We start from the raw sequence: 57671 nt of genomic DNA, 5'->3' as shown, positions 1-57671 counted from the left end.
ATTCCACAAAATTAAAATCACAATGACAAACGAAGCCATAATGATAATCCAACGGGTAACATTTCTTTTCTCGGAAAACTGCATGAATTGTATTTTGGTTTAAAAGTAATGAAAAAAGATTAGTTCTATTTTTTACTCTTTCGATTGTCCAAATAAAACATAAAAAAATTACATTTGTTAAAACAAAAAATACATGCTCAGTTTCGAACCACATACACTTTCACCAGCGCAGTTGCAAGGTTATCTACAAAGTGCCGTAGCGCCAAGACCAATTGCTTTTGCCAGTACGGTAGATGCTAATGGAAAACCGAATTTATCACCATTTAGTTTCTTCAATGTGTTTAGTTCTAATCCCCCGATTCTCGTTTTTTCGCCAGCACGCCGCGTTAGAAACAACACCACCAAACACACTTTAGAAAACTGCGAGGCAACGAAACAAGTTGTAATTAATGTAGTGAATTATGATATTGTACAACAAGCTTCTTTATCAAGTACCGAATATCCAGATGGAGTAAATGAATTCTTAAAATCAGGCTTAACAATGTTGCCTTCGGATTTGATAAAACCTTATCGCGTGGCGGAAAGTCCGGTTCAGTTTGAATGTAAAGTAAATGAAATTATAGCCTTGGGAGATCAAGGTGGAGCCGGAAATTTAGTCATTTGCGAAGTCGTTAAAATTCACATCCATGAAAGTATACTTGACGATCAAAATAGGATCGATCAACACAAGATCGATTTAGTTTCTCGCTTAGGCGGAAATTGGTATTCTCGTGCAAATGCAGGCTTGTTTGAAGTCGAAAAACCCTTAACAACCCTCGGAATAGGCGTAGATGCTATTCCAGATTTTGTAAAAGAAAGCAGCATTTTTGACGGAAACGATTTTGGTAAATTAGGCAACGTTGAAGCATTGCCAACAACAGAAGAAATTACTATATTTGTACAAGAGAATTTTGCCGTAAAAGGTGTTTTGAGTTCGGATGATGAAATGAAAATCCACCAAAAAGCAAAAGAATATTTGAATAATAATGACGCACTCTCTGCATGGAAAGTGCTTTTAGCAAAACAATAATTATGGAAGTTACCGGAAAAATTAAAGTCGTTAATCCTGAGCAGCAAGTAAGCGCCAGTTTTAAAAAAAGAGAATTAGTTGTGGCTACAGAAGAGCAGTATCCGCAATTTATCAGCATTAACTTTGTACAAGATAAATGTGATTTATTAAATAATTACAATGTGGGAGATGCCGTAAAAGTTTCTATCAATTTAAGAGGTAGAGAATGGGTAAATCCACAAGGTGAAACCAAATATTTCAACGACATTCAAGGTTGGAGAATCGAAAAAACGCAAGCGGAAGCTCCAGCAGCTCCAGGTATGGCTCCAATGCCTCCTGCAGAAGCTTTTGCTCCAGCAACCAACTTCAATGAAGAAGAGCACGACGATTTACCTTTCTAAGAAGAAAGAACAAAGAATAAAGAAGAAAGACCATTCCAACAGTAACATTGTGCGAATGGTTTTTTGTTTATAAACTTTTCTTGCCTCTTACTTCTTTCCTCTATTTTCTTACTATGTATTTCCTAACCAAAGAACTCTATTTTCCGCCAGTTGAAGAAGCTTCCTATGAAGGGATTCTTGCTATTGGAGGCGATTTGTCTATTGAGCGATTGCTTTTGGCGTATCACAACGGAATTTTTCCTTGGTTTAATGTAGAGGAACCGATACTTTGGTGGGCACCGCCAGAAAGGATGGTAGTTGCTCCCGCCATCTATAAAGTTTCGAAAAGCATTCGCAATTTACTCAATCAGAATAAATTCCGAATTACGTTCAATCAAAACTTCAGCGATGTCATTGCCGGCTGTCAACAAGTAGAACGTATTGGCCAAGACGGAACTTGGATTTCAGAAGACATCATTGAATCCTACACAAAATTACACGAAATGGGAATTGCTAAATCTGTAGAAGTTTGGAAAAATGACGCACTTGTTGGCGGATTATATGGCATGGATTTAGGTCACGTTTTCTGCGGTGAAAGCATGTTTTCTACAGTGCCGAATGCGAGTAAAATTGCATTTGTAACTTTGATAAAATATCTAAAAGAAAACAATTACAAACTCCTCGATTGCCAAGTACACAACGACCATTTAGAAAAATTAGGCGCCATAGAAATTTCAAGAGCAGCCTTTATGAAAATACTAAAATCTGATTTCTAAATTCTAAATTCTCGTCCAACAATCGGCGACATGATCATTCACCATTCCTGTGGCTTGCATGTGCGCATAAACTATGGTTGAACCCACGAATTTGAATCCGCGTTTCTTCATATCCTTGCTCAACTTATCTGAAATTTCAGTTACAGCCGCAACCTCTTTCAACGTTTTCGGTTTGTTATCAATTGGCTTTCCGTTAGTGAATTCCCAAATGTATTTCGAAAAACTTCCAAACTCTTTCTGAACTTCCAGAAACGCAATTGCATTAGAAACCGTTCCTCGTACTTTTAATTTATTTCGAATAATACCTGCATCTTGCAATAATTCCTGAACTTTATCTTCGTCGTATAACGCGATTTTTTCGTAGTCGAATTGGTCAAATGCCTTACGGAAATTTTCACGCCTTTTTAAAATAGTATGCCAACTCAATCCTGCCTGAAAGGTTTCCAATAACAAAAATTCAAACAGCGTTTCATCATCATAAACGGGATTCCCCCATTCGTTATCGTGATAATTTCTATATAAATCATCTTTTTCACACCAGCCGCAGCGCACTTTATTTTCCATGATTTGTAGCTATACTATTCGTACTAAATAATCCCACAAGGATATCATAAAATACTCCTTTTTTAGATTGAAGTTTACTTTTCTCGTAGCTCAAATTTATATCATTTTCTGCTATGATTTCCAGATTGTACTGATGAAATGAATTTTCCTTACATTTGGTAAATTAAATAAATAAATAATGAAAAAAATAGTTTTAACATTGATTATGCTTGCCCCAACGGTTATGGTAAACGCTCAAACAAATTCTAATTCATTCTTAAAAGATTGGTCCGGACCTTACGGTGGAATTCCTCCTTTTACAGAATATAAACTAAACGACTTAAAGCCTGCGATTGAAACCGCCATTCAAGATAAACTAAATGAAGTAGACAAAATTGCCAATAATTCTAAGCCTGCCACTTTTGAAAATACCATCGTAGCGCTTGAAAAAACAGGCAAAAAATTAAACCAAGTTTACGCTGCTTTTGGGATTTACAGTGCCAATATGAATAGCCCAGAATTTGAGCCTATCGAAACTGAAATGACTCCGAAATTTTCAGAATACAATAATAAATTCTACCAAAACGGAAAATTATTTGACCGGATTTCAAAAGTATATAGTGATCCTGCAACTAAAAAACTAACCGGCGAACAACAGCGTTTGGTATGGTTATACTATTCAAACTTTGTTCGCGAAGGAGCAAAAGCAGACGCGAAAAGCAAAGTCAAAATCGCAAAAATCAACGAGGAATTGGCTTCGTTGTTTACAAAGTTCAGCCAAAATCAATTAGCTGACGAAAGCAATTATTACTTAGAACTAAAATCGGAAGCAGATTTTGATGGTTTGCCACTAGAACTAAAAAATGCAGCAATCTCGGATGCTAAAGAAAGAAAATTAAACGTGATGGGTGTTATTGCCAACACGCGTTCTTCTATCGAACCGTTCTTAACGTTTTCAAATCGCAGGGATTTAAGAGAAAAAGCGTTCCAAATTTTCACCAGTCGTGGCGATAATGGAAATGCAACGGATAACAATGTCACTTTGGTTCAAATCTTAAAACTGCGTGCAGAGAAAGCCAAATTATTAGGATTCAAAACATTCGCGGATTGGAGTTTGTCAAACACTATGGCGCAAAAACCAGAAAAAACTTTGGATTTAATGATGTCAGTTTGGACACCAGCGGTTGAAAAAGTACATGCTGATGTTGCCGAAATGCAAAGAATGGCTGATGCTGAAGGTAGCAGTTCGACCGGCCTCAGTATACCCGGAAAATTCAAAATTTCTCCATGGGATTATCGTTATTATTCTGAAAAAGTTAGAAAAGCAAAATACGATTTAGATCAAAATGATTTGAAACCGTATTTGCAATTAGAAAAACTTCGTGAAGGGATGTTTTGGGTTGCCGGTGAAATTTTCCACTTAGGATTCAAACAAGTTTACAATGTTCCTGTGTTTCATCCAGATGTTAAAGTTTGGGAAGTTTTCAATACCAATACAAAGAAAGTTGTTGGTGTTTGGTATTTCGATCCGTATGCGCGCAAAGGAAAACGTTCTGGAGCATGGATGAATGCTACAAGAGAGCAAAGCAGAGTGAATGGCGATGTGATTACGATTGTGTCTAACAACTGCAACTTCATCAAAGGAAAAGACGGTGAACCCATCCTAATTTCATGGGAAGATGCAAGTACATTATTCCACGAATTTGGTCACGCTTTACACGGTTTGAATTCAAATGTGACGTATCCAAGTCTATCTGGAACCAACACACCAAGAGACTATGTTGAATTTCCATCTCAAGTAATGGAACGTTGGTTACCAACGCCTCAAGTTTTGAATAAATTTGCTTTGCATTACAAAACTGGCGAACCAATGCCAATGTCATTAGTACAAAGAAATGAGAAAGCTTCAACATTTAACGAAGCATTCTCAACAGTTGAAACCATTTCTAGTGCATTACTTGATATGAAATTACACTTGCTAGAAAATCCAGATATTAATCCTAAACAATTTGAAAAAGAAACTTTGGATAAATTAGGAATGCCAAGCGAAATCGTAATGCGTCACCGAATTCCACAATTCGGACACATCTTCTCAGATGATGCCTATGCTGCGGGTTACTATGGTTACCTTTGGGCTGATGCCATTAGCGCTGATGCTACAGAAGCCTTTACAGAAACTAAAGACGGCATGTATGATAAAGCGGTGGCTAAAAGATTATATGACAATGTTTTCAGTATCGGAAACACTGTTGATCCGGCAATTGCGTATAAAAAATTCCGCGGTAGAGACGTAAATACCGATGCTTTGATGAGAGCAAGAGGATTTGTCCCTAAACCAGCTGATAAAAAATAAACTTATAAATTAAATTATAAAAATGCTTCCCTAAACCGGAAGCATTTTTTGTTCAAATTTTACAATCCCTTTAACTATATCCTACTAATGTTTCCTTTTACCTTTGTACCTTTGTGCTTTAATTCATTTCTATGAAATTATATTTTTCGTCGTTCCTTTTACTATTGATACTGCTTTCTTCCTGTCAAGAGGATCCCAAAGTGCGCATTTTAGAACAGCAAAAAGAGGATCAAAAAAAAGAAGTTATTTTTAATAACATCAGCAAAGGCTGGAATTTTAATTCTGTTCCGTCCAATGAAACATCTCGTCAATTGACATCTGTTTGGGCCGAGTGGCGTGTGTTTTTATACGAATTAGGTCAAAAACCAAAAAGTAGTATCGGAGCCTTTAAGCAAAAAGCCAAAACACTTTCCAAAAGAGCTTTCGAACTCAACGGTAAAATTCCAATTAATTTTGATTTACCTGAAGTAAGAAGTAGAATTGCCGTGATTACAACCAAAATAAATGCGATAAATCTATACATTCATCTGAACCAAATCCCCGATCAAAAAATTGTCCAATTGGTGCAAGAAGTCAAAACTGAAGTAGCTTCTTTGAATGCGCAACTTGACGAAATCAAACGCCGAAGCGAAATCAAAATCGAAGAAGGCGAAGGTGATATGATTCGAATGTTAGACACCACAAGAGCAATTCCAAACAGTCCAACCAAATAACAAATACGCCTTGAGCATAGCTTCTTTATACAACAGTTATCTTCATTCGACGAAAGTCAAACAAATAGCCGACATACTCGAAAATCCTTTAAGCAAGATACAACTTAAAGGACTTTTGGGCTCTTCGTTTTCATTTGTATTTCAGGCTATTTTCAAAAAAAGCGATAAACCGTTTCTGTTAATTTTCAACGAAAAAGAAGAAGCAGCCTATTATCTAAACGATTTGGAGCAGATGATTGGTCCCAATGACGTACTGTTTTATCCAAGTTCGTACCGTCGTCCATACCAAATTGAAGAAACCGATAATGCCAATATCTTATTGCGTTCGGAAGTATTAAACCGAATCAATTCCCGCAAAAAACCAGCCGTTATTGTTACATATCCGGAAGCATTATTTGAAAAAGTAGTTACCCGAAAAGAACTCGAAAAGAATACATTGAAAGTTTCTGTTGGCGAAAATGTCACTATCGACTTTATCAATGAAGTGTTGTTTGAATACGAATTCAAACGCGTCGATTTTATTACCGAACCTGGAGAGTTTTCCGTTCGTGGTGGAATTCTGGATGTTTTTTCGTTTTCCAATGATAATCCGTATCGAATAGAATTTTTTGGTAATGAGGTTGACAGCATCCGAACGTTTGATGTAGCCACACAACTTTCTGTAGAAAAACAAACCAAAATTACCATTATTCCCAATCTGGAAAACAAATTCATTAAAGAAAATCGCGAAAGTTTTCTCGAATATATAAGTGACAAAACCGTTATCTGTATTGAAAATACCGAGTTTCTAACGGCGCAATTAGAAAAGCTTTTTGGTAAAGCAATAGCGACTTTCGAAAAACTTTCAAAAGACGTTAAACACGCTGAACCAGAACATTTATTCCTAAACCAACAAGGGTTTTTACGTAAAGCTTTGGATTTTTCCATTATCGAATTATCGAACAAACCGTTGTTCAAAACGACTAAACCTTTTGAATTTCACATACAACCTCAACCATCATTCAACAAGCAATTTGATTTGTTGTTGAATAATTTGAGTGACAATCATTTTAATGGCTATACCAATTATTTGTTCTGTTCTAATGAAGGTCAAGCGAATCGTTTTCATGATATTTTTGAATCGATAGATGAAGCAAATCACGAGAACGTCCGCAAGCAATATCATACCATAGTGTCTTCATTATATCAAGGTTTCATTGACGAAGAAAACCAAATTGCTTGTTACACCGATCACCAAATTTTTGAGCGCTATCACAAATTCAACATCAAAAATGGGTATTCTAAAAAGCAAACGCTTACGCTGAAAGAACTGAATTCCTTGTCTGTTGGCGATTATGTAACGCACATCGATCACGGAATTGGAAAGTTTGGTGGATTACAAAAAATACAAGTTGAAGGCAAAACGCAAGAAGCAATTAAGTTGGCTTACGCCGATAATGATATTGTGTATGTGAGCATTCATTCGCTACATAAAATCTCAAAATATACTGGAAAAGACGGAACGCCACCAAAGATTTACAAACTTGGTTCAAGCGCTTGGAAAACCCTGAAACAAAAAACCAAAGCGCGTGTCAAACACATTGCGTTCAACTTGATTCAGTTGTATGCGAAGCGTCGATTGGAAAAAGGTTTTGCGTGCGCGCCCGATAGTTATTTGCAAAAAGAATTAGAAAGTTCGTTTATTTACGAAGATACACCCGACCAAATTACGGCAACCCAAGACGTAAAAGCCGATATGGAAAAAGACCGTCCGATGGACCGATTGGTTTGTGGTGACGTTGGTTTCGGAAAAACAGAAGTTGCGATTCGCGCCGCTTTCAAAGCTGTGGATAATAGCAAGCAAGTTGCCATTTTAGTTCCGACAACGATTTTGGCTTATCAACATTACAGAACTTTTTCGGAACGATTGAAAGACATGCCCGTTACTATTGGCTACCTCAACCGGTTCCGAACTGCCAAACAAAAAGCACAAACCATTGAAGATTTAGCTTCTGGAAAATTGGATATTCTGATTGGAACACATCAATTGGTGAGCAAAAATGTAATCTTTAAAGATTTAGGTTTGCTGATTGTAGACGAAGAACAAAAGTTTGGCGTAAACGTAAAAGACAAACTAAAAACGATTGCTGCGAATGTTGATACGTTGACCTTAACCGCAACTCCGATTCCGAGAACGCTTCAGTTTTCGTTGATGGCAGCTCGGGATTTGTCCGTAATTACAACGGCTCCGCCTAATCGTTATCCAATCGAATCGCAGGTTGTTGGTTTTAGCGAAGAGTTGATCCGCGATGCGATTTCATATGAAATTCAGAGAAACGGCCAGGTTTTCTTCATCAATAACCGAATCGAAAACATCAAGGAAATTGCTGGAATGATTCAAAGATTGGTTCCCGATGCGCGGGTTGGAATTGGTCACGGTCAAATGGAAGGCAACAAACTCGAAGAATTAATGCTCGGTTTTATGAATGGCGAATTTGATGTTTTAGTAGCAACAACCATTATCGAAAGTGGTTTGGATGTACCAAATGCCAATACAATTTTCATCAATAATGCTAATAATTTTGGCCTTTCCGATTTGCATCAAATGCGCGGTAGAGTGGGTCGAAGCAACAAAAAAGCCTTCTGTTATTTTATTTGTCCACCGTATTCTGTGATGACGGAAGATGCGAGAAAACGCATTCAAGCCTTGGAACAATTCAGTGAACTTGGGAGCGGATTTAATATTGCTATGAAAGATTTGGAAATTCGTGGTGCCGGAGATTTATTGGGTGGAGAACAAAGCGGTTTCATTAACGAAATCGGATTTGATACTTATCAAAAAATCATGAATGAAGCCATTGAAGAATTGAAAGAAAACGAATTCAAAGACTTATATCAAGACGAGAATGACAACGAAAATAAAGAATACGTTAAAGAATTACAGATTGATACCGACTTCGAATTGTTGTTTCCAGACGAATACATCAACAACATTACAGAGCGTTTGAATTTGTACAATGAACTCGGAACTATCAAAGAGGAAGCAGGTTTACTGGTTTACGAAACCAAACTGATTGACCGTTTTGGTCCGTTGCCTAAAGAAGCAAAATCGTTGTTAAACAGCATCCGAATCAAATGGATTGCCACACAAATGGGAATCGAGAAAATCATCATGAAGCAAGGTAAACTGATTGGTTATTTCATTGGTGACCAACAATCAGATTATTACAATTCGAAACAATTTCGACACATGTTACAGTTTGTTCAGCAAAACGGAAACATCTGTAAAATGAAAGAGAAAGAAACCAAAAACGGTCTGCGTTTACTACTTACTTTTGAAAATGTAAAATCAATCAACAAAGCTTTAGAGTTTATGGAAATGATAAAAACCTAAAGAGTATTTATCTTGCTTCTTAGGTTCATCATCCACAACATACCACTATTGTTTTATTATTTTCTTTTGGAAAACGCTTCCACCAGAATACATTTTCAAAATATAAATTCCGCTGGAATAATCACTTAAATCTATTTGAGAAGTATTTTCTGTTTGTATTGAAACTGTTTTTCCTACTATGTCAACGATTTCGATTTTATCGATAGTTATATTTTCTGAAGTTGAGATTGAGACTATTCCAGTTGTGGGATTGGGGTAAATAGCTAAAACTTCCGCGCCGTTTTCAACTAGTTCTAAAGTAGTTAGATTAAATAGTGAAGAACTTGAAACACAAGCTGGAACTTCAACTAAAGAATACGTAACAGTATAATTTCCAATTTGCGTTGCGGTAAAACTTTGTGCATTTGCTGCAGGAATTGCAGTTCCATTTAAAAACCATTGAACAGTGCCGCTGAAAACTGGTGAAGCGGTAAGTGTATTTCCAGCGGCAGTAATCGCAGGTGTTGGTGCTCTGTCAGGTTGTTCTGTGAATTTTGCTAAATAAAAGCCACTATGTGCTTCCCGAGGAATGCAACTAAATGTTGGTATTGTAGTGCTTTTTAGCTTCCCTCCCACATAAAAAACTCCTTCATTATTTGTTGCCAACGATCTTGCGAAAGAACCTGGGCCACTAGCAAAGGCAAAAGAATTTTGAAAAACACCATTGTAATCTATTTTGGTAATAAAGGAATTTCCGTTCATGGCATTAATAGTTGTAGAACCGAGTGTTATAGGTTGAAAGCCTATAATTTCTCCACCGCAAAACACACCGCTTCCATCAGGATTGTTGAGCATAGCAAGTGCAAAAGTATTGGTAGTAACTGATTTTACCCAAACGCTAGTACCTGCATCATTCACTTTTAAAATTGCGTCTGTGTAATTGGTTGAACCAGGACCAGGATTTGTAATCGTATCTGTTCCCGCTGTAATCGTTGAATTAACCATTACCCCCATATAAATTCCATTATCATTTCCAATGGTCAAGGGTAAGTTGTTTTCTTGTGGATTTCCTAACCCATTAAAATAGTTTCCCCAATTAAAAACTAGATTTTCATTTGTGCGAATAAGTAATAAAGGAAACGTTCCTGTTTCTAAAACTGAAGTAAGTGTAGTACCCCCGTAAGTAATGGTTCCGCGAGAAATGGCAGCAAAAACCAAATCGCCATTTGACAAAACACCAGCACCTTTAAATGCTACACCAGCGCTTGCATCGTTTGATACAAATGAATTAGCTGTTAAAGTGGCAACATATTGACCGTTGTTGTCTAATTTACTAATAGACAAATTACTTGATTGAAAATAAATGTGGTTATTGGCATATTGCAACATAGGGGATTGTGAGAGAGGGCCACTAATATTATTAAAAGCAGTCCACAACAAATCACCAGTAGGGCCAAACTTAATAATGTAATTGCGATTTTCGACACCTACAATAGTATCCGTTCCAATTTTTAATGTGCTGTTTCCCATCAATGAACCCAAAAGATATATAGTATCATTTTCTCCAATTTGAATGTTTAAGGGCGCGAAATTTACACCTATAGGCTTAATGTATTGTATTATACCTTCTGCATTGAATTTATACAAAAATGTAGTTACGCCTCCCAAAAATGGTTCGGCAATCAAACCCTGACAAATTTGCTGTCCGTTGGCACTATCTATAGTATAGATGTTTCCTTGCGAATCACGCGCAATTGCCATGGCTCCGTTAAAACTATTCGCTACGTTTAAATAGCCTCCAGTACTAACCCAATCAAATCGTTGTGCTTGCATAAAAAAAGCAGCAAAAAGTGCAATTAAAATGGTAATTTTTTTCATGATATATAATTTTATTTATTTTCTAATTTTTGGAGTCTAATTAGTAACACATTTAATTTATTCTCAAGTTCTTTGTTTTTAGTCTTCAATTCTTCGTGCTTGACATTCATTTCTTTAATGGAGTTGATGAGCATATAAGTTAACGCAGAACCATCAAAAGTTAGATAGGATGTTCCTTGATTCACTATTTTATCGTGACCGTTTTCATCTTCTTCTATAAGTTGTCCGAAAGGTTTTTCATTTATCATATAAGGAGCAATTTCTTGTACTTCTTGAGCAATAATACCAACATAAGTCTCTCCAGTATCCAATGTTTTGAAGATACTGTTGTATTTATAAGTTACAGGATTAATTCGCAACAAACTTTCCAATCCATCTGTATACGGTTGAATGTTTTGTTTTAATCTTCTGTCTGATGGTGCCACCCAAAATCCTCCTCCTGGTTTATAACCTTGTCCTCCTAACTCAAGATCATCGGCGATATACAAATCTTCATCTCCATTTACTTGTGTTGGTGCTACATAAGCATCTCCTATATAATTAATTAAACTATTCATTAATCCCCCACCAGCATTAAAAACCCCGTTAGCTGCACCTAAATAAATATCCCCTTGAGTAACTTCAATATTTCCTACAGCTACTTCTAATCTTTGAGATGGATTATTTGTACCTATACCAAGATTCCCTCCATTGGATAATGTCATTCGTTCTGTATTAGTAGTTCTAAAAGCAAGAGATTGATTATCGCTAGTTCCAATAAAATTGGTTGTTGGGTTAGTGCCCGAGTTTCCCGTTATATTCCAACTGTTATTATTCAAATATTCTTTAGTAACCACTACTTTCCCATCGGCGGCTGTAATCATAGCATTGGTAGTGGATGGCAAACGGGTTAAGCCGTTTTTTAGGATAATTAGAGCATCACTTCTTTCTGCTGTTTCAATATTTGTATTATTATTAAGATCAATTGCATTACCTATTACAAATAATATATCGGTTGCATTTGCAGTTCTAAATTGTGTGTCTCCATTGGTTGAAGGTGTGTAAGTTGTGGCTCCAATACCTAAAACGGTTTCTCCATAACTTGAAGCAGTGTTCTCTCGACCAAAAGCTGTTGATGTTTCTCCATTTGCAGTATTTTTAATACCAAAAGCCGTTGAAGAATTACCGTTCGCTGATGTCTCAGTTCCAAAAGCAGTGGAATAACTTGCAGTTGCGATATTAACATAACCAAAAACTGTAGAAAGTAATCCACTTGCTGTTGTGATTTGACCAAAAGCTGTTGAAAAGGCTCCACTTGCAATTGAATTATTCCCAAAAGCAAAAGATTGATTACCACTTGCGTTAGTATTAATTCCAAAAGCAGTTGAATACAATCCAATATTAACATCATCCCACTGTGTTACAGTAACTCTTCCCACTCTAAAAGCTCCTTTTCTAGGATTCCAAACCATTCTTGTTCCTGCACCACTTGGTGCAATTGCACCACTATTTATAGTTCCTGTAGAAACAAATCCATCGGTTCCATCTATTAAAACGGCACCTGTATCAGCCGTTATGGTATTTCCTAAACCGGCTCCACCAAAATCATAAGCTTGGTCTAGTGTGCCAGAAGTATTTGTTTGTAAATATTCTTTAGTAACCACTGCTTTACCATCAGCTGCATCAATCATGGTATTTGTAGTGGATGGTAACCGACTTAAACCGTTTTTTAGAACAATTATGGCATCGCTTCGTTCAGCAACATCTACAGTACCATTATTATTAGTATCTATAGCATTTCCAATTACAAATAATCGATCTGTTGCATTAGCTGCTCTAAATTGAGTGTCTCCATTAATTGAAGGGACATAAGTTGTTGCTCCAATTCCCATGACAGTTTCTCCAAAGCTTGGAGTAGTATTTTGCATTCCAAATGCCGTTGACCGAGATCCGGTAGCTGAATTCGCGATACCCAAAGCTACTGATTGAAAACCGCTTGAAGTATTAGTGCTGCCAATTGCAACTGATGAAAAATTACTAGCATTATTACCTGCTCCAATTGAAATAGCGCGTGACCCTGATGATATACATCCAATACCAATTGCAATGGCATCTTGAGATCCTCCTGTGACTGCTGCTCCTTGTCCAAAAGCGAAAGAACTTTGCCCTGTTGCTGATGCACTTGCTCCAAATGCAAAAGAATTAGTTCCAGAAGCCAGTCCTCCTGAACCTGCAAGAGAATTGGATCCAGAAGCAACAGAATTATTGCCAAAAGCAACAGAATTATTGCCAACACTTGTATCATCCCATTGGGCTGCAGAAACATTTCCCGCTCTAAAAGCTCCTTTTCTTGGGTTCCAAAACATTTTTGTTCTGGCACCACTTGGAGCTATTGCACCAGAACCAGAAGTTCCCGTTGAAACCAAACCATCGGTACCATTTATTAAAACCGCACCTGCATCGGCAGTTATCGTTTTTCCTAGACCGGCGCCACCAAAATCGTAGGCTTGGTCAAGTGTGCCGCCATCTATACCTTTTATAGGTAACCATGTTGTTGTGGGGCTATTCCAATAGTAAAATCCAGCTACATTTATACCAACATCAGTTGTTAAATACACTAACATTCCTTGTTGTGCAGCAGTTGGGTTTGTTGCTGGAAAAGTATCTATTTTGGGAATCAGTAAACCGTCTTTGTTGGATGGCAAAGCTTGATTACTCGATTTGATGTCTAATTGCGCTTCAGGATTTGTGGTATTTATTCCTACTTGAGCAAAAGAAACTACTGTGAAGAAGAAGACTATAGCTAAACTCAATTTTTTCATACTCTGTATTTTTAAAAAACAGACTGACTGTTCTTTAGTTATTTTCAAAGTATAAAATTGAGGTTATTGTACAAATACCACAATACGAAAATATCCGTAGTGCGAATTGGGTATTCCTTTGGCTAAAAACCAGTTAAAATAAGGGTTAACTGAAAACACCCTCTTTTTTAATGTTAATAAGCAAAAAAAAATACGCACTTAAGCGTAGCTTTTTTTCTTACAGTAAAAATGTATTTATAACGGAATTGAAATAACGGTAAGCAGTCCACTATCGGTTTTCACGGTAGAAGTTCCTTTTAATTCTTCTACCCTATTTTGAATATTTTTCAAGCCGTTTCCAAAAGAATTCTCTTTAACAATTCCACTTCCGTTATCTTGAATTCGGATTTGCAGTTGATTTGATGGAAGCAACCTTACTGTCAAATCTAAACTTGTGCCATTAGCATGTTTTAGCGAATTATTCAGAACTTCTTTAACGGCATAAAACAAATTTTTACGCATTTGCCCGTTCATTTTTATAATTTCTGTATCATAAATCTCATTATCGAATGTAAATTTTACTGCTGTTTCATCAAAAAGAGTTGTTCCATAGTGCTTCAAGTATTCTAAGAAATCCTGCAAAGTATTATGTTCGGCGTTTAACGACCAAATGAAGGTATTTAATCGCTGTGAAATCTCTTTTCCTGTTTGACCGATTTTTGAAGCTAATAATTTTTGTTTTTCATCAGCATCACCACTTTTTAAAAGTAGGTCGGCATGAATTAAAATGCTACTTAAACCGCTCCCAATATCGTCATGCAAATCTTTACTGATTTCATTTTTCTGACGAAGTAGATTTTTTTGCAATTTATTTTTCCTTCTGATAATAATAATGACCAATGAAAGTAATACTACGGAAAGTAAGGCTGCAATAAGCTGCAGAATAGAAAATTCACGTTCCTTCTTCAGTTCATCTATTTGGAGTTTGAGCAGTTTGGTTTCATTTTTAGCATATTGCTCTGTAATGTTCTGAATGTAGCTATTCCCTTTTAGTTTGGTTTTATCATCAATTGCAATTATCTTATGCTGAACAAAAGCTACTTTATCAATCTGATTATTTTTTTGGAAAACATCTAGTGCTATGTTATAGAAAAGGCGTTTAAAAGCCAAGTTAATAATTTTGGTATCGATTAATTTCTGTCCCTTTTCAAAATACTGATCGGCAACTTCCTGATTTTTGTCAAAACAACTCATTAAGTAGCCATAATCTAGTAAAACCACATCAAAATAATTACTTTTTTGCGCAGAAAATAAGCTCCTTTGTAGATAAATTGCCGCGCTATCACGGTTTTGCTTTTGAAGATAGATTTGGCCAAAGGTTTGTTCTGTATTCGGTATACCGCGCTTGCTTTGATTTTGCTTCGCGAACTGATACGCTCTCAAATTATACCAAATTGCTGAATCAGGCTGCTGCTTTTTCAATTTTAATTGAGCAATATTATTGAAAATGTACTCATTTTGAATAGCACTTCTGATTCTATTGTTTCTAATTGTTTTGGGTTGAAAATTTCTTGCTTTCCAAAGTAATTTTTCAGCTTCATTGTATTCACTCATTTCAAACTGATTGATTCCTTTGAAAAAATAGCCATCGGCAATCAGCAAACTGTCTCTGAGTTTAGTTGCTTTTTCAATTGCTTTTTCCGCTTCGTTAGTACCAAATTGAAATAAGCCATCATAATAATAAAGTTCAGATTGCAGACTGTGAATAAAAACAGTTGTAGAATCGGTCACTTTAGGCGAGACCAAATCCTTTGTTTTTTCTAACCAATATTGCGATAATTTTATATTGTCAGTTTCCAAATAGTATTCTGCCAATCGGAAAGTTTTCGCAATTTTACACTGTTCCGTTTTACAATTTTTAAGTTCCTGCAATTTATTTTTTTCAACAGTGTTCTGCGCGTTACCCTTTGCGAAAATCAAAAACACAAACCATTTTACATAGTAATTCATTCGCAATGCTTTAGCGTTTCAGATATAAATTTACTGCTTCTACTCGAGTGTTGACATGAAGTTTTTCGTAAATGTTTTGGATGTGCTTGCGAACGGTTCCGTGACTAATTTCCAACTTGGCCGCCACTTCTTTGTTCATTTGTCCTGTTGCCAATAAATTGAGTATTTCGTTTTCCCGAGCCGTTAACGATTCTGTTAATTTATTTTGAGATGCCATTTTAGAAAAACTGGCGACTACTTTTCGGGCAATACTGCTGCTCATTGGACTTCCGCCTTCAAATAATTCGTCTAAAGCACCTACGATTTTGGCCGGGCCTTCGGTTTTTAAGATGTAACCGCTGGCACCGGCTTCCAGACTCTGAAAAATTTTAATATCATCTTCATACGAAGTGCACATCAAAACTAAAACCTTAGGGCAAACACTTTTGAGCTTATTCACGCAAATTATTCCGCTTTCTCCCGGAAGATTGATATCCATCAAAACGGCATCAACATCCAATAAAGGTAATGTTGTAAGGGCTGATTCTGCATTTTCAAAACTTTCTGCCAACTCATATTGATCGGTAAACTGAATCATCATACATAAAGCTTCACGCAAATCATGGTTGTCCTCTACAATGCCAATTCGTTTTTTCATGGGTAGTGAATTACGTTACAATATTAAAAATAGTAAATCTTTTTTGAAATACGTAAATGAGCGTAGTGATTCCTATCTAGAAAAAATTGTAGTCACAAAAAAAAGCCCCGATTTCTCGAAGCTTTTCTAACTTGTACTATTTGAAATTACATTTTCAAAATCTTGAAATTAGTTTCCTTTTCATTGATTTTCATTTTAAAGAAATACGTCCCTTTTGCAAACTGCGAAATATCAACACTTGTGCTCAATTCATTCAATTTTTGACTGAACAATAACTGACCTTGAATAGAATATACAGCTATTTCTGTGATGGCATCTTTAGAATTAATATTTACTTTTCCGGTAGTTGGATTAGGATAATAACTGTAATCTAAGAACTCTGCATCATCAATACCCAATGTTCCTGTGCACGTTACAGTGGCATTCCATCCTGACGCTACTACAGCTTCATCTGATTCAAATTTAAAAGTTAATGATCCATCTGCTGCAGTTGAATTAAAAGTTCCTGGATTTGTTGTTCCTGTTAAACCTGTTGGTGTCAAGCTTGGATAAAACTCATCTGAACCATTGTAAATATATAAAAAGTCGTACGTGTTTTCTAAGCTGAAGCTTGAGAAGGTCACTTTAAGTTTCAGGCCTGGATTGTTTGGCTTCATAGTTCTCACCCAAGTTTGCATATTTGTATAAGTATCCGTAGTTCCTCCAGTGTCTGTAAAAGGAACATTAGCACAGAAATTTGTAGATGAAGTAGCAACTATTTTTTCCTTTACTGCTGGTTCAATTCCGTCGCAAAATGGTCGGACATTGACCCTATAATAGGTATTTGGATTTAAATCCGAAGCTGTGTAAGTACTAACTCCAGTAACTGTATTCCAGACAAGTGGAGAAGAAGTAAAAGGTGTGACCGCAACTTGCCATGAGGTTGCTGAACCTAAATCGTACCAAGAAACCGTTACCGATGTTGGAGTGATATTAGTTACCTCTACATCACTTATAGTATTGGGGCAACTGCCTGCACAATCAAAACTTAAACAAGTTCTACTGTTGACATTGTTTAAAATAAGTGCTGCGGGTTGAGGTCCAAATCCGTTACTTAAACTGATTCCAACACCTGAAACTAAATGGCAATAACTCATAATCGTTCCCTTGTCAGTGGATGATGGGATTGGTCCTGTTGCACAGTTTCCTTCGCTATACCCTGCTGCTGGACCACAGCCATCAATTCTAGTATTATTTCCATTCCAAACACAGGCATGGGTGTGACTCGAACCCATTGAATGACCAAACTCGTGAGCAATAACTTGTACTGTCCAAGAATACAACGGAACAGTGTTGTACGTAATATTAACATCTGAATAAGCGTAATTATTAGTAGAACAAAGTGTGTTCAAAAAAGCTACACCTCCAAGGCCGCCCGGATCAATACCGACAAGCATACCCAAATCACCATCAAAAATCGGCGTGTTTTGTCTGAAGGCGTTTAGATAAGCACTCGAACCTGTTCCAATGCCTTCGAACGGATCGAGAGCTGTCCAAATAAATATTGATTTTAAACCGACTGTAATTCCCTCGTTGGCGTATAAAGTTTGAACGTTATTAAAAACAGAAGTCATCCAGTTAGTTGTGGCGGTTTCATCATTACCGTTAGCTTGAAAAATGGTATTGTCAACCTCAAAATAAAAGCCAACACATCTTTCGCTATTCACATTTCTATTGTTTTCACCATTGTTTATAATTGGTTCTCCTTCGCCTTTCACATGACAATCAAAATCATTAAATATTTTCATTTTAACATCAGAATACACGACATAATCGGTCTGATTGTTTTGTTTTTCTAATTTACCAACAACGATATTACCTAATTCAGCATTGGATATGATGCCATTGAATTCTCCATTAAAAAAGTTGAATGATGACACCGATTTAGTATCTCCCTTTATAATACCACGATAGTAAACTCCTTTTTGATAGGCAACATTTTCACCCTTATCAGTATCTACGTGAAAACCTTCTGCAAATGGATTTACGTTATACAGAAGCATAGAAATAGTTCGGTTTTGATATGGAATTTCTAGTTCGATTGATCCATATTTATTGGAAACAATGTCATTAACATTTTGCAAATTTATTGTTGCTAATGTAGCTCCGTCAACCACTTTATTTACAGCAGTATCATTAGCATCTTGAGTTGGCAACAATACAGAAATTGGAGTGAATTTTGCGTTCAGCCTTTGTAATTCCGAAACCTTTTCTGCGACTTTATTTTGTGCCGCGAGGTTTGTCAAGCAAAATAATGCAGTTAATAGTAGGTGTTTTTTCATGCTAGTAAATTGTGTTTTTTTTGTAAAGTTATTGAAATTCAGCACAAAACAAATTTTTATGTCTGTTTTTAGGAATTGTTTAATCAGAAATAGTAAAAAGCATCTACAATATGTTCCATTTTATAGTCTTTGTCTTCTTTGTAAATTGCAATAATATCAAAGCGAACTTCAACATTTAAATCATTGGAAACGATGTATTCATTTACGGCTTTCACTAGTAATTGGATTTTCTTTGGTTTAACAAAATCTTGTGGTAATCCAAACTCAATAGACGAACGCGTTTTAACCTCAACAACAGCTAAAACAGTGTCTTTTTGCGCAATAATATCGATTTCCGCTTTTTGAAATGTCCAGTTGGTTTCTAAAATAGTATAGCCTTCTTTTTTCAGAAATGCTACAGCCAATTCTTCTCCAAACTTTCCAAGTTCATTATGTTCAGCCATGGTTTTAGACTACTTAGTTGGTTAGACTCCTTAAATTAATTAGATTTTTAGACTGATTTAGATTTTTAGACTTATTGTATTAATCTAACTTTCTAAGAAGTCCAAGTCAATCTAAAAATCTACTCGAATGTCACGGTACTTTCCTTATCATTGACCTCCATTGAAACCTGTCTTCCAAAAATCAAAGAACGATTGTCTCTGATATGTCCGGCTGGGAAATTGTAAATGATCGGGATATTTAATCCTTTAACAGTATCTTCAATAATCTCTAAGGCATTTCTTCCCCATGGAATATCGTTGTCTTTCATGTCGGTCATTGCTCCCACAATTATACCTTTCAAGCTAGATAAACATCCGTTGCGTTTCAAGTTTGTCATCATTCGGTCGATGTGGTATAAATATTCATCCAGATCTTCAATAAAAAGAATTTTATCACTACAATCAATAGCAGATGGCGAACCTAATAAACTGTATAAAATAGACAAATTTCCACCGACTAATTCGCCTTTGGCTTTTCCATTATGATTTAAGGCATCGCAATCTAAAGTGTATTGTAATTTATCATTAAACAGCGCTGCGCATAATGAGTTTTTGGCTTCATCAGTCGCTCTTGCTACACTTACTGGCATTATTCCGTGTATGGATTCGAAACCCAAATTATTCAAATGACTGTGCAAAACGGTGACATCGCTAAAGCCAATAATCCATTTTGGATTTTGTTTAAATTTGGAAAAATCTAATAAATCTATCATTTTTACTGTGCCGTATCCACCTCGAACGCACCAAATTGCTTTGATATTTGGATTATCCATCTGTTCCTGAAAATCAGCTGCACGTTGTTCCGTTGTTCCCGCTAATTGGTAATAATCCAAACCAATCGTTTTTCCTATTACTACGCTCAAACCCCAACCTTCGAGCAGATCAATCGTCGGTTTTAAATTATCGTCAATGTTTTTTCGCGCTGTAGAAACTATGGCAATCGTATCGCCTTTTTGTAAATAAGCTGGTGTAATCATCTTTTTTTGAGAATAAGAGAAAATTGAAATTAAAGATAGTAAAAGTATAAGCGTTCGCATTAATCCGTTTTAATTTGAATATAGACTTTTCAAAAGTAAACAAATCCGAAATTAATAAGTGAAATCTTGGCTTAAAAATACTTATTTTTGCACTTCCTTCTGTTGCAAAACTTCGGAATTCCATCAGAATTTTATAAAACTTTTTATGTTAGAAAATCCAAACAGATATACAATTACAGCAGCTTTGCCATACACTAATGGCCCAATTCATATTGGTCATTTGGCCGGAGTTTATGTACCCTCCGATATATACGCTCGTTACCTACGATTACAAGGGAAAGATGTAGCATTCATTTGTGGAAGCGATGAACACGGCGTTGCGATATCGATGAAAGCCAAAAAGGAAGGCATTACGCCTCAGCAAGTTATCGATAAATACGATGCAATTATTCGTCAGTCGTTTATTGATTTCGGAATTTCGTTTGACAATTATTCGAGAACATCTTCCAAAATTCATCACGATACAGCGCAAGAATTTTTTAGAAAATTATACGACAAAGGCGATTTCATTGAAGAAGTTACCGAGCAGTTGTATGATGCTAAAGCAGATCAGTTTTTGGCTGACCGATTCGTAACGGGAACGTGCCCAAAATGTGACAACCCAGAAGCGTATGGTGATCAGTGTGAACGTTGTGGCTCTACTTTGAACGCGACTGATCTAATCAATCCAAAATCAACTATTACTGGAGATACACCCATATTGAAATCAACTAAACATTGGTTTTTGCCGCTAGATCGGTACCAAGATTTTTTAACGAAATGGATTTTAGTGGATCACGCTAAAGATTGGAAAGTTAATGTTTTGGGCCAAGTAAAATCGTGGTTGGATGACGGATTAAAACCACGTGCAGTAACTCGTGATTTAGACTGGGGAATCGATGTCCCGGTTGAAGGCGCCGAAGGAAAAAAATTATATGTATGGTTCGATGCGCCAATTGGATACATTTCTGCTACCAAAGAATGGGCCTCACGAGAAGGAAAAAATTGGGAAGATTATTGGAAAAAAGATGATACCAAATTGGTTCACTTCATCGGTAAAGACAATATCGTTTTTCATTGCATTATTTTCCCGGCGATGTTAAAAGCCGAAGGAACCTATATCTTACCGGATAATGTTCCGGCAAATGAATTCTTAAATTTAGAAGGAAACAAATTGTCAACTTCTAAAAACTGGGCCGTTTGGCTTCATGAATACTTACAGGATTTCCCAGACAAACAAGACGTTTTGCGTTACGCATTGACCGCAAATGCTCCAGAAACTAAAGACAACGACTTTACTTGGAAAGATTTTCAGGCGAGAAACAATAACGAATTAGCAGCAGTTTTTGGAAATTTCATCAATCGTGTAGTGGTTTTAACCAATAAATATTACGACGGAATTGTTCCAAATCCAAATGAATTTAGTGAAGTTGACGAACGAACATTGGCCGAATTAAAAGCATATCCTGCTGTTATTTCTTCTTCAATCGAACGCTACAGATTCCGTGAGGCACAAGTCGAATTGATGAATGTGGCACGATTAGGTAATAAATATTTAGCAGACGAAGAACCATGGAAAATGGTGAAAACCGATCCAGAACGTGTTCAAACCCAAATGTATGTGGCGTTACAAATTGCCGCTGCTTTAGCTGCTTTATGTGAGCCATTTTTACCGTTTACATCAAAAAAATTGGTGACAACTTTGCAACACAATGTGGCTTCTTGGGATACAATTGCGACATCATCCGATTTGATTCCGGCTGGACACAAAATTGGTATCGGAGCTATTCTATTTGCCCAAATTGAAGACGCCGAAATCCAAAAACAAATAGCAAAATTAGAAGCTACAAAAACCGCCAACGCAATGGAAAACAAAGTCACTGAACCTCAAAAGGAAACTTCAACTTTTGATGATTTCGCGAAATTAGATTTAAGAGTCGGAACTATTGTAGAAGCTGAAAAGATGCCAAAAGCAAATAAACTTTTAGTATTGAAAGTAGATACCGGTTTAGACGTAAGAACTATTGTTTCCGGAATTGCCGAACATTTTTCACCTGAAGAGGTCATTGGAAAACGGGTTACGGTTTTAATAAATTTAGCTCCAAGAGCTTTACGTGGTGTGGATAGCGAAGGAATGATTTTGATGACCAACAACAAAGAAGGCAAATTGGTTTTCGTAAATCCAGATGCCGATGGCGTTGATAATGGTGCTTTAATTAGTTAAAAACAACAAAAATTAATACCCTTAAAAGATTTATTTTTAACTTTATAAAAAAAGAAAAATATGTTATCAAAAAATATAGAAACCGCATTAAACAAGCAAATCCGAATTGAAGCTGAATCTTCTCAAGTGTATTTATCTATGGCTTGCTGGGCAGAAATACAAGGATTAGAAGGTGTTGCTCAGTTTATGTATGCTCAATCAGACGAAGAGCGTATGCACATGCTGAAATTGGTTAAGTATGTCAACGAACGTGGCGGACATGCTACGGTAACCGATTTGAAAGCGCCAAAAACTTCTTTCGGAACAATGAAAGAAATGTTTGAAGAACTTTATGCTCACGAATTATTTGTTTCAAATTCTATCAACGAACTGGTTCACGTAACTTTTGAAGAGAAAGATTATGCGACGCACAACTTTTTACAATGGTATGTAGCGGAACAAATTGAAGAGGAAGCGCAGGCAAAAACCATCTTGGACAAAATAAACTTAATTGGAGATGACAAAGGCGGACTCTACTTATTTGACCGAGATATTCAACAAATTGCAATTAAAAGCACTACGGCAATTACCCAATAATTAATCCGAAATTCACTCATTTTGAGTAATAAAGAGAAACTTTTATCGAAAAAGAAGCAAGAAAAAATTCTTATTAAGCTTCACAACATTGCTGAAAAATGCAAGTCGAGTTGTTGTGAAAAATATAAAAAAAAGGAAAGCAAGCGATGCAAGCGCTGCCCCATGTTTGATCTATTAAAAAAATATAAAACTCCTTCTTAGTGACGGAGTTTTTTTTACTAAATACGATACTATGAAATTAAAAGTTATTGCTTTCGATGCTGACGATACGCTCTTCATCAACGAACCTTACTTTCAGGAAACAGAAGAAAAATTTTGTGCATTAATGAGTAATTACCTAACGCACCACAGTTTATCCCAAGAATTATTCAAAACAGAAATTGCTAATCTTAATTTGTATGGATACGGAATAAAAGGCTATATTCTGTCGATGATTGAGGCGGCAATGACGATTTCAAACAATACTATTTCGTTGGAAATTATTGAAAAAATCATTCTGTACGGAAAAGAATTACTTGAAAAACCTATCGAATTACTAGATGGTGTTGAAGAGACACTAGAAGCGTTAAAAGGAAAATACAAATTGATTGTTGCGACTAAAGGCGATTTGAAAGATCAACAAAGCAAATTGCATCGATCCGGTTTGGGACCTTATTTTCACCACATCGAAGTAATGGCAGATAAACAGGAAATCAATTATCAAAAACTTTTAGGCCGTTTAGAAATTAAACCAGAAGAATTTTTCATGATTGGAAACTCTTTAAAATCGGATGTGCTTCCTGTTTTAGCAATTGGCGGTCATGCCGTGCATATTCCGTTTCACACGACTTGGGAACACGAAAAAATCGGTCATAAAGTGGAACATCCCAACTTCAGAACGATGGAAAAAATATCGGATGTTTTAGAAATTTTATTAAAATAACGTGAAGCAAAAATTAGACCTCAACACTTGGAACCGAAAAGAACATTTCTTGTTTTTTAAGCAAATGGAAGAACCTTTTTTTGGGGTAACCGTTCCTATTGACTGCACGATTGCTTATGCAAAATCTAAGGAACAACTTATTTCTTTTTTTACTTACTATTTGCACAAAACATTAACTGCGGTCAATACAATTGAACCATTTCGGTATCGAATTATTGAAGATGCCATTTATATTTTTGACCAAATTGATGCCTCTGCCACAATTCTTCGAGCCGATAAAACTTTTGGATTTTCCTATATGGAATATTCACAGGACATTACGCTGTTTGCTGATACGACAAAAAAAGAAATTGAAAGAATCCAAAATACAACTGGACTTATTACTCGCGAATTTCCGGAAAATCTAATTCATTTCTCGGCAATGCCTTGGATAAACTTTTCATCTTTTTCACATGCAAGAAGTTTCACATTTCCAGATAGTTGTCCAAAGATTTCGTTTGGCAAAATGATGGATGAAAATGGCAAAAAGACTATGAATATGTCAATTCATGTGCACCATGGATTGATGGATGGTTATACGGTTGGGGAATTTATAAGCTGTTTTGAAGAATTGATGAGCTATTAGTTTCTAAAAAAAATACGTCCAATTTAATCCATCACTAATTACAATAAGGGTTTTTAGCAATCCATTATAAGGCAATGTTAAAAATGATGTTGTCGTTCCTGGACAAAGTGGACAAGTTGCATTACTAGAATCTTTGGCGAAAAATTTTCCCCCAAAACTATATAAAATAGCATTGTCGGTAGTTGAAATATTTCGCAAAACATAAATCCTTCCAGGGACATTTACTGCATTAGGCAAAATAAACTCAACATTTCCGAATGTTGGGGTCAATGATATATACACACCATCATCTATTGGTTTCGCCGAACCGCTGGCCCCACCATTAAAACTAGCGGAACCTAAAACGTTAGCATTCACAATACCTATTTCCTTAATAGTAAGATTTCCATTAATATCTAATGTGCTTAAAGGGGTTGTGGTGTTGATTCCCACTTGTGCAAAACCAGAATTAACGGCAAGATTTGCCGCAATTAAAATCAGAAGAAATTTTAATCTATTCATGGTTATGCTTGTTTTGACATTTTAAATTTAAACTTATTGTTTAATAAATGTAAATCCATTACCTCAAAACCACTACCGAAAACCTTTTCGTGTTGACAACTTGCTGTTTTCTAAGTTAAATCTTTACAATTTTGCAAAATAAAAAGCGGTAAATTTTCACTTTACCGCTTTAAATAAAAAATAAATAATGACTTATAAAGCATTTAAGACAGCAATAATATCGTCACCATACTTTTCTGTTCTTAATTTTCCAAAACCTGAAATATTTTCTAATTCAAACAAGTTTTGTGGATTCGCCTTGGCAATAGCCATTAAATGAGAATTATGGCAAATCCTGAATGAAGACCAGTCTAACTTTTTGGCGAGATCATTTCTCCAAATTTGTAAGGCTTTGAAGGTTTTAAGTTCGTTTGGCACTAAGTCCTCTTCTGAAAATTTTTTCTCTATTTTTTCTTTATTAACCCCTTTTGGCTCAAAGAAAACCGCCGCTGACCAAAAATCCTCGTTAGCGGTGGTTACAAAATTCGTTGATGTTAATTTAACCTCAACCGAATCCAAGAATTCGTTCATTATGCTTTGATCATTTTGACAATGCTCTTTATTGAGCCGAATGTTAAATACCTTAATATTCATAGCGTTAGGATTTTATTTTCCTATTAACAGAATATCATTTGCAACCACTTCGGTAATATAACGTTTGACACCGTCTTTATCTTCGTAATTTCTATGCGTCAACTTTCCTTCAATTGCGATTTCCTTTCCTTTAGTAACATACTTTTCAATAATGTCAGCTACTTTTCCCCAAGCAGTTACTCGGTGCCATTCGGTTTGTTCTACTTTTTCCCCTTTGTCGTTGGTATAAGATTCATTGGTAGCAATCGTAATATTAGCTACTTTTTTTCCTCCGTCAAACGTTTTAATTTCTGGATCTTGTCCTACGTTTCCAATTAACTGTACTCTGTTTTTCATTGCATTCATGGCGTTTAAAATTTAAATGTTAATGTTAAAATAATTTTGTTTGTTGAAATGGGTGTTTGAATTCAACAATGCAAAGTTGTGGTAGATGGCGTAAATTATTCGGTTACTAACCATTTACTTTCGGTTGTAATTATTTGTAAGCGTTTGTAAGCGGAAATATTTTTATTATATTTGATGTAAATCAATAATTTATGAGTCAAGTAATAAACACAATAGAACTGCGGAATTTAGAACTTGAAGATTATAAGGAGTTGAAAAGCTCCATGATTCAAGCCTATCCTGAAATGGAAAATAGCTATTGGAACGAAGTGCAAATTGAAAAATTATTACAAATTTTTCCGGCAGGTCAATTGGTAATTGTAGCTAATGGAAAAGTAGTAGGTTCAGCACTTTCATTGATTTTGAATGAAGATTTAGTCGATAAAAATCACAACTATAAATCGATTACCGGAAACTATACGTTTTCAACTCATTCTTCAAAAGGAGAAATTTTATATGGTATAGATGTTTTTATTCATCCCAATTATAGAGGATTGCGATTGGGAAGAAGATTGTACGATGCCCGAAAAGAATTGTGCGAACAACTGAATTTGAAATCAATCGTTTTTGCCGGAAGAATTCCAAACTACAACAAACATTCTTCTGAACTTACTCCAAAAGCCTACATCGAAAAAATCAAAAAGAAAGAACTGCATGATCCTGTTTTATCATTTCAATTAAGCAATGATTTTCACGTGATGCGCATTATGAAAAATTATTTGGAAGATGATAAAAGCTCTAAGGAATTCGCTGTTTTATTAGAATGGAACAATATTTATTATGATGAAAGTCCAAAATTAATCAATACTGAAAAGAGTGTTATTCGACTCGGATTGGTCCAATGGCAAATGCGTCCGCTAAATAATCTGGACGAATTTTTTGATCAGGCAGAATTTTTTATTGATGCCGTTTCTGGTTACAGCAGTGACTTTGCCTTATTTCCAGAACTTTTCATTGCGCCATTAATGGCCGATTACAATCATCTTTCAGAAGCGGATGCTATCCGAGAATTAGCAAAACATGCCGAACCTGTCAAAAAGAAGTTCCAAGAATTCGCTATTTCATACAACATAAATATTATCTCTGGAAGCATGCCTTACTTAGATGATGGAGTTTTATACAACGCAGGTTTTCTTTGTAAACGAGATGGAACGACAGAAATTTATACAAAAATCCACATCACGCCCAACGAAGTTTTTCATTGGGGAATTACAGGTGGAGATACCATTCAAACTTTCGACACCGATTGCGGAAAAATCGGAATTGTAATTTGCTATGATGTGGAGTTTCCTGAACTTTCAAGATTAATGGCTGATGAAGGAATGAATATTTTGTTTGTTCCCTTTTTAACGGATACACAAAATGGATATACTCGTGTAAAACATTGTGCGCAAGCTCGCGCCATTGAAAACGAGTGTTATGTTGCAATCGCAGGTTGTGTTGGGAACTTACCCAAAGTTAATAATATGGATATTCAATATGCGCAGGCGGCAGTTTTCACTCCTTCGGACTTTGCTTTTCCGAGCAATGGTGTCAAAGCGGAAGCAACGCCAAATACCGAAATGACCTTGATTGTTGATGTCGATATTAATTTATTAAAAGAATTACACGAACACGGAAGCGTAAAAACCATGAAAGACCGAAGAACTGATTTGTATAATTTGAAAAAAATAAAGTAATATGAATAAAACCTGTTTAGAATGTAGTGAAAAAATTGTCGGTCGTGAGGACAAAAAGTTCTGTAGCGATGGCTGTCGCAATGCCTACAACAACAAAATGAACAAGGACAGCACTAATTATATGCGGAACATCAATAATAAGTTACGCAAAAATTACCGCATTTTAACGGGTCTCAACATTGATGGAAAAGCCAAAGCAACCAAAGCGAAACTATTGAGTAAAGGTTTTGATTTCGAATTTTACACCAACGTTTTAAATACAAGCACGGGAAACACCTACTTTTTTGTGTATGATCAAGGCTACCGCCTGTTGGAAACCGATACCTATATGTTAGTTAAAAAAGACATTTAAGCCAACTAAAAATGAGAAAAAATTTCACTGCCTTATATTCCCTACTAGTGCTATCGGCATTAATTTTTGGCATTTTCACTTGTATGATGCCACAAAGCTACGACGAAACTGAAGCATCACTTTCTGAGTTTTCAACCAAAAGAGCTTTAGATATTGTAAAGGAAATTTCAAAACAACCGCATTATGTTGGTTCCAAAAACCACGAAGTTGTTGCGACGTATCTGCAGAAGGAATTGCAGAATTTAGGATTAGAACCTTCGATTCAGGAAGGATTTACCATGACCGAAAAAGGCACTTTAGTAAAAGCCAAAAACATTATAGTGAAGATAAAAGGTTCGAAAAATTCCAAAGCTTTGCTGTTACTTTCGCATTATGATTCGGCTCCTCATTCGAAATCAAAAGGCGCGAGTGATGATGCTTCGGGAATTGCAACGATTTTAGAAAGTGTTCGTGCTTTTCTCCATAACAAAACAGCGCATAAAAATGACATTATAATTCTTTTTACCAATGCAGAAGAATTGGGATTGAACGGCGCAGCACTTTTTGTAACACAACATCAATTCGCGAAAGAAGTAGGTTTGGTTTTGAATTTTGAAGCACGCGGAAGTTCGGGACCAAGTTATATGCTAATGGAAACCAATGACGGAAACTCAAAAATGGTCGATGCGTTTAAAGCTGGAAACGCTACTTATCCTGTTTCAAATTCGTTGATGTACAGTATTTACAAAATGCTTCCGAACGATACCGATTTGACTGTTTTTAGAGAACAAGGAAAAATTCAGGGATACAATTTCGCTTTTATCGACAGCCATTTTAATTATCATACAGCGCAAGATTCGTATCAAAATTTAGATCCGAAAACGTTGGCGCACCAAGGAAGTTATCTTTTTCCGTTGTTAAATTATTTTTCGAATGCCGATTTAACCAATTTGAATTCGACCGACGACGATGTGTATTTCAATGTTCCTTTCGGATTTATGAGTTATCCTTTTAACTGGATTTTCCCAATGCTGATTCTGGGTTTCGGATTGTTATTGCTGTTCGTTTTTATTGGATTAGGAAAAAGAGCCTTGCGGTTAGACGAAATCATTAAAGGCTTTGTACCGCTTTTAGGTTCGTTGGTTTCAGCAGGATTAATTACTTATGTTGGCTGGAAACTGATGCTGAATTTTTATCCACAATACACTGATATTCTTCAAGGGTTCACCTATAATGGTCATGATTATATTTATGCTTTTGCGAGTTTGAGCTTGGCAATATGCTTTCTATTTTATCAAAATAACGGCAAACGCAATCCAGAAATGAGTCAAATGGTCGCACCATTATTTCTTTGGCTACTAATCAATCTCGGAATTGCTTTCAAACTTCAAGGCGCCGGATTTTTGATTATTCCAGTTCTATTTAGTTCCTTAATGCTCGGATTGTATGTGCTTACGCAAAAGTCGCGTTGGATTTTGAATTGTCTTTTGGCTGTTCCAACCTTAGTCCTTCTTGTTCCATTTATCACAATGTTTCCTGTTGGTTTAGGTCTAAAAATTCTTTTTGGAAGTGCTATTTTAACGGGGTTGACTTTTACTTTACTGTTACCGATTTTTGGTTCATTTGCCAGAAAAGGAATTTGGGCGCTGGCCTTCTTTTTAGTTGCTATCGGATTCTTTATAAAAGCGCATTATTCTTCGGCTTATACTACTGAAAAAGCAAAACCAAATAGCTTGGTTTATATTTTAAATGGCGATACTAATAAAGCGAACTGGGCAACTTATGATACTAATTTGGATGTGTGGACAAAAATGTACTTGGGCGAAAAACCAAAAGACGGTTCGCAGCTAAATAGCACTACTACATCAAGTAAATATGGCTCAAAATATACATTCATGGCTCAGGCACCGTTGCAGAATTTTGCCAAACCAACGATTGAATTTTTGCGCGATACGATAAAAGGAAACCAACATTTGTATAAAATAAAAGTCACGCCAAATCGAAAGGTGAACCGCTACGATATTTTTATAAATAATGCTATTCAGATTAATAGTCTAAGAGCTAATGGCGTGCAATCGATAAATTTTAAAAGCAATATGACGTCTAAAACGTCTAAAAAAATGCTTACGTATTTTGTGGTTGATAATCTTCCGCTGGAACTGGAATTTTCAATTTCAAAAACAGAAAAACTAGATTTAAGTTTAGTCGAAAGTTCGTTTGATCTACTTTCGAATCAGGCATTAAAAGTAAAACCAAGAAATTCAGCAATGATTCCGACACCCTTCGTTTTAAACGATGCCATTATTATAACGCAGAAAATAAAACCTTCTGTCAGAGTAATGGAAGAAGTTCCCATTTTGAGAAATTATCCAAAAAGCAGAGATACTTTAAAAATTGCTGTTGACACTTTAAAAAGATGAAACAAATTTCCATATTAGGCTGCGGATGGCTAGGATTGCCTTTAGCAAAATCATTAATTGGAAACGGATTTTCAGTGCATGGTTCAACGACTTCACCTGAGAAAATTTCAGTTCTAGAAAATATTGGCATTCAAGCTTTTCAAATTGAAATCGGCGAAAGCCAAATTAAAGGAGAAATCAATTTATTTTTAGATAATTCCGAAATTCTGATTATTGATATTCCACCAAAATTGAGAAATGAAGGAAGCGAAAATTTTGTCCAAAAGATTCAAAATCTTATTCCGTTTATCGAAAAATCAGCTGTTGAAAAAGTGATTTTCATAAGTTCAACCTCTGTTTATGGCGATAGCGCAGTTTCTAATTTTATTGTCACAGAAGAAACTAAACCGAATCCAATTACCGAAAGTGGAAAGCAATTGGTAGCAACTGAAATTCTTTTGCAAAAAAATCCAAATTTCAAAACTACAGTGCTGCGATTTGGCGGATTAATAGGCGAAGATCGAGATCCAACCCGCGTATTAGTAGGAAAAAAAATCATTGAAAATCCGGATCTACCCATTAATTTTATTCATCAAAAAGATTGTATCGGAATCATTGAAAAAATTATTGAATTAGGGCTAAACCAAACCGAAACGATTCCTTGGGATTGGCAACAAACCTTCAATGTTGTTAATCCTTTTCATCCAACACGAAAACACTATTATACCCAAAAAGCTTTGGAACTAAATTTGCTTTTACCCGAATTTGATGAAAAAAAACTAGGAACAGGAAAAATAGTTTCCTCTGATAAAATCGAAAATATTTTAAACTATAAATTCGGTTCACTTTAAAATCTATCTTTGATATATTCTAAAATTAAACTCACTAACTATGAATGCAAAGCAGTTCTTTTTATTGCTCTTACTGCCTTCGACAGTATTTGTCAACGCGCAGCAAAATAAAAATGTAGTCGTTCCAAATGAGAATCTGATTACTGAAAATATTCCGGAAATTTCAAAGGATTTATCCAATCAAGTGAAAAAATATACCGAATCACGTGGGGCTTCGTTTGTATCCGTCAATCCAACAAAAGACGAAATTATAATAACCACACGTTTTGGTACCACAAACCAATTGCACAGCGTTTCCCAACCGATGGGCGCGAGAAAACAAATCACTTTTTTTGATGAACCGATGAGTAGTGGCGCATTCGAACCAACAAAAGGCGAGTATATTGTTTATTCTAAAGATAGTGGCGGAAATGAATTTGGACAGCTGTACAGCATGAATCTAAAAACGTTAGCCTCTACTTTGCTGACGGATGGCGGAAGGTCTCAAAACGGTGATCTTACTTGGAAAAAAGATGGGTCGGGATTTTATTTTTCTTCAACCAAACGAAATGGTGGCGATCGCGATATTTATTATATGAATCCGAATGATCCAAAAAGCATTAAACTGATTTTAGAGGTAAAAGGCGGCGGTTGGAGCATTGGAAGTCTTTCTTCTGATGGAAAAATTTTGTTAGTTCAAGAATATATTTCGGCAAACGAATCGCATATATGGACAGTAGATACTGAAACTTCAACATTATCTGAAGTTACCCCTAGAACAGACAAAAATATTGTTCAGACCAAAGCTGAATATTCGCAAAATCCAAATGAGATTTGGTTGGTAACCGATAGAAATAATGAGTTCCAGAGATTGGCTATTATGGACTTATCATCCAAAAAAATCACTTATTATACTTCCTCAATTCCTTGGGATGTTGCGCAATATACTTTGACACAAGACAAAACTAAATTGGCTTTTATAACCAATGAAGGCGGTGTGAACAAATTGTATTTGATGGATACCGCAACTAAAAATTACAGTGAAGTGAAAAATATTCCAATTGGATCAATTGGTGGTATTGGATTTACAAAAAACGGAAGTTCTCTTTTTTTCACGCAATCTACTGAAGATTCTTCTTCAGATGTGTATCAGCTTAAATTAAGTTCAGATGAAATCGTTCGCTGGACGGGAAGCGAACTGGGCGAAATGCAGGTAGAAAATATGTCAAAGCCTAAATTTATTGAATGGAATAGTTTTGATAAATTAAAAATATCTGGCTTTTATTATCCTGCCTCTCCAAAATTTTCCGGGAAAAGACCCGTCATTATTCAAATTCACGGCGGTCCAGAAAGTCAGTCTTCAGCCTCATTTTTAGGCGCCAATAATTACTACACTACTGAAATGGGAATTGCCATTATTTATCCAAATGTTCGAGGTTCATCAGGTTTTGGAAAAACGTATATTGCTAAAGACAACGGATTTTTACGTGAAGATTCTGTAAAAGATATTGGGGCGCTTTTAGATTGGATTGCCTTACAACCCGAATTAGATAAAGACCGAATTATGATTATGGGCGGAAGTTATGGCGGTTACATGACATTGGCGACCGCTTTTCATTACGCAGATAGAATCAAATGTTCTGTGGATATTGTTGGGATTTCAAACTTCAATACGTTTCTGAAAAATACAGAAGAATACCGCAGAGATTTGCGAAGAGTAGAATATGGCGATGAACGAAATCCAAAAATGTATTCCTTTTTGGATAAGATTTCTCCGTTGAACAACACCGATAAAATCAAGAAGCCAATGTTTATTATTCAGGGAACAAACGACCCAAGAGTTCCGTTAACAGAAGCGCTGCAGATGCGTGATAAACTAAAAGCACAGGGAAATACAGTTTGGTATTTGGAAGCAAAAGATGAAGGTCACGGATTCAAGAAAAAGCCAAATGTTGACTTTCAACGCTTGGCTGTAATTAAATTTATGGAAAACTATTTACTCAACTAATTTTAATGAATACCACTGATATCATTGGAATGGTTGGCGTTGGCGTAACACTTATTGCCTATTTCCTAAGTGTTTTTTCAATAATAGATCGAGATGGAGCTTTATTCTTTTGGATGAATATTGTTGGAAGTGGAATTGCTTGTTTTGCTTCGGTATTACTTCTATTTTGGCCCTTCATAATTCTTGAAGGAACTTGGGTAATTATAAGTATTATTGGATTAGTAAAAAGCATAAAAAAACCTCAAGAACTATCTTGAGGTTTTTTATTCTAAATTTTTCTGATTACCAGATTTTTACTCTTTTGGTTGGCTCAACATACATTCCATCACCTTCTTTGATATCAAAAGCGCTGTAGAACGTATCTAAGTTTAACAAAGGAACATAAGCTCTGTACATTCCAGGTGAATGCGGATCTGTTTTAACTTGATTTTTCAAAGCTTCGTCACGCATTTTACTTCTCCAGATGGTTGCCCAAGAAATAAATAAACGTTGTTCTGGCGTGTATCCATCAATTAATCCTGGACTTTTATTTTCTTTCAAGTACAATTGTAAACCGTCATAAGCAGCATTGATTCCGCCTAAATCTCCAATGTTTTCTCCTAATGTAAATTTACCATCAACGTGTATTCCAGGTAAGGGTTCTAAAGCCGAATATTGGTCCGCTAAAGCATCACCTAAAGCAGTGAATTTTTTCAAATCATCAGCCGTCCACCAGTCAACAAGATTTCCTTCTGCGTTATAGGTTGCTCCTTGATCATCAAAACCATGTGAGATTTCGTGTCCGATTACCGCTCCAATTCCACCATAATTTACTGCTTCATCCGCTTTATAATCATAGAAAGGCGGTTGTAAAATCGCTGCTGGGAAAACAATCTCGTTGTAAGATGGATTGTAATACGCGTTTACGGTTTGTGGTGACATTCCCCACTCTGTTTTATCTACTGGTTTCCCCATTTTATCAAGATCAAGTTTCCAGTTCCAATCTGATACATTTTTAAGATTGTCAAAATAACTTCCTCCATCAGCAGGGCTTTTAACAACTAAAGCAGAATAGTCTTTCCATTTGTCAGGATAACCAATTTTAATGGTTAATGCATTTAATTTTTCTTTTGCTTTTACTTTGGTTTCAGCCGACATCCATATTAGGTTATCGATTCTATTTTCATAAGCACGCATCACGTTTTTAATCATTTTATACGCTTTATCCTTTGCTTCTGCTGGGAACATTTTCTCAACATATAGTTTCCCTAAAGCTTCACCAACAGTTCCGTTAACTACTTGAAGCGCTTTTTCGTGACGTGGTCTTTGTTTCAAAGCTCCAGTCAACGCTTTTCCGTAGAATTCCCAGTTAGCCGTTTCAATGTCGGTAGACAATTGTCCTGATGCGCCTCTTATTAAATTCCAACGCATATACGCTTTCCAATCATCAACTTTGTTTTCTGTGAAAATAGTTTGTAAAGCGGCAATATATCTTGGTTGGGAAACAACAACGGTATCCACTTTTGTCAATCCAATACCTTTTAAATACGCATTCCAATCGATTATCGGAGTCATTTTTTGCAAATCACCAATAGCAGTTGGATTGTATTGTTTTTTTGGATCTCTTCTCTCTACTCTGTCCAGTCTGGGTTTAGACATTTCTATTTCTAAAGCCAAAACTTTCACAGCATCTGCTTTTGCTTGTGCTGGAGTTTCTCCAAGAAATGCTAACATTCTAGCAACGTGAACCTGATATTTCTCTCTTTTTTCCTTAGAATCTTTATCCTCTGAAACATAATAATCTTTGTCAGGTAAACCTAAACCGCCTGGTCCAAGACCAACAACATTTCTATTACTATTTTTGTCATCTGCTCCAATTCCAAATCCGAAGAAACCAACGCCTCCGCCTTTAGCTTCTTGTTCCATCATTAATTTTTGTAAATCTTTGACGTTCTTAACGGCATTAATTTTTGCTAAATAAGGTTTGATTGGATCAATTCCTTGCTTGTTTCTTGCCACAGTGTCCATAGCGGCTTTGTACATGCTGATTGCTTTACCTTGATCTGTATTTGGTGCATATTTTGGATTGTTTGTGGCTTCTTTTAAGATTGCCAGTGCGTCCTTATCTGTATTTTGACGCAATTCATCAAAACTTCCCCAACGGGTTTTATCAGCGGGGATCTCGGTATTTTTCAACCATGTTCCGTTTACAAATTGAAAGAAATTGTCTTTTGGACTAATCGACTTGTCCATGAGGGACGTATTGATTCCTGGTGCTTTTTGCTGTGCATTGATTTGAAAAGCACTTGCAATGACAAGAGCAGTTACCAATGTTTTTGAGCTTGAAATGAAGTTCATACGTAGTTGTTTGTTTGTTAGTTTGTACAAATTTATCGTTTCTAAGTAAAGAAAAAATATTTTAACAAAAATATAAGTCTTTAACGCATATAAAATGTTACAATCAATAGCTTGCTTTCGTACTTTTGCACTCCAGATCTTCGGTTAAAAATGATATGAAATAAAAAATTATGTTTGATTTTATAAAAAAATACAGAATTTTCATAGGAACTTTTGCGGTTTTTTCCATCATTACTATTTTCCTTTTTTACAATGTTTTAAAGCCTATTAAAACACTACCAGTATACAATCCTTCAGATGTGAATCCAGAATTGGTGGATTCTACCGTACAATATATAGCTCGTGAACACAAGATTGCCGACTTTTCATTTGTTAATCAAAACGGTAAAATCATTACCCAAAAAGACTACGAAGGTAAAATTTATGTTGCCGATTTCTTCTTTACAACTTGCGGTTCAATTTGTCCTATTATGACCGACAATATGGTTGATGTGCAAAAAGCTTTTGTCCATAATCCGGATGTGATGATTTTGTCCTATACGGTAACTCCAGAAATTGATAGCGTTCCGGTTCTGAAAAAATATGCTTTGAAAAAAGGAGTCATCGATTCCAAATGGAATTTGGTTACTGGCGATAAAAAAGACATTTACACCATGGCACGAAAATCGTATTTGGCAGTAAAATTGGGAAAACCAAGCGAGTTGTACGACATGGTTCATACCGAAAACTTCGTGCTTGTCGATGCTGAAAAACGCGTTCGTGGATTTTATGACGGAACCAAAAAAGAAGAAGTTAAACGCTTAATTGACGATATCAATTGGCTATCAGAAACGGACAAAAATTAGTTAAACTGATAATTATCATTTTATGTTCTATTTTTATGCTTACTTTTGTAATCTTAATTCAATCTAAATAAGCATTGAAAACTACTATTGATTTATTAAAAATTGGAGACAAAGCAACCATCATCTATGTTGATTTGGACAAAATACCTCTAAAACTTTTAGAAATGGGTTGTTTGCCAGATAACGAAGTAGAAGTTTTGCAAATTGCACCACTTGGCGATCCAATATATCTTAATGTAAACAATGGTTCTCATTTAGCAATTCGAAAAGAAACGGCACATGAGATTCAAGTCGAACTGCACGAGAAATAGTCAAAAATGAGTATTCAAAATATTACTGTAGCACTTATTGGGAATCCAAATACTGGAAAAACTTCGGTATTCAATCAGTTAACTGGATTGAATCAACAAGTTGGAAATTATCCTGGAATTACAGTAGAAAAAAAATTAGGCTTTTGCAAATTACCCAATAATATTAAAGCTAATATTCTTGATCTGCCCGGAACTTATAGTTTAAATGCGAGTTCGATTGATGAAAATGTGGTTATTGAATTATTGCTCAACAAAAACGATAAGCTCTATCCTGATGTTGCTGTTGTGGTAACCGATGTTGAAAATTTAAAACGAAACCTTTTACTTTTTACCCAAATAAAAGATTTAGAAATTCCCACTATTTTGGTTGTCAATATGACCGACCGGATGAAATCAAAAGGAATTTCACTTGATATTCCACATTTGGAAGAACAACTTAAAACCAAAATAGTTTTAGTGAGTACCCGAAAAGGAATCGGTATTGACGATTTAAAAAACCAAATTGCCGATTACAAATCATTGTCAACAGAACCTTGTTTGAATGCTTCAAGTATCGATGTGGAGTATTTTAACAGACTCCGAATAGCGTTTCCTAATCAATTACTCTACAAACTTTGGCTGGTGATTACTCAGGACGTAAATTTCCTGAATTTGGAGCGGATAGAAATGAATAGTTCTTTTACAAAACCGCATTCCGAATTAAAAAGAATGCAGCAAAAAGAAACCATCAAACGGTATCAGTTTATCAACGATACGTTGAAAGTTGGTTTGGCGATTGACTCTGAAAATGCTTCTGATTTGCGTTCGAAATTAGATCGGGTTCTAACACACAAAATATTTGGCTACGTAATTTTCTTTGGCGTTTTACTGTTAATCTTCCAATCGATTTTTGACTGGTCGAGTTATCCAATGGATTTTATCGATTCGAGTTTCGCATCTTTAGCGGATTTTGCAAAAAAACATCTTCCTGCTGGAGAATTCACCAACCTAATCAGTGAAGGAATCATTCCAGGAATTGGAGGAATCGTCATTTTTATTCCGCAAATAGCCTTCCTATTTCTCTTCATTTCCATGCTCGAAGAAAGCGGTTATATGAGTCGTGTTGTTTTCTTGATGGACAAAATTATGCGTCGTTACGGACTCTCGGGGAAAAGTGTTGTGCCTTTAATTTCGGGCACTGCTTGTGCAATTCCGGCAATTATGAGCGCAAGAAATATCGAGAACTGGAAAGAACGATTGATCACAATTTTAGTTACGCCTTTCATAACCTGTTCAGCGCGTTTGCCAGTGTATGCCATCATCATTGCATTGATAATTCCCAATAAAAGGTTATTTGGAGTCTTCAGCTTACAAGGTCTAACCCTGATGATTTTATATCTTTTAGGATTTGCAATGGCGATTTTTTCCGCGTTCATTCTGAATAAGATTTTAAAACTTAAAACAAAATCGTATTTTGTTGTTGAAATGCCCAATTACAAATTGCCGCTTCTCAAAAATGTTGGTATCAATGTTCTTGAGAAAACAAAATCATTCGTTTTCGGAGCTGGAAAAATCATTTTAGCCATCTCCATTATATTATGGTTTTTGGGTTCGCACGGACCGGGAGAAAAATTTAAAAATGCGCAACAAATCATTGAAAATGAAGTTTATTCAAGTCAGAATAAAATAAATCCATCGGTTATCCCGGACAGAGTTTCGGAGTATAAACTAGAGAATTCTTACATCGGAATCATCGGAAAATCTATTGAACCTGCAATTAAGCCCTTAGGTTACGATTGGAAAATCGGAATTGCTGTCGTGACCTCTTTCGCTGCACGTGAAGTTTTTGTAGGAACCTTAGCAACCATTTATAGTGTTGGAAGTCAAAGTGACGACGAATCGACTATAAAAAACAGAATGGAAACTGAAGTGCGCGCCGATGGTTCTAAAGTTTTCAACTTTGCCACTGGCGTTTCGTTGTTGTTATTTTACGCTTTCGCGATGCAGTGTGCGAGCACGGTTGCCATCACTAAAAAAGAAACTAACTCTTGGAAATGGCCCATAATTCAATTGGTTTTCATGAGTGGATTTGCCTATTTAACGGCGCTCCTAGCGTATCAATTTTTGAAATAAAAGATTTAAAAAATTATTATTTATATTTTGTCTAAATAAGAATAATATTTATCTTTGTCGAAAATTATATTATTTAGACATGCGCGCTACATTATTCGTCTTACTTTTTACAACTATATATTCTTCAACTTTTGCCCAAGATCAATTTGAAGAATTCGATAACGATACCATAAAAAAATTGGCTCCTGTAGTCTTATTTGCCAAACAACAAAGCCCAGAAAGAATGCCAGAAACGAAAGGCAATGTGCTGTTTTCGGGTAAAAAAAATGAGGTTTTAAAGCTTTCCAATATAAATGCAAATCTTACGACCAATAACGCACGAGAAGTTTTCTCAAGGATTCCCGGAGTAACGGTCTGGGAAAACGAGGGCTCTGGAATTCAAATAAACGTAGGTGTTAGAGGTTTGAGTCCGAATAGAAGTTGGGAACTCAATACACGGCAAAACGGTTATGATATTTCGTCCGATGTTTTTGGATATCCTGAAGCATATTACAATCCACCGCTGGAAGCAGTTGAAACGATTCAATTAATTCGTGGTGGCGCATCATTACAATTCGGACCTCAATTTGGCGGAATGTTAAACTATATCTTAAAACGAGAAACTAAGAAGAAGTTTTCTTTTGAAACACAAAACACGGTTGGTAGTTATAACTTAATAAGTTCTTACAACGCCATTGGTGGAAATTTTAAAAAGTTCTCTTACTATATTTACAACCATTCCCGAAGTGGCAATGGATGGCGCGATAATAATCGTTTCACAGTTAGAAACACACACGCCTTTTTAGAATATCGCTTTACAGGTAAAACTAAAATTGCTGCTGAATACACTAATTCCGATTACGAAATGCAGCAACCAGGGGGTTTAACCGATGCACAATTCAATGACAATCCGAGACAATCAGGAAGAAAACGAAACTGGTTTGGAACACCATGGAATGTCTTTTCTCTTAGTTTGGACACAAAAATTAACGAAAATTGGGATTTCAACACAAAACTATTTGGCGTAATTGGCGAAAGAAATAGCGTTGGTGTTACCACTACTCCAAACATTGAAGATGCAATCAATCCTGCAACTAACAACTATTCTAATAGACAAGTAGACCGTGATTTCTACAAAAACTTTGGACTAGAAACCAGAAGTATATACCGATATAGCCTTGGGAAAATAAAAAATAATCTGGCATTTGGTATTCGGATGTATCAGGCAAAAACAGAGAGAAAACAACAAGGACAAGGAACAACAGGTTCAGATTTTGATCTGTTTGTTGAAAATGAATATCCAAGAGATTTAGATTTTACTACGAGAAATTTGGCCATTTTTGCCGAGAATCAATTTAAAATAACAGAAAAGTTTAGTGTAACACCAGGTTTACGTTATGAATATATTTCATCTGTCGGCAACGGAAGATTAGGAATTAGTTCTGGCGATGCTATTGTATTAGCCGAAAAAACAATTACTAGGAACCAACCCTTGTTGGGAATTGGATTTGAATACAAATTCAGAAGTACTAATATTTATGCCAACATTACTCAAGCTTTCCGCCCAGTTTTATTTTCCGATTTAACACCGCCAGCAGTTACGGATGTAATTGATCCCAACTTAAAAGATGCTTCAGGTTTTAACGCAGATTTAGGATACCGCGGCACTCATAATGGCTTTTTAAATTTTGACTTCAGCTTATTTTACCTGAGTTATAACAATAGAATAGGTGGCGTTCGACAATTTGTAAACAACGATCCAACGCAAGGAACTTTCTTGTTCAGAACCAATTTGGGAGAAACAGTAAATAAAGGAATTGAAGGATTTGTAGATCTAAATGTTACCCGATTTTTCGGCGTTGAAAAACCATATGGTAATTTAGATGTTTTTGCAACTGTTTCGTTTATCGACTCTAAATATGTTGATTTTACAACATTTACAACAGCAGGAACCGCTCCAAATATCATAATTACAGAAAGCAACTTATCGGGTAATCGCGTAGAAAATGCGCCACGCTACATTCATAATGTTGGAGTGTCATGGAGTAATAATAATTTTTCAACTACGATTCAACATAAAATTTCAGGAAAAATATTTACCGATGCTACTAACACGCAAACTGCTTCTGCAAATGGCGTTACTGGAATAGTAGATGCCTACCGCGTTTTTGACCTATCAGCAGAGTACAAGTTTCTAGACAACTACAACGTTCGGGCTGGAGTTAACAATTTTACTGACGAAGTATATGCCACAAGAAGAAGTGGCGGATATCCTGGCCCAGGAATTTTACCCAGCGAAGGAAGAACATTCTACGTTAGTATTGGAGCCAAATTTTAAATGAAAATAAAATCATCTCATTAGCTTGAGATACTTTATATTTACTCATGGAATTTCAAGAAACATTAGTTTATCTTACTGTTGCAATAGCTTTACTTTTTATTATCCGAAAATTTTTTTGGAAAAAGAAATCAAAGAAAAACTGTGGCGATGACGGCTGCGGTTGTCATTAAACTATTTTAACATAAAGATTATTTGCAATACTATTAGAAACCGTTACCGTGTTATCTTCTACTTTAATTTTCAACGACAAATCGAATTCTTCCTTAGCTAGTACGCCAATTTTACAACCTAAAGTGATTTGATTTTTGTCTAAATATTTTAGAAATTCTGCTGAAGAATCTTTGACACCTACACAAATTCCTAATTGATTTTCGTTTAGCTCAGAAAGCAAAAATTTTTCTACTTTAATGATTTTGCCGTTTGCATCTGGAATTGAATCTCCGTGGGGATCTTCAGTTGGATTGCCTAAAAAATCATCTAATTTATTAATCAGTTTCTCAGATTTTATGTGTTCCAATTGTTCGGCAATATCATGAACTTCGTCCCAAGGAAAATGCAATTTATCAACCAAGAAAACTTCCCAGAGACGGTGCTTTCTAACAATCATTTTTGCTGATAATTTTCCGGTGTCTGTTAAAGAGACCCCCTTGTACTTTTGGTAAACAATTAGTTCCTTTTCCGAGAGTTTCTTCAGCATGTCTGTAACCGACGAAGCTTTGGTTTCCATTTTTTCGGCAATCGCATTTGTGCTTACTTCTCCTTCTGAAATTGTGGCGAGATGGTATATTGTTTTGAGGTAATTTTCTTCTGAAAAAGTCATTTTTTATTTTTTTACGATAAATAAAGGTATTGAAATCTTGTGCCGTAATTTATCAACGGTAGTACCAAAAAGCAGGTCTTTAAATCCGGTATGACCGTGGGTTCCCATGACTAAAATATCAAAATTTCCTTCGTTTATAATTTTAGGTATTGTGGCGTTTGGTTTCCCAAACCCAAGTTTGATTTCAACTTTAAACCCTTTTTCGTTTAGCATTTTCTGATATTCCTTGAGTAATTTTTCATCTATAATAGTTTCATGATCATCAACATCATTACCGTAAAGAATTGCTCCAACGGTTTCTACAACGTGAATTAAAGTATAGTTAGCCTCAGTTCCACCAAGCTCAAAAGCACTATTGATAGCAATTTCATCTGCAGCTGAAAAATCTACCGAAATGGCAATGTTCTTTTTATCATATGATTCTGATTTTGAAAAATTGAGTTTCATATTGTGAGGAGAATGGTTTTCGATATTGTGTTTCGTCTTTGTAATAAAAGGTTTAAAAACAATATAAAGCAACAAAATCAAAAACCCAAATGCCAACGGAACAACAGTAAACCAGAGGATTATGGGATTTTCCGAAGTTTCTAACCAACCTTCAATTTCGTTATAAACTAATTTGGCATTCAAGGAAACGATGATTATGGCTATGAGCCAAGAAGCGATTTGTGTAATTCTAGAAATGTGAAACCCTTTCATTTTCGATTTATCGCTCACAAAATGTATCAACGGAATGATGGCAAAACCAAGTTGCAAACTTAAAATCACTTGACTTAAAATCAACATTTTTCCAGTGACGCTTTCGCCAAATATCGAAATGACAATTACCGCTGGAACTATCGCGATTAACCTTGTAATAATTCGTCGAACCCATGGTTGAATTCTTAAATTAAGATACCCTTCCATTATGATTTGACCCGCTAAGGTTCCTGTGATCGTAGAACTTTGTCCAGCTGCAATTAGAGCAACGGCAAATAAAATTGGCGCCCATTTACTGCCTAACATCGGTTCTAAAAGCCGGTGCGCATCTTGAATTTCGGCAACTTCAAACAATCCTGCTTTGTAAAATGTGGCTGCAGCCAAAATTAAAATCGCCGCATTGACAAAGAATGCCAAGTTTAATGCAATGGTAGAATCTATGAAATTATACTTTAAGGCTTGCTTTATTCCCTCTTTGGTACGGTCAAATTTTCGGGTTTGTACCAAGGACGAATGCAGGTATAAGTTGTGGGGCATTACGGTAGCGCCAATAATTCCGATTGCGATATACAACGCTGCTTCTGAAGGCATTGTTGGGATTAATCCACGGAAAACTTCCGTAACATTAGGTTCAGCAAAAACCATTTCAAACATAAATGAAAAACCAATAATGGCCACCAAAGCAATGATAAAGGCTTCCATTTTTCGCATTCCTTTATTGATTAAAAAAAGCAATAAAAACGTATCTAAAACGGTAATCAGTACACCGTTGATTAGCGAAATATCAAACAGTAAATTCAACCCAATTGCCATTCCTAGCACTTCGGCCAAATCGCATGCGGCAATAGCAATTTCGGCTAAAAAATAGAGAATATAGTTAATTGGTCTCGAATACGTTTCTCTCGAAGCTTGTGCCAAATCTCGTTGGGTAACAATTCCCAATCGGGCACTTAAACTCTGCAAAAGCAAAGCCATGATATTACTCATTAATAAAACCCAAAGCAGGGAATAGCCAAACTGACTTCCTCCAGCTAAATCGGTAGCCCAATTTCCAGGATCCATATAACCTACAGAAATTAAATAGGCAGGACCAAAAAACGCTAATATTTTTCGGAAAGTGGATGTTTTACCTTGAGTGGAAATCGATTCGTTTACTTCTTCTAATGACTTGCTCATATCTAAATATTTACGCAAATATAAAAATTTATTTTATTTGACTAAATAATTTTTTAGCTTTGTCTAAAAATAAAATCACGTGAAAAAAATTATCCTTTTTTTACTCCTCATTTCCAATTTGATTAGCTACTCGCAAGAAACGGAACCACTACAAACCGATCGTCCAGACCAAACCGAGACACCAGCACTAGTTCCCAAAGGTATGTTTCAAGTAGAAACTGGTTTTTCATTCCAAAAAAATGATGCTACCAGCTACACAAATACGTTGCCTTCAACATTATGGAAGTATGGCGTGAACAAAAATTTTGAGCTTCGCTTAATTACAGAATTTGTATCGGAAAAAACAGCTGGTCAATCCATTTCCGGATTAAATCCGATACTAATCGGTTGCAAAATTAAGATATCGGATGAAAAAGGGTTTTTGCCAAAAACATCTTTTATCGGACATGTTTTATTACCAAACGTAGCATCCACAAATTTTAAATCAGATTATTTTGCACCAGAATTTAGATTTGTAATGCAACACACCTTGTCAAAAAAAATGACTTTTAGTTATAATCTTGGTGCCGAATGGAATGGGATTGCACCTAATGCAACCTTTATATACACGGTCACAACCGGATATACATTTACAAATAAATTCGGTTCTTATATCGAGTTATTTGGATTTGCGCCCGAAAAAGATAAAGCCAACCATAGTTTTGATGGAGGAATAACTTATTTGATTAACAATAATTTCATGCTAGATTTATCTTCAGGTATCGGAATTACGGATAATGCACCAAATCATTATATTGCAGTAGGTTTTTCGTTCCGAATATAAAATACTTCCGTTACATTTTTGCAGGTTTAGTTTATCAGCCTTGATAACGGTTTACAAAATGATTATGCCTTGAAAAATTTCGGACACATCATTATTTTATAAATATATGTAAATTCAACAGGCATGAAATCAAGAGAAGCTTTGCTAGAGCTTATTTTAAGTTTTTTTAAAAATAGAAAAATAGAAAACAGTAAGCTACTAATGTTGATAAACTAAAATGAACGATAGTTAAACTTAATACAAAGTGAAATTAGTTCCTTTTGAAAACACTGTACATTTATAAAAATAAATTTAAAAAATATGAAAACAAAAAAAATTTTATCGTTAGTAATTTTAGGTTTTGCATTTTTCGCAACAGGTAACACTTTTGCACAAAAGGCCACCCAAAACATTGTAGGAGTTGCTGTTGGATCTCCAAATCACACAACTTTAGTTGCAGCCGTTAAAGCTGCCGACTTAGTAGAGACTTTATCTAGTAAAGGACCGTTTACTGTATTCGCACCAACAAATGAAGCATTCAACAAATTACCAAAAGGGACCATTGAAAGTTTATTAAAACCCGAAAATTTAAAAACACTTCAAGGCATATTAACCTATCATGTGGTTGCTGGCAAATTAGACAGTAAAGCGGTAGTTGCGGCAATTAAAGCGGGTAAAGGAAAAGCTGTTTTGACAACCGTTCAAGGCGGTACATTAACCGCTTCTTTAAAAGGTAGTAACGTAATCATTACAGACGACAGAGGTGGAGTTTCAAGCATAACAGCTGTTGACTTAGATGCTTCCAATGGAATTATTCACGTCATTGATGGCGTCCTAATGCACAAATAAAAATCAAAAGTCTTTTGTTTGACATAGTAAACCACGTGAAAGCGTGGTTTTTTTATTTTTAAATAACTTTCCAAAAAATTACCTTTGTGCTGTGAGAAACTACAATTACATTTTTACGGGTTCCGGATTATCGGCTTTGATGACCGTATATCAAATGATTCTGTCAGGAAAATTCAAAGACAAAACGATTTTGTTACTAGATGAAAATCCTAAAAAAACAAACGACCGTACTTGGTGTTTTTGGGATAACACGAATCTTTTTGATGAAATTATTTCAAAAAGATGGAACACTGCTTTATTTGCAGATGCTAATTTTCAACGAAATTTAAATCTAAATCGATATCAATATAAAATGATGCGTGGCTTGGATTTTTACAATCTAGTTTTCGACTTAATTTCGCAACAAGAAAATATATTTTTTATCAACAAAAAAGTCATAAGTTTTGAAGAATTAGGAAGTCATTGTTTAGTGACAACTGAGTCTGAAAATTACACTTGTAACAAAATTTTTAACTCGATTTTTGATCCTGAATTAGTAAAAGCTCAAACGAAATATCCATTATTGCAACAACATTTCATAGGTTGGTTTATAAAAAGTAAGAAAGCAGTTTTTAATAAAGAGTCCGCTACGTTCATGGATTTTTCAGTCGATCAAAAAGGGAACACCAGATTTATGTACGTTTTACCAACATCAGAGACAGACGCTTTGTTGGAATATACGCTGTTTTCAAAGGATTTACTTCCAAAGGAAGAATACGAATCTGAAATTAAAAATTACATTCAAAAACTAGGAATTACAGACTACGAGATCATCGAAAAAGAAAAAGGAAATATTCCGATGACGAGTTATAAATTCTGGGAACACAATACTAAAAACGTCATAAATATTGGTTCCGCTGGTGGTTGGACGAAAGCCAGCACGGGGTTTACGTTCAAAAATGTAACTAAAAAGTCAAAAGCTTTAGTCCAATTCCTATCGTCAGACACCTCGACTGAGCTAGATGCGACAGATTTCAGAAAATTCCATAAAACAGACAAATTTTGGTTTTATGATTTGCTTTTTATTGATGTTTTATATAAAAACAACAAATTGGGATCGAAAGTGTTTTCGTCATTATTTAAAAAAGGAAGTCCAATACTAATCTTCAGATTTCTAGACGAAGAAACCTCATTTTTGGAAGATTTAAAAGTGATGCTAAAATGCCCAACGATTCCTTTTGTAAAAGCCTTTTTTGGACGACTATTTTAATTCAACAAAAGTTAAAGTTTATAAAACTTTGTTTTTATTCAAGTTTTACGTTCTACATTTGCTTCATCAAAAAAACAAAAATGAATTTTTCAGTAGCACAATTACATCACCATCATCTTACCTCACAGGCGAGTTAATGATGTAGTGTAGCTAAACATATTTTAAAACCGTCTGAGTTCATCTGACGGTTTTTTTGTTTTTATAACAGTCATTTGTACTCAGATTTTATCCCAAACAAAAATGAGTACTTTAAAAATTGCCATCCAAAAAAGTGGCCGACTGAGTGAAAAATCAATTCAACTATTAGAATCTTGTGGCATTCAAATTTCAAATGGCGAACGCAAACTGAAAGCGATTGCCAGTAATTTTCCAATCGAAGTTTTGTACCTACGTGACGATGATATTCCGCAATATGTAGAACAAGGCGTTGCCGACATTGGAATCCTTGGTGAAAATGAAGTCTGGGAAAAAGACAAAAAAGTAACTACCATTTCCCAACTCGGATTTGCGACTTGTAAATTATCATTAGCCATTCCTAAAGATGAGATTTATACCGATTTAAGTTTTTTTAAAAACAAAAAAATCGCAACGAGTTACCCCAAAATTCTTGCTGATTTCTTTGATTCTAAAAACATTCCAGTAATCATTGAAGAATTAGGCGGAAGCGTAGAAATTGCAACTGGAATTGGACTTGCCGATGCCATTTTTGATATTGTAAGTTCGGGAAGCACTTTACTAATGAATGGTTTAAAAGAAGTTGAAGTCGTTGCTAAGAGCCAAGCTGTTTTAATTTCAAACAAAAATTTATCAGAAGAAAAACAGCAAATTTTAGATAAATTATTATTCCGAATGGAAAGCTACCGCAACGGAAAAGAGAATAAATACATTCTTCTAAACGCACCAAATTCCGCTATAAAATCCATTTGTGAAATTTTACCCGGAATGAAATCACCAACAATTCTGCCTTTGGTTGAAGAAGGTTGGAGCAGTTTGCATTCGGTGGTAAAAGAAAACGAGTATTGGGAAGTTGTAGACAAACTAAAATCGCTTGGCGCAGAAGGAATCTTGATTATTCCAATTGAAAAAATGATTCGATAAATTTTAAAAAAAAAGTACTATGAAAACATACATAAACCCAAGCCCAGAAAAATGGCCTGATTTATCCCAAAGAAAAACATTTGCAGTAGCCGATTTAAATGAAACCGTAAAAGGAATATTTACTGATGTTCAGAAAAATGGCGATTCAGCTATTTCAAAATATACTTCACTTTTTGATGGTGTTTCTATTTCTGATTTTGAAGTTTCAGAACAAGAAATTCAAGAATCAAGCGCATTAATTTCTAAAGAATTAAAAAATGCAATTCAACAAGCGGCAAATAATATTGAGAAATTTCACGCTTCGCAAAAAGAAACTGTAACTAAAATTGAAACTACTTCTGGCGTCTTTTGTTGGAGAGAAAGTCGTGCCATCGAAACTATTGGAATTTATATTCCGGGCGGAACAGCACCACTTTTTTCAACGGTTTTAATGTTGGCAATTCCGGCACAAATTGCAGGTTGTAAAAACATTGTTTTATGTTCGCCACCAGATAAAAGCGGAAATATAAATCCAGCAATTTTGTATGCAGCACAATTAACTGGTGTAACGAAAATTTATAAAATTGGCGGAATTCAAGCTGTTGCAGCGATGACTTTCGGAACCGATACCATTCCGAAAGTATCTAAAATATTTGGACCTGGAAATCAATACGTAACTGCAGGAAAACAATATGCACAACAACTCGGAATCGCAATAGATATGCCAGCTGGACCCAGTGAATTGTTAGTAATTGCGGATGAAACTAGCGATGCCGATTTTGTAGCATCCGATTTATTATCACAAGCAGAACACGGCGCTGATAGCCAAGTAATTTTGGTTGCAACTTCAGAAAAAATTGTTGAAAAAGTTAGTGAAGCAATTACAATTCAGAAAACGCAATTGTCACGCGTTTCTATTGTTGAAAAAGCATTAGCAAACAGTCGTGCCATTGTAGTAAATTCAATTGATGACGCAATTAATTTCAGCAATTATTACGCTCCAGAACATTTGATTTTAGCTATTGCTGATGCCGAAAACAAGTTATCGCAAATAGAAAATGCGGGTTCGGTTTTTATCGGAAATTATTCCTGTGAAAGTGCTGGCGATTATGCTAGCGGAACCAACCATACGTTGCCAACAAATGGTTTTGCCAAAAATTATAGCGGTGTTTCATTAGACAGTTTTGTAAAGAAAATTACCTTTCAAAAAATCACGGCAACCGGAATTCAAAATTTAGGAAAAACAATAGAATTAATGGCAGAAGCGGAACAATTAGAAGCGCACAAAAATGCGGTTTCAATCCGATTAAAAAAATTACAAAATGGATAATATTCAATATTTAATACGAGAAAATATCAAGAATCTTTTGCCCTATTCAAGCGCAAGAGATGAATATACTGGAACCGAAGGCGTATTTTTAGACGCTAATGAAAATCCGTTTGGTAATTTAAACCGTTATCCTGATCCGTATCAATGGCGTTTGAAGCAAATTTTGAGCAGTCAGAAAAAAGTAGCAATCGACAACATTTTAATTGGAAATGGAAGTGATGAAATTATCGATTTAATGCAACGTGTTTTTGGTGAACCTAAAGAAGATGCAGTCATTATTTGTCCGCCAACTTATGGAATGTATAAAGTGTATGCCAACATAAACAATCTTAAACTAATATCTATTCCGTTAACAGAAGATTTTCAATTAAATACGGAAGCAATCTTAACGCAGAAAGCTAAAATATTATATTTGTGTTCGCCTAACAATCCGACTGGAAATTCATTAGAAAATCTGGAATTTATTATTCAAAATTTTAACGGAATTGTATTTTTAGATGAAGCGTATATTGATTTCAGTGAAGCGCCTTCGTTGGTAGAAAAAATCAAACACTATCCAAATTTAATTGTATCACAAACGTTCAGTAAAGCACGTGGTTTGGCCGCAGCACGAATTGGTGTTGCTTATGCAAATAGTGAGATTATTCAATTTTTGTCAAAAGTTAAACCGCCTTACAATATTAGTGAATTGAATCAAAAAGCTGGCATAAATGCTTTGGCAGATGAAACTATCTTTAAAACTAACATCAATTTAATTATTGCAGAACGAGAAAAGCTGAAAATAGAACTTCTAAAATTAGAATTTGTAACCAAAATATACCCGTCTGATGCCAATTTCCTCTTGGTGGAAATGGAGCATGCTACAGAAATTTTTGAAGCATTAATTGAAAAACAAATCATTACTCGAAATAGAAATTCAGTAGTTAAAAATACCATCCGAATTACGGTTGGAACACCAAAAGAAAATGAATTATTACTATACACTTTACAACTTATAGCAGATGAACTCGCCACTAAAAAAGGTTTGTTGCAAACAAACACCCATAATTAAAGACGATACCATAAATGACCGCTAACAAATAAAATTTAACATTTATGAAAAAAGTATTATTTATAGATAGAGACGGCACTTTGGTCATCGAACCACCAATCGATTTTCAATTGGATTCCTTAGAAAAATTGGAGTTTTACCCAAAAGTTTTTCAATATCTGTCGCGGATTGTTACTGAATTGGATTATGAATTGGTGATGGTCACTAATCAAGACGGATTGGGAACAAATTCTTTTCCGGAAAACACCTTTTGGCCAACACAAAACAAGATAATTCAAGCATTTGAAAACGAAGGAATTATTTTTAGTGAAATACTAATTGACAATTCATTTGCCGAACAAAATTTGCCAACCCGAAAACCCGGAATTGGATTATTGCAACACTACATCAAAGGAAATTATGACTTGAAAAATTCGTTCGTCATCGGTGATAGAATGACTGATGTGCAATTGGCGGAAAATTTAGGTTGTCAGTCTATTTATATTTCATCTGACGTTGAAGAAAAAGCTAGTTTAACGACAACTTCATGGCAAGAAATTTATAAATTTCTTAGTCTGCAACCGAGAACTGCAACTGTCATTAGAAACACCAACGAAACCAAAATTGAAATTGAATTGAATTTAGATGGAAGCGGAAAAAGTACCATTCAAACGGGTTTAGGTTTTTTTGATCACATGTTAGAGCAAATTGCCAAACACGGAGCTATGGATTTAAATATTGAAGTAAAAGGCGATTTATATGTTGACGAACACCACACGATTGAAGATGTTGGTATTGCTTTGGGTGAAGTTTTTGCCAAGGCGTTGGGTTCCAAAAAAGGCATTGAACGTTACGGATTTTTGCTTCCAATGGACGATTGTTTGGCGCAAGTAGCACTCGATTTTGGCGGAAGATCTTGGTTGGTTTGGGAGGCAGAATTTAAAAGAGAAAAAATTGGCGAAATGCCAACTGAAATGTTCTCCCACTTTTTTAAATCGTTTACCGATGGCGCCAAATGCAATTTAAACATTAAATGTGAAGGCGAAAACGAACACCACAAAATAGAATCAATCTTCAAAGCTTTTGCCCGAACATTAAAAATAGCCGTTAAAAAAGATGGTTCCAATACCATTCCAAGCACCAAAGGAATGTTATGATAACAATAGTAAAATATAACGCTGGCAACATTCAATCGGTGAAAAATGCAGTCGAAAGATTGGGTTTTTCTTGCATAGTTACCGATGATGAAAACGAATTAAAATCAGCAGAAAAAGTAATCTTTCCTGGTGTTGGTGAAGCAAGTTCGGCGATGAAGTATTTAAAAGAACGAAAATTAGATGAAGTGATTAAAAATCTAAAACAACCAGTTCTTGGAATTTGTTTAGGGCAACAATTGATGTGTAATTTCTCAGAAGAAAACGATACCGAATGCTTAGGAATTTTTGATGTGAATGTGAAAAAATTTGAAGCCAAAGAAAAAGTGCCACACATGGGTTGGAATAATTTGAGCAATCGGAATTCGGAATTATTTAACGGAATTGCAAACGATGTTGATTTTTATTTTGTGCACAGTTTTTATGCGGAACTCGGAGCATCGACAACGTCCATTTGTGATTATATCCAGCCGTTTAGCGCGTCGATGCAAAAAGATAATTTTTATGCGACGCAATTTCATCCAGAGAAATCATCAAAAATTGGTGAGCAACTTTTATTAAATTTTCTGAATTTATAAAACAACTTTCAATTAGAATTCAAATGTCAGTCTGAGCTTGTCGAAGACAGTTTTGAAGCACTTCGACAAACTCAGCGTGACAATCCTTAAATAATTAACTATAAAGCAGCCTTTACAAATTTGACAATGAATTTTATAGGTAATAAAAAGATAAAATTATGAGAATCATTCCAGCAATAGACATCATCGATGGAAAATGTGTTCGGTTATCGAAAGGCGATTATGCAACCCAAAAAATATACAACGAAAAGCCGCTTGAAGTCGCCAAATTTTTTGAAGATAATGGCGTTCACTATTTGCATTTAGTCGATTTGGACGGTGCAAAATCTAGCACGATTATTAATCATAAAGTGTTGTATCAAATTGCAACCAAAACGAATTTGACAATAGATTTTGGTGGCGGAATTAAGCAAAATAAAGACCTTGAAATTGCTTTTGAAAATGGTGCCAATCAAATTACAGGAGGAAGTATCGCGTATAAAAATCCACCCTTATTTATAGAATGGATTGAAAAATTTGGTGCAGACAAAATCATTCTCGGTGCAGATGCACTAAATCGAAAAATTGCTACTCAGGGTTGGTTAGAAACTTCGGAAACAGATGTGGTAGCTTTTATTTTGGAGTACCAAAAAAAAGGCGTTCAATATGTAATCTCAACTGATATTGAAAAAGATGGCATGCTAAACGGACCATCATTTGAATTGTACCAAGAAATTTTAAAAAAGTCTAAAGTAAAACTTATTGCCAGCGGCGGAATTACTACAATTGAGGATGTTTTAAAACTGAAAGAACTGGGTTGCGAAGGCGCTATCATTGGAAAAGCGATTTATGAAAACACTATTGATTTAAAAGAACTAATGAAATTATGTTAAAGAAACGTATCATTCCGTGTTTGGATATTAAAAATGGTCGCGTGGTGAAAGGCGTTCAATTTGAAGGGTTGAAAGATGCCGGAAATCCGCTCGAGTTAGCACAATTTTATTCTGAAAATGGGGCTGACGAATTGGTCTTTTTAGACATCAGCGCGACATTGGAAAACCGAAAAACATTGGCTGATTTGGTTAATCAAATTGCACACAAAATCAGCATTCCGTTTACGGTTGGCGGCGGAATAAATTCGGTTGCCGATGCCAAAATTATGGTTCAAAATGGTGCTGATAAAGTCAGTATTAATTCGGCTGCCGTAAAAAATCCAACTCTAATTACTGACTTGGCAAACGAATTCGGAAGTCAATTTGTAGTCGTTGCTATTGATGTAAAAAATGTAGAAAATGATTGGTTTGTTTTCGTCAAAGGTGGAACAGAAAAAACCGATTGGAAAGCGATTGATTGGGCAAAAAAAGTGACTCAATTAGGCGCAGGTGAAATCTTATTAACTTCGATGAATAACGATGGCGAGAAAAAAGGATTTTCATTAGCAATAACCGACCAAATTAGCAAAGCCGTTTCCATTCCAGTAATTGCTTCTGGTGGCGCAGGAAGTGTCGAAGATTTTGCCAAATTATTTTCTAAAACCGATGCCAGTGCCGGATTAGCAGCGAGTATTTTTCATTATAATGAAGTCTCCATATCGGAACTTAAAACCTATTTACAAACTCAAAAAATTCCAGTTCGATGCCTATAAATTTCAATAAATCAGAGGGTTTAATTCCCGTAATCATTCAGGATTTTCAAACCTTGCAAGTGTTAATGTTGGGGTATATGAATGACGAAGCGTATGAAAAAACAAAATCAGAAAAGCGCGTAACTTTTTTCAGTAGAAGTAAAAACCGACTGTGGACCAAAGGGGAAACTTCAGGGAATTTTTTAGAAGTCGTTTCCATTTATAAAGATTGCGATGATGATACTATTCTGATTATGGCAAAACCAAAAGGTCCAACATGTCATAATGGAACTGATTCGTGTTTTGCAACAACGAATGAAACTACTTTTTTATATCAATTGGAAAACACTTTAAAAGCTCGAATTGAGAGCAATGATCCAAATTCCTACACGGTTTCTTTAGTGCAGAAAGGCATTAATAAAGTCGCTCAAAAAGTAGGGGAAGAAGCGGTAGAATTAGTAATTGAAGCCAAAGACGATAACCCCGATTTGTTTCTGAATGAAGCTGCCGATTTGATGTACCATTATTTGCTTTTGTTGCAAGTAAAAGGGTTTTCTTTAAATGATGTAGAAGCAATATTGAAAGAAAGAAATAGGGTTAAATAATTTTTATTATAATCCCTTTTCTGTGTGTTACTCATCAGAATAGTTCTGGTTTTAAAAAAGAAAACCTCCAATTTAAATTGGAGGTTTTTCTGTAAGATGAACTAACTTTTATTATTTAATAATTAACTTCTTTGTAATTCCTTCATTGGTTTTTACTAAGTAAATTCCCGTCGACAAGTCTTTTGTATTGATAGTTTGTGCTTCTTTTTGAGAAAGCACTAATTTTCCTGAAATGTCATACACTTCAACATCGGCAGTTCGGTTAAAATACACTATTCCATTTGCTGCCGTTGGATTTGGAAACAATACAAATGTTTTTGGGTTATTTTCAAAAATCGGAGTTGATAAACTGTTTGTATCCACTTCAAAAATCGTAATGGTCCCACTTATTTCATTGGCAACTAAAATATAAGGAAATCCAGTTGGGCTGTTTTCCGGAGCTATATAAGTTATTCCTTCCGGACCATGATCTCCGGCATAAGCAGACGTACTTCTACTGTTTTTATAATCTACAAAAGTGGCATTGTTTGGGTCTGTAATATTGTAAACCATAACGCCACCAACTCTTTCCAGAGAAATAAAAGCAAAAGTTTCAGTTCCAATATGCGCTACAGTTACACCTTCTGGTTCTGGACCTTTAGCGCGACTTCTTCCTTTTGCTACGTTATCTTCATGGTCTGCATTATAAATAGTTGGAAAATTAGCTGCAGTATACATTTCAAAATCATCACCACTATCAAAAACCAACTGTTTAGTAGTTGTGTTAAAAATAGAGAATGAGCGTGTTCCCACTGCATTGATGGTTTCAAATTGAGCATCTCCATCGGTATTGCCATTAAGGTTGGTAACTCTGTAACGTCCCATATTATAAGTTTGTTTCAATACAGAAGCATTTGGAAAAATGACAGGATCAAGCGTATAAGCTGCAGCTCCAACGGTCGTTCTTTCAGTAAAACTTCCATATTCTTTTTCGTCCCCTTCATTAGCCGTAACTAAGAAATTTGTTCCTCCAACAACATAATTGGCAACTGCATCCGGAATATAAAATGCCTGAATTGGCCAATTGGCAATTAGTACTTGACCATTGTTATCTGAAATGTCAAATCCGTTTCCTGGGATGCTCACGTCTTTGGTTCCTAATGCCCAAATATCGGCAATTGAAGTTGTCGCCAAATTGATTTCGGCAATCGCATTATTTTCCTGTAACGTTACCCAAGCTTTTTGAGAATCGGCACTTATGGTAATGTATTCCGGTTCAAAATCCTGCGACATCGTGCTAGTCGTTTTTAATTTTCGAACACCTGATCCAATTAATGTAGCTTCCTGTGCATTGTAAGCTGTGAATAATAAATTGGTTACATTGGCTTGTGTCAAGGCTGGAATTCCGCCTGAAATATCAATGACGCTCACCGAACCTTCTGGATCAACAGAATAATCAGCATTCGGCTGACCTTCATTTGCTGTCATCACTTTATTCCCATCTGGTGAAAAGGTTATCATATCTGGCAAGGCACCAACCGTAACTTGTTTTAAGAAAGTTCCGTTGGTATCAAAAAACACTACCGAACCATTCAAAGTTTCATCAGCATTTGGCGAAGCCACAGCTACAATTCCGTTTTTTACGGCAACGCTAGTTACACCGCCATAGCTATTCATGTTGATAGAATTTATTACTGCAGGTGCCGTTGGGTCTGAAAAATTTATTACATCTAAAAATCCAGCGATAGCACTTGTTGTGAACAATCGTTGTGATGCTGGATCATGAACTACAATTTCGCAAGTGCTTGTATTGCTGCCTGATGGATCAAAACTTCCAATGTAATTTAGTTCGATTTGATTTGACGGACTTGGAGCCAATCTGTCGTTGTCTATAATATAAACAGTTGCTGATGGGGTTCCTGTAATTGTTACTCCAACCGAATTTTCCAAACTCAGCACAAAATATTCTGCCTGTTGCTCTTCCAAAACATCATCAATAATTGGAATTGTTATCGTTTGTGTTAAAGCACTCGACCCTGTAAAATTTAAGGTTTGAGTTGTCAACGTAAAATCGTTTGAATCAGCTGTACTGAATGGCGCTGTTTTTACAACCAAATCAACGGACGAAGTGGCCGGACTTCCCAAATTAATAATCACACTTACTGTTCCGGCAGATTCATTAACGGTCACAAAATTTGATGCAAAAGCAACACTTGGATTTGCAGTTGTAAACAAGGCTGATTGGGTTGTAATAATGGCGTTGTTACTTTCGTCTTCAATAGTATTTGGCAACAAGGCAGCATAATAAACCTGACTAGTAGCTAAAGATAATGTTGGCGCAATTGTAATCGTGTTGCCTAAAATTGTTGCGTCGAATGGCACTAAAGTTCCGGTGGCATTGTTCAATCTTAATTCTACCAATGCATCAACATTGGAATTCGTAATTACAGAATCGTCAGTTAACCTGATGTTTTCATTGAAGGATAGTGTTGGGGTTACAGTTGTAGCCACATTTACTGCAGCATTCAAAGGAAGAAAAGCAACTATTGGCGCGGTGGTATCAGCTCCTCCAACCGGACTTCCTTGCACGGTGTAATTGTCAAAACGATTGTTGCCAGCTGTTCCGCCAGAACCAACACTAAATTCAACTTTTAATTTAAAGTTCGGATTATTATCCGGCGTAGCGATAGCAGAAAAATCTAAAGTTGCCAAAGCCGGGTCGCCATTATTTGGAAGTATTGTTGTAAACAAAGTATAATTTGTCCCATCAGTAGAATACGACCATGTTTGCGAACCAGCACCTGAACCTGAACGTCTTGTGGCAAATTTTACAATAATGTTTTCATAACCTGAAGTTGGCAAAGCAAAAATCAAAGCGCTTCCTATAGGATCATTAAAACGCAAATGCGTTCCTGAAACATCACTATTTTGAGCATTTAAATTTAGTACACTGAAATTTTGACCCGTTCCTCCAGCAAAATCAATTACGCTAATTCCTGTTATGGACGCATTAATTGATGCTCCAGAAACAATAGAAGTTGTAGGAGTTGTAATGGTTGCTATAGAAGTGTTGTTGTTGAAGTTCCAGTAATGCAGTACTGTTTGTCCATAGGAAAAAGGCACCGTTAGAATAAATAAAAGGATGCAAAGTCCTTTAGAAAAGTAGTTTTTAGACATGATAGTGTTGTTTTTTTGTTCCCACAAAATTGATACACTATTTCTAAATTCATGTTAGATAAAAAACAACCTTCTTTTAACTTTACTGTCGTTTTGCTTTAAGTTAATGTTAGCTTTTAACAATGTTTTTACCCAATGTTTTTTTTAAGTTAATTATAGTTTAAAGATAAAATAAAGTTCATATCAATTTTGCCTTTTTCTATCACTGAATAGTAAA

The 57671-nt window shown here is 35.6% G+C and carries 48 protein-coding genes (1 of these 48 only partly in view); 32 read left to right on the top strand and 16 right to left on the bottom strand.

What is annotated here, in order from left to right; genetic code table 11:
- Nucleotides 1-84, bottom strand: the 5' end (the start) of a protein-coding gene (locus PSU83_RS10405) for a HAMP domain-containing sensor histidine kinase (protein WP_300589363.1). It extends 1065 nt beyond the left edge of the window; 84 of the gene's 1149 nt are visible here — the first part of the coding sequence; it begins with the start codon at nucleotides 82-84; its stop codon lies off the left edge, out of view.
- Nucleotides 85-193: 109 nt separating this feature from the next.
- Between PSU83_RS10405 and PSU83_RS10400 the strand changes: the two genes are divergently transcribed.
- From PSU83_RS10400 to aat, 3 genes are all read left to right on the top strand, one after another.
- Nucleotides 194-1069 (top strand): flavin reductase family protein, encoded by an 876-nt coding sequence (locus PSU83_RS10400; RefSeq protein ID WP_300589362.1) that lies wholly within the window; start codon nucleotides 194-196, stop codon nucleotides 1067-1069.
- Between the two features lie 2 nt (nucleotides 1070-1071).
- Nucleotides 1072-1449, top strand: coding sequence for a DUF3127 domain-containing protein (locus PSU83_RS10395; protein WP_300589361.1), 378 nt, complete (start codon nucleotides 1072-1074; stop codon nucleotides 1447-1449).
- Between the two features lie 113 nt (nucleotides 1450-1562).
- Nucleotides 1563-2204 (top strand): leucyl/phenylalanyl-tRNA--protein transferase, encoded by a 642-nt coding sequence (gene aat / locus PSU83_RS10390; RefSeq protein WP_300589360.1) that lies wholly within the window; start codon nucleotides 1563-1565, stop codon nucleotides 2202-2204.
- A gap of 3 nt (nucleotides 2205-2207) precedes the next feature.
- Here aat and PSU83_RS10385 read toward each other — a convergent pair whose 3' ends face one another.
- Nucleotides 2208-2768 carry a DNA-3-methyladenine glycosylase I gene (locus PSU83_RS10385; protein WP_300589359.1) on the bottom strand — a complete coding sequence of 187 codons (561 nt, stop codon included), beginning with the start codon at nucleotides 2766-2768 and terminating at the stop codon, nucleotides 2208-2210.
- A 178-nt stretch (nucleotides 2769-2946) separates the two neighbouring features.
- Here PSU83_RS10385 and PSU83_RS10380 point away from each other — a divergent pair, with 178 nt between their 5' ends.
- From PSU83_RS10380 to mfd, 3 genes are all read left to right on the top strand, one after another.
- Nucleotides 2947-5100 carry a M3 family metallopeptidase gene (locus tag PSU83_RS10380; protein ID WP_300589358.1) on the top strand — a complete coding sequence of 718 codons (2154 nt, stop codon included), beginning with the start codon at nucleotides 2947-2949 and terminating at the stop codon, nucleotides 5098-5100.
- 131 nt (nucleotides 5101-5231) lie between these two features.
- Nucleotides 5232-5813, top strand: a complete 582-nt coding sequence (locus PSU83_RS10375; protein WP_300589357.1) for a hypothetical protein — start codon at nucleotides 5232-5234, stop codon at nucleotides 5811-5813.
- Nucleotides 5814-5823: 10 nt separating this feature from the next.
- Nucleotides 5824-9186: a transcription-repair coupling factor gene (mfd, locus tag PSU83_RS10370; RefSeq protein WP_300589356.1), complete on the top strand. Its 3363-nt coding sequence runs from the start codon at nucleotides 5824-5826 to the stop codon at nucleotides 9184-9186.
- Between the two features lie 45 nt (nucleotides 9187-9231).
- Here mfd and PSU83_RS10365 read toward each other — a convergent pair whose 3' ends face one another.
- The 7 genes from PSU83_RS10365 to PSU83_RS10335 form a co-directional block, all read right to left on the bottom strand.
- The gene (locus tag PSU83_RS10365) at nucleotides 9232-11043 is read right to left on the bottom strand and encodes a T9SS type A sorting domain-containing protein (protein ID WP_300589355.1); all 1812 of its coding nucleotides are present in this window, start codon (nucleotides 11041-11043) and stop codon (nucleotides 9232-9234) included.
- An 11-nt stretch (nucleotides 11044-11054) separates the two neighbouring features.
- The gene (locus PSU83_RS10360) at nucleotides 11055-13844 is read right to left on the bottom strand and encodes a tail fiber domain-containing protein (RefSeq protein ID WP_300589353.1); all 2790 of its coding nucleotides are present in this window, start codon (nucleotides 13842-13844) and stop codon (nucleotides 11055-11057) included.
- A 234-nt stretch (nucleotides 13845-14078) separates the two neighbouring features.
- Nucleotides 14079-15698, bottom strand: a complete 1620-nt coding sequence (locus tag PSU83_RS10355) for an ATP-binding protein (RefSeq protein ID WP_300589352.1) — start codon at nucleotides 15696-15698, stop codon at nucleotides 14079-14081.
- A gap of 145 nt (nucleotides 15699-15843) precedes the next feature.
- A complete protein-coding gene (locus PSU83_RS10350) occupies nucleotides 15844-16470 on the bottom strand; it encodes a response regulator transcription factor (RefSeq protein WP_300589351.1) in 627 nt (208 codons plus the stop codon).
- A gap of 146 nt (nucleotides 16471-16616) precedes the next feature.
- On the bottom strand, nucleotides 16617-18791 hold the full coding sequence (locus PSU83_RS10345; protein WP_300589350.1) for a M12 family metallo-peptidase: 2175 nt from the start codon (nucleotides 18789-18791) through the stop codon (nucleotides 16617-16619).
- Between the two features lie 83 nt (nucleotides 18792-18874).
- Nucleotides 18875-19234: a YraN family protein gene (locus tag PSU83_RS10340; RefSeq protein ID WP_300589349.1), complete on the bottom strand. Its 360-nt coding sequence runs from the start codon at nucleotides 19232-19234 to the stop codon at nucleotides 18875-18877.
- Between the two features lie 119 nt (nucleotides 19235-19353).
- Nucleotides 19354-20310, bottom strand: a complete 957-nt coding sequence (locus PSU83_RS10335) for an LD-carboxypeptidase (protein ID WP_300589348.1) — start codon at nucleotides 20308-20310, stop codon at nucleotides 19354-19356.
- 145 nt (nucleotides 20311-20455) lie between these two features.
- Between PSU83_RS10335 and metG the strand changes: the two genes are divergently transcribed.
- The 4 genes from metG (at nucleotide 20456) to PSU83_RS10310 (ending at nucleotide 24636) form a co-directional block, all read left to right on the top strand.
- Nucleotides 20456-22513, top strand: coding sequence for a methionine--tRNA ligase (gene metG, locus PSU83_RS10330; RefSeq protein WP_300589347.1), 2058 nt, complete (start codon nucleotides 20456-20458; stop codon nucleotides 22511-22513).
- 60 nt (nucleotides 22514-22573) lie between these two features.
- Nucleotides 22574-23089 carry a ferritin gene (locus tag PSU83_RS10325; RefSeq protein ID WP_300589346.1) on the top strand — a complete coding sequence of 172 codons (516 nt, stop codon included), beginning with the start codon at nucleotides 22574-22576 and terminating at the stop codon, nucleotides 23087-23089.
- 232 nt (nucleotides 23090-23321) lie between these two features.
- Entirely contained in the window at nucleotides 23322-24011 is a 690-nt protein-coding gene (locus PSU83_RS10315; protein WP_300589344.1) for an HAD family hydrolase, read from the top strand.
- A 1-nt stretch (nucleotide 24012) separates the two neighbouring features.
- On the top strand, nucleotides 24013-24636 hold the full coding sequence (locus tag PSU83_RS10310; RefSeq protein ID WP_300589343.1) for a chloramphenicol acetyltransferase: 624 nt from the start codon (nucleotides 24013-24015) through the stop codon (nucleotides 24634-24636).
- A 3-nt stretch (nucleotides 24637-24639) separates the two neighbouring features.
- Here the strand turns inward: PSU83_RS10310 and PSU83_RS10305 are convergent, their stop codons facing one another.
- From PSU83_RS10305 to ssb, 3 genes are all read right to left on the bottom strand, one after another.
- Nucleotides 24640-25137, bottom strand: a complete 498-nt coding sequence (locus PSU83_RS10305) for a hypothetical protein (protein WP_300589342.1) — start codon at nucleotides 25135-25137, stop codon at nucleotides 24640-24642.
- Nucleotides 25138-25329: 192 nt separating this feature from the next.
- A complete protein-coding gene (locus PSU83_RS10300) occupies nucleotides 25330-25770 on the bottom strand; it encodes an HRDC domain-containing protein (RefSeq protein ID WP_300589341.1) in 441 nt (146 codons plus the stop codon).
- Between the two features lie 12 nt (nucleotides 25771-25782).
- Nucleotides 25783-26115: a single-stranded DNA-binding protein gene (gene ssb / locus PSU83_RS10295; RefSeq protein WP_300589340.1), complete on the bottom strand. Its 333-nt coding sequence runs from the start codon at nucleotides 26113-26115 to the stop codon at nucleotides 25783-25785.
- Nucleotides 26116-26306: 191 nt separating this feature from the next.
- Between ssb and PSU83_RS10290 the strand changes: the two genes are divergently transcribed.
- From PSU83_RS10290 to PSU83_RS10265, 6 genes are read left to right on the top strand one after another with little or no spacing between them, the layout of a single operon-like run.
- Nucleotides 26307-27833, top strand: coding sequence for a bifunctional GNAT family N-acetyltransferase/carbon-nitrogen hydrolase family protein (locus tag PSU83_RS10290; protein WP_300589339.1), 1527 nt, complete (start codon nucleotides 26307-26309; stop codon nucleotides 27831-27833).
- Between the two features lies 1 nt (nucleotide 27834).
- Complete coding sequence (locus PSU83_RS10285; RefSeq protein WP_300589338.1) at nucleotides 27835-28185, top strand: hypothetical protein; 351 nt, start codon at nucleotides 27835-27837, stop codon at nucleotides 28183-28185.
- Nucleotides 28186-28196: 11 nt separating this feature from the next.
- Nucleotides 28197-30584 (top strand): M20/M25/M40 family metallo-hydrolase, encoded by a 2388-nt coding sequence (locus PSU83_RS10280; protein WP_300589337.1) that lies wholly within the window; start codon nucleotides 28197-28199, stop codon nucleotides 30582-30584.
- The gene (locus PSU83_RS10275) at nucleotides 30581-31414 is read left to right on the top strand and encodes an SDR family oxidoreductase (RefSeq protein WP_300589336.1); all 834 of its coding nucleotides are present in this window, start codon (nucleotides 30581-30583) and stop codon (nucleotides 31412-31414) included. Before PSU83_RS10280 ends, PSU83_RS10275 begins: the two co-directional genes overlap by 4 nt.
- Before the next feature lie 40 nt (nucleotides 31415-31454).
- On the top strand, nucleotides 31455-33401 hold the full coding sequence (locus PSU83_RS10270) for an alpha/beta fold hydrolase (protein ID WP_300589335.1): 1947 nt from the start codon (nucleotides 31455-31457) through the stop codon (nucleotides 33399-33401).
- A gap of 5 nt (nucleotides 33402-33406) precedes the next feature.
- The gene (locus tag PSU83_RS10265) at nucleotides 33407-33658 is read left to right on the top strand and encodes a hypothetical protein (protein WP_300589334.1); all 252 of its coding nucleotides are present in this window, start codon (nucleotides 33407-33409) and stop codon (nucleotides 33656-33658) included.
- 25 nt (nucleotides 33659-33683) lie between these two features.
- On the opposite strand, the gene PSU83_RS10260 is transcribed toward PSU83_RS10265, so the two are convergent.
- Entirely contained in the window at nucleotides 33684-35738 is a 2055-nt protein-coding gene (locus tag PSU83_RS10260; protein ID WP_300589333.1) for a M13 family metallopeptidase, read from the bottom strand.
- Between the two features lie 170 nt (nucleotides 35739-35908).
- On the opposite strand from PSU83_RS10260, the gene PSU83_RS10255 reads away from it, so the two are divergent.
- From PSU83_RS10255 to PSU83_RS10235, 5 genes are all read left to right on the top strand, one after another.
- Nucleotides 35909-36583: an SCO family protein gene (locus PSU83_RS10255; protein ID WP_300589332.1), complete on the top strand. Its 675-nt coding sequence runs from the start codon at nucleotides 35909-35911 to the stop codon at nucleotides 36581-36583.
- Nucleotides 36584-36657: 74 nt separating this feature from the next.
- Nucleotides 36658-36894 carry a FeoA family protein gene (locus PSU83_RS10250; protein ID WP_300589331.1) on the top strand — a complete coding sequence of 79 codons (237 nt, stop codon included), beginning with the start codon at nucleotides 36658-36660 and terminating at the stop codon, nucleotides 36892-36894.
- Between the two features lie 6 nt (nucleotides 36895-36900).
- On the top strand, nucleotides 36901-39006 hold the full coding sequence (feoB, locus tag PSU83_RS10245; RefSeq protein ID WP_300589330.1) for a ferrous iron transport protein B: 2106 nt from the start codon (nucleotides 36901-36903) through the stop codon (nucleotides 39004-39006).
- Between the two features lie 79 nt (nucleotides 39007-39085).
- A complete protein-coding gene (locus PSU83_RS10240) occupies nucleotides 39086-41323 on the top strand; it encodes a TonB-dependent receptor (RefSeq protein ID WP_300589329.1) in 2238 nt (745 codons plus the stop codon).
- Nucleotides 41324-41370: 47 nt separating this feature from the next.
- The gene (locus tag PSU83_RS10235) at nucleotides 41371-41496 is read left to right on the top strand and encodes a FeoB-associated Cys-rich membrane protein (protein ID WP_300589328.1); all 126 of its coding nucleotides are present in this window, start codon (nucleotides 41371-41373) and stop codon (nucleotides 41494-41496) included.
- Here PSU83_RS10235 and PSU83_RS10230 read toward each other — a convergent pair.
- Both PSU83_RS10230 and PSU83_RS10225 read right to left on the bottom strand, forming a co-directional pair.
- The gene (locus tag PSU83_RS10230; RefSeq protein ID WP_300589327.1) at nucleotides 41493-42146 is read right to left on the bottom strand and encodes a metal-dependent transcriptional regulator; all 654 of its coding nucleotides are present in this window, start codon (nucleotides 42144-42146) and stop codon (nucleotides 41493-41495) included. The two genes, PSU83_RS10235 and PSU83_RS10230, sit on opposite strands and share 4 nt — an antisense overlap.
- A gap of 3 nt (nucleotides 42147-42149) precedes the next feature.
- A complete protein-coding gene (locus tag PSU83_RS10225; RefSeq protein ID WP_300589326.1) occupies nucleotides 42150-44021 on the bottom strand; it encodes an Nramp family divalent metal transporter in 1872 nt (623 codons plus the stop codon).
- 79 nt (nucleotides 44022-44100) lie between these two features.
- On the opposite strand from PSU83_RS10225, the gene PSU83_RS10220 reads away from it, so the two are divergent.
- The 11 genes from PSU83_RS10220 (at nucleotide 44101) to hisIE (ending at nucleotide 54298) form a co-directional block, all read left to right on the top strand.
- Nucleotides 44101-44844: a transporter gene (locus tag PSU83_RS10220; RefSeq protein ID WP_300589325.1), complete on the top strand. Its 744-nt coding sequence runs from the start codon at nucleotides 44101-44103 to the stop codon at nucleotides 44842-44844.
- Nucleotides 44845-45144: 300 nt separating this feature from the next.
- Nucleotides 45145-45672: a fasciclin domain-containing protein gene (locus PSU83_RS10215; RefSeq protein ID WP_300589323.1), complete on the top strand. Its 528-nt coding sequence runs from the start codon at nucleotides 45145-45147 to the stop codon at nucleotides 45670-45672.
- 91 nt (nucleotides 45673-45763) lie between these two features.
- Nucleotides 45764-46921 carry a lycopene cyclase family protein gene (locus tag PSU83_RS10210; protein WP_300589322.1) on the top strand — a complete coding sequence of 386 codons (1158 nt, stop codon included), beginning with the start codon at nucleotides 45764-45766 and terminating at the stop codon, nucleotides 46919-46921.
- A gap of 240 nt (nucleotides 46922-47161) precedes the next feature.
- Nucleotides 47162-48019, top strand: a complete 858-nt coding sequence (gene hisG, locus PSU83_RS10205) for an ATP phosphoribosyltransferase (RefSeq protein WP_300589320.1) — start codon at nucleotides 47162-47164, stop codon at nucleotides 48017-48019.
- 19 nt (nucleotides 48020-48038) lie between these two features.
- Nucleotides 48039-49328: a histidinol dehydrogenase gene (gene hisD / locus PSU83_RS10200; protein WP_300589319.1), complete on the top strand. Its 1290-nt coding sequence runs from the start codon at nucleotides 48039-48041 to the stop codon at nucleotides 49326-49328.
- A complete protein-coding gene (gene hisC / locus PSU83_RS10195; RefSeq protein ID WP_300589318.1) occupies nucleotides 49321-50379 on the top strand; it encodes a histidinol-phosphate transaminase in 1059 nt (352 codons plus the stop codon). The genes hisD and hisC overlap by 8 nt, the downstream gene beginning before the upstream one ends.
- A gap of 44 nt (nucleotides 50380-50423) precedes the next feature.
- The gene (gene hisB, locus PSU83_RS10190) at nucleotides 50424-51515 is read left to right on the top strand and encodes a bifunctional histidinol-phosphatase/imidazoleglycerol-phosphate dehydratase HisB (RefSeq protein WP_300589317.1); all 1092 of its coding nucleotides are present in this window, start codon (nucleotides 50424-50426) and stop codon (nucleotides 51513-51515) included.
- Complete coding sequence (hisH, locus tag PSU83_RS10185; protein WP_300589316.1) at nucleotides 51512-52090, top strand: imidazole glycerol phosphate synthase subunit HisH; 579 nt, start codon at nucleotides 51512-51514, stop codon at nucleotides 52088-52090. Before hisB ends, hisH begins: the two co-directional genes overlap by 4 nt.
- A gap of 158 nt (nucleotides 52091-52248) precedes the next feature.
- Nucleotides 52249-52962 (top strand): 1-(5-phosphoribosyl)-5-[(5-phosphoribosylamino)methylideneamino]imidazole-4-carboxamide isomerase, encoded by a 714-nt coding sequence (hisA, locus tag PSU83_RS10180; protein WP_300589315.1) that lies wholly within the window; start codon nucleotides 52249-52251, stop codon nucleotides 52960-52962.
- The gene (gene hisF, locus PSU83_RS10175) at nucleotides 52956-53714 is read left to right on the top strand and encodes an imidazole glycerol phosphate synthase subunit HisF (RefSeq protein ID WP_300589314.1); all 759 of its coding nucleotides are present in this window, start codon (nucleotides 52956-52958) and stop codon (nucleotides 53712-53714) included. Before hisA ends, hisF begins: the two co-directional genes overlap by 7 nt.
- Nucleotides 53705-54298 carry a bifunctional phosphoribosyl-AMP cyclohydrolase/phosphoribosyl-ATP diphosphatase HisIE gene (gene hisIE / locus PSU83_RS10170; protein ID WP_300589313.1) on the top strand — a complete coding sequence of 198 codons (594 nt, stop codon included), beginning with the start codon at nucleotides 53705-53707 and terminating at the stop codon, nucleotides 54296-54298. The genes hisF and hisIE overlap by 10 nt, the downstream gene beginning before the upstream one ends.
- A 111-nt stretch (nucleotides 54299-54409) precedes the next feature.
- Here the strand turns inward: hisIE and PSU83_RS10165 are convergent, their stop codons facing one another.
- On the bottom strand, nucleotides 54410-57454 hold the full coding sequence (locus PSU83_RS10165; RefSeq protein WP_300589311.1) for a choice-of-anchor I family protein: 3045 nt from the start codon (nucleotides 57452-57454) through the stop codon (nucleotides 54410-54412).
- Nucleotides 57455-57671: the final 217 nt, after the last annotated feature.

The sequence above is a fragment of the Flavobacterium sp. genome, from assembly GCF_029945805.1.
In the GTDB taxonomy this organism is placed as follows: domain Bacteria; phylum Bacteroidota; class Bacteroidia; order Flavobacteriales; family Flavobacteriaceae; genus Flavobacterium.
Note: the sequence above shows the minus strand (reverse complement) of the source record. Positions and strands in the feature narration are given on the sequence as shown.

Coding starts and splice junctions, on each gene's coding strand:
- PSU83_RS10400 (WP_300589362.1), top strand. CDS start 194: ATGCTCAGTTTCGAACCACATACACTTTCACCAGCGCAGTTGCAAGGT.
- PSU83_RS10395 (WP_300589361.1), top strand. CDS start 1,072: ATGGAAGTTACCGGAAAAATTAAAGTCGTTAATCCTGAGCAGCAAGTA.
- aat (WP_300589360.1), top strand. CDS start 1,563: ATGTATTTCCTAACCAAAGAACTCTATTTTCCGCCAGTTGAAGAAGCT.
- PSU83_RS10385 (WP_300589359.1), bottom strand. CDS start 2,768: ATGGAAAATAAAGTGCGCTGCGGCTGGTGTGAAAAAGATGATTTATAT.
- PSU83_RS10380 (WP_300589358.1), top strand. CDS start 2,947: ATGAAAAAAATAGTTTTAACATTGATTATGCTTGCCCCAACGGTTATG.
- PSU83_RS10375 (WP_300589357.1), top strand. CDS start 5,232: ATGAAATTATATTTTTCGTCGTTCCTTTTACTATTGATACTGCTTTCT.
- PSU83_RS10365 (WP_300589355.1), bottom strand. CDS start 11,043: ATGAAAAAAATTACCATTTTAATTGCACTTTTTGCTGCTTTTTTTATG.
- PSU83_RS10360 (WP_300589353.1), bottom strand. CDS start 13,844: ATGAAAAAATTGAGTTTAGCTATAGTCTTCTTCTTCACAGTAGTTTCT.
- PSU83_RS10350 (WP_300589351.1), bottom strand. CDS start 16,470: ATGAAAAAACGAATTGGCATTGTAGAGGACAACCATGATTTGCGTGAA.
- PSU83_RS10345 (WP_300589350.1), bottom strand. CDS start 18,791: ATGAAAAAACACCTACTATTAACTGCATTATTTTGCTTGACAAACCTC.
- PSU83_RS10340 (WP_300589349.1), bottom strand. CDS start 19,234: ATGGCTGAACATAATGAACTTGGAAAGTTTGGAGAAGAATTGGCTGTA.
- PSU83_RS10335 (WP_300589348.1), bottom strand. CDS start 20,310: ATGCGAACGCTTATACTTTTACTATCTTTAATTTCAATTTTCTCTTAT.
- metG (WP_300589347.1), top strand. CDS start 20,456: ATGTTAGAAAATCCAAACAGATATACAATTACAGCAGCTTTGCCATAC.
- PSU83_RS10325 (WP_300589346.1), top strand. CDS start 22,574: ATGTTATCAAAAAATATAGAAACCGCATTAAACAAGCAAATCCGAATT.
- PSU83_RS10315 (WP_300589344.1), top strand. CDS start 23,322: ATGAAATTAAAAGTTATTGCTTTCGATGCTGACGATACGCTCTTCATC.
- PSU83_RS10305 (WP_300589342.1), bottom strand. CDS start 25,137: ATGAATAGATTAAAATTTCTTCTGATTTTAATTGCGGCAAATCTTGCC.
- PSU83_RS10300 (WP_300589341.1), bottom strand. CDS start 25,770: ATGAATATTAAGGTATTTAACATTCGGCTCAATAAAGAGCATTGTCAA.
- ssb (WP_300589340.1), bottom strand. CDS start 26,115: ATGAATGCAATGAAAAACAGAGTACAGTTAATTGGAAACGTAGGACAA.
- PSU83_RS10290 (WP_300589339.1), top strand. CDS start 26,307: ATGAGTCAAGTAATAAACACAATAGAACTGCGGAATTTAGAACTTGAA.
- PSU83_RS10285 (WP_300589338.1), top strand. CDS start 27,835: ATGAATAAAACCTGTTTAGAATGTAGTGAAAAAATTGTCGGTCGTGAG.
- PSU83_RS10280 (WP_300589337.1), top strand. CDS start 28,197: ATGAGAAAAAATTTCACTGCCTTATATTCCCTACTAGTGCTATCGGCA.
- PSU83_RS10275 (WP_300589336.1), top strand. CDS start 30,581: ATGAAACAAATTTCCATATTAGGCTGCGGATGGCTAGGATTGCCTTTA.
- PSU83_RS10270 (WP_300589335.1), top strand. CDS start 31,455: ATGAATGCAAAGCAGTTCTTTTTATTGCTCTTACTGCCTTCGACAGTA.
- PSU83_RS10265 (WP_300589334.1), top strand. CDS start 33,407: ATGAATACCACTGATATCATTGGAATGGTTGGCGTTGGCGTAACACTT.
- PSU83_RS10260 (WP_300589333.1), bottom strand. CDS start 35,738: ATGAACTTCATTTCAAGCTCAAAAACATTGGTAACTGCTCTTGTCATT.
- PSU83_RS10255 (WP_300589332.1), top strand. CDS start 35,909: ATGTTTGATTTTATAAAAAAATACAGAATTTTCATAGGAACTTTTGCG.
- feoB (WP_300589330.1), top strand. CDS start 36,901: ATGAGTATTCAAAATATTACTGTAGCACTTATTGGGAATCCAAATACT.
- PSU83_RS10240 (WP_300589329.1), top strand. CDS start 39,086: ATGCGCGCTACATTATTCGTCTTACTTTTTACAACTATATATTCTTCA.
- PSU83_RS10235 (WP_300589328.1), top strand. CDS start 41,371: ATGGAATTTCAAGAAACATTAGTTTATCTTACTGTTGCAATAGCTTTA.
- PSU83_RS10230 (WP_300589327.1), bottom strand. CDS start 42,146: ATGACTTTTTCAGAAGAAAATTACCTCAAAACAATATACCATCTCGCC.
- PSU83_RS10225 (WP_300589326.1), bottom strand. CDS start 44,021: ATGAGCAAGTCATTAGAAGAAGTAAACGAATCGATTTCCACTCAAGGT.
- PSU83_RS10215 (WP_300589323.1), top strand. CDS start 45,145: ATGAAAACAAAAAAAATTTTATCGTTAGTAATTTTAGGTTTTGCATTT.
- hisG (WP_300589320.1), top strand. CDS start 47,162: ATGAGTACTTTAAAAATTGCCATCCAAAAAAGTGGCCGACTGAGTGAA.
- hisD (WP_300589319.1), top strand. CDS start 48,039: ATGAAAACATACATAAACCCAAGCCCAGAAAAATGGCCTGATTTATCC.
- hisC (WP_300589318.1), top strand. CDS start 49,321: ATGGATAATATTCAATATTTAATACGAGAAAATATCAAGAATCTTTTG.
- hisB (WP_300589317.1), top strand. CDS start 50,424: ATGAAAAAAGTATTATTTATAGATAGAGACGGCACTTTGGTCATCGAA.
- hisH (WP_300589316.1), top strand. CDS start 51,512: ATGATAACAATAGTAAAATATAACGCTGGCAACATTCAATCGGTGAAA.
- hisA (WP_300589315.1), top strand. CDS start 52,249: ATGAGAATCATTCCAGCAATAGACATCATCGATGGAAAATGTGTTCGG.
- hisF (WP_300589314.1), top strand. CDS start 52,956: ATGTTAAAGAAACGTATCATTCCGTGTTTGGATATTAAAAATGGTCGC.
- hisIE (WP_300589313.1), top strand. CDS start 53,705: ATGCCTATAAATTTCAATAAATCAGAGGGTTTAATTCCCGTAATCATT.
- PSU83_RS10165 (WP_300589311.1), bottom strand. CDS start 57,454: ATGTCTAAAAACTACTTTTCTAAAGGACTTTGCATCCTTTTATTTATT.